This is a genomic window from Nonomuraea insulae, assembly GCF_042656245.1.
Map to the genome: position 1 here is coordinate 113,674 of NZ_JBHSPA010000136.1, position 54,639 is coordinate 168,312.

58 protein-coding genes and 2 pseudogenes (2 of these 60 cut by a window edge) are annotated in these 54,639 nt (G+C 69.7%); 38 read left to right on the top strand and 22 right to left on the bottom strand.

The window, feature by feature from the left end; all coding sequences use genetic code 11:
* On the bottom strand, positions 1-488 hold the 5' portion of the coding sequence (locus ACFPZ3_RS69555; RefSeq protein WP_379525252.1) for an anti-sigma factor family protein. Its footprint begins 184 nt before the window's first position; the window shows 488 of its 672 coding nt (coding positions 1-488); it begins with the start codon at positions 486-488; the stop codon falls past the left edge of the window.
* Complete coding sequence (locus ACFPZ3_RS69560) at positions 481-1,020, bottom strand: RNA polymerase sigma factor (protein WP_379525253.1); 540 nt, start codon at positions 1,018-1,020, stop codon at positions 481-483. Before ACFPZ3_RS69560 ends, ACFPZ3_RS69555 begins: the two co-directional genes overlap by 8 nt.
* Positions 1,021-1,104: 84 nt before the next feature.
* Here ACFPZ3_RS69560 and ACFPZ3_RS69565 point away from each other — a divergent pair, with 84 nt between their 5' ends.
* Entirely contained in the window at positions 1,105-1,527 is a 423-nt protein-coding gene (locus ACFPZ3_RS69565; protein WP_379525254.1) for a hypothetical protein, read from the top strand.
* Positions 1,511-2,320, top strand: coding sequence for a cytochrome b/b6 domain-containing protein (locus ACFPZ3_RS69570; RefSeq protein ID WP_379525255.1), 810 nt, complete (start codon positions 1,511-1,513; stop codon positions 2,318-2,320). The genes ACFPZ3_RS69565 and ACFPZ3_RS69570 overlap by 17 nt, the downstream gene beginning before the upstream one ends.
* 9 nt (positions 2,321-2,329) lie before the next feature.
* Here the strand turns inward: ACFPZ3_RS69570 and ACFPZ3_RS69575 are convergent, their stop codons facing one another.
* Both ACFPZ3_RS69575 and ACFPZ3_RS69580 read right to left on the bottom strand, forming a co-directional pair.
* Positions 2,330-3,604: an alkyl sulfatase dimerization domain-containing protein gene (locus ACFPZ3_RS69575; RefSeq protein WP_379525256.1), complete on the bottom strand. Its 1,275-nt coding sequence runs from the start codon at positions 3,602-3,604 to the stop codon at positions 2,330-2,332.
* Entirely contained in the window at positions 3,601-4,311 is a 711-nt protein-coding gene (locus ACFPZ3_RS69580; protein WP_379525257.1) for a DUF3159 domain-containing protein, read from the bottom strand. The genes ACFPZ3_RS69575 and ACFPZ3_RS69580 overlap by 4 nt, the downstream gene beginning before the upstream one ends.
* A gap of 121 nt (positions 4,312-4,432) precedes the next feature.
* Between ACFPZ3_RS69580 and ACFPZ3_RS69585 the strand changes: the two genes are divergently transcribed.
* From ACFPZ3_RS69585 to ACFPZ3_RS69610, 6 genes are read left to right on the top strand one after another with little or no spacing between them, the layout of a single operon-like run.
* Complete coding sequence (locus ACFPZ3_RS69585; RefSeq protein ID WP_379525258.1) at positions 4,433-5,308, top strand: MBL fold metallo-hydrolase; 876 nt, start codon at positions 4,433-4,435, stop codon at positions 5,306-5,308.
* A gap of 28 nt (positions 5,309-5,336) precedes the next feature.
* Positions 5,337-6,482, top strand: a complete 1,146-nt coding sequence (locus ACFPZ3_RS69590; RefSeq protein WP_379525259.1) for a VOC family protein — start codon at positions 5,337-5,339, stop codon at positions 6,480-6,482.
* Positions 6,479-7,429: a fumarylacetoacetate hydrolase family protein gene (locus tag ACFPZ3_RS69595; protein WP_379525260.1), complete on the top strand. Its 951-nt coding sequence runs from the start codon at positions 6,479-6,481 to the stop codon at positions 7,427-7,429. Before ACFPZ3_RS69590 ends, ACFPZ3_RS69595 begins: the two co-directional genes overlap by 4 nt.
* The gene (locus ACFPZ3_RS69600) at positions 7,426-9,315 is read left to right on the top strand and encodes an acyl-CoA synthetase (RefSeq protein WP_379525261.1); all 1,890 of its coding nucleotides are present in this window, start codon (positions 7,426-7,428) and stop codon (positions 9,313-9,315) included. Before ACFPZ3_RS69595 ends, ACFPZ3_RS69600 begins: the two co-directional genes overlap by 4 nt.
* Positions 9,312-10,814, top strand: coding sequence for a bifunctional 3-(3-hydroxy-phenyl)propionate/3-hydroxycinnamic acid hydroxylase MhpA (mhpA, locus tag ACFPZ3_RS69605; protein ID WP_379525262.1), 1,503 nt, complete (start codon positions 9,312-9,314; stop codon positions 10,812-10,814). The genes ACFPZ3_RS69600 and mhpA overlap by 4 nt, the downstream gene beginning before the upstream one ends.
* 35 nt (positions 10,815-10,849) lie before the next feature.
* Entirely contained in the window at positions 10,850-11,497 is a 648-nt protein-coding gene (locus tag ACFPZ3_RS69610) for a TetR/AcrR family transcriptional regulator (RefSeq protein ID WP_379525263.1), read from the top strand.
* 70 nt (positions 11,498-11,567) lie between these two features.
* Here ACFPZ3_RS69610 and ACFPZ3_RS69615 read toward each other — a convergent pair whose 3' ends face one another.
* On the bottom strand, positions 11,568-12,272 hold the full coding sequence (locus ACFPZ3_RS69615) for a TetR/AcrR family transcriptional regulator (RefSeq protein WP_379525264.1): 705 nt from the start codon (positions 12,270-12,272) through the stop codon (positions 11,568-11,570).
* A gap of 106 nt (positions 12,273-12,378) precedes the next feature.
* On the opposite strand from ACFPZ3_RS69615, the gene ACFPZ3_RS69620 reads away from it, so the two are divergent.
* Entirely contained in the window at positions 12,379-13,113 is a 735-nt protein-coding gene (locus tag ACFPZ3_RS69620; RefSeq protein ID WP_379525265.1) for an SDR family oxidoreductase, read from the top strand.
* An 80-nt stretch (positions 13,114-13,193) separates the two neighbouring features.
* Complete coding sequence (locus tag ACFPZ3_RS69625; protein WP_379525266.1) at positions 13,194-13,400, top strand: 4-oxalocrotonate tautomerase family protein; 207 nt, start codon at positions 13,194-13,196, stop codon at positions 13,398-13,400.
* Positions 13,401-13,469: 69 nt separating this feature from the next.
* Here the strand turns inward: ACFPZ3_RS69625 and ACFPZ3_RS69630 are convergent, their stop codons facing one another.
* Positions 13,470-14,081, bottom strand: a complete 612-nt coding sequence (locus ACFPZ3_RS69630) for a TetR/AcrR family transcriptional regulator (protein WP_379525267.1) — start codon at positions 14,079-14,081, stop codon at positions 13,470-13,472.
* Between the two features lie 103 nt (positions 14,082-14,184).
* Between ACFPZ3_RS69630 and ACFPZ3_RS69635 the strand changes: the two genes are divergently transcribed.
* Positions 14,185-15,219 (top strand): aldo/keto reductase, encoded by a 1,035-nt coding sequence (locus ACFPZ3_RS69635; RefSeq protein ID WP_379525268.1) that lies wholly within the window; start codon positions 14,185-14,187, stop codon positions 15,217-15,219.
* Positions 15,220-15,228: 9 nt separating this feature from the next.
* On the opposite strand, the gene ACFPZ3_RS69640 is transcribed toward ACFPZ3_RS69635, so the two are convergent.
* Entirely contained in the window at positions 15,229-16,137 is a 909-nt protein-coding gene (locus ACFPZ3_RS69640) for a helix-turn-helix transcriptional regulator (protein ID WP_379525269.1), read from the bottom strand.
* 287 nt (positions 16,138-16,424) lie between these two features.
* Between ACFPZ3_RS69640 and ACFPZ3_RS69645 the strand changes: the two genes are divergently transcribed.
* Both ACFPZ3_RS69645 and ACFPZ3_RS69650 read left to right on the top strand, forming a co-directional pair.
* Positions 16,425-17,486, top strand: a complete 1,062-nt coding sequence (locus tag ACFPZ3_RS69645) for a hypothetical protein (protein ID WP_379525270.1) — start codon at positions 16,425-16,427, stop codon at positions 17,484-17,486.
* A gap of 147 nt (positions 17,487-17,633) precedes the next feature.
* A complete protein-coding gene (locus ACFPZ3_RS69650; protein ID WP_379525271.1) occupies positions 17,634-18,086 on the top strand; it encodes an organic hydroperoxide resistance protein in 453 nt (150 codons plus the stop codon).
* A gap of 11 nt (positions 18,087-18,097) precedes the next feature.
* Here the strand turns inward: ACFPZ3_RS69650 and ACFPZ3_RS69655 are convergent, their stop codons facing one another.
* From ACFPZ3_RS69655 to ACFPZ3_RS69670, 5 genes and pseudogenes are all read right to left on the bottom strand, one after another.
* Positions 18,098-18,835: a VOC family protein gene (locus tag ACFPZ3_RS69655; RefSeq protein WP_379525353.1), complete on the bottom strand. Its 738-nt coding sequence runs from the start codon at positions 18,833-18,835 to the stop codon at positions 18,098-18,100.
* A gap of 270 nt (positions 18,836-19,105) precedes the next feature.
* Positions 19,106-19,381 (bottom strand): annotated as a pseudogene (crcB, locus tag ACFPZ3_RS69660) (fluoride efflux transporter CrcB); the annotation flags it as partial.
* The gene (locus tag ACFPZ3_RS69665; RefSeq protein WP_465263612.1) at positions 19,345-19,701 is read right to left on the bottom strand and encodes a fluoride efflux transporter FluC; all 357 of its coding nucleotides are present in this window, start codon (positions 19,699-19,701) and stop codon (positions 19,345-19,347) included. The pseudogene crcB and the gene ACFPZ3_RS69665, both read right to left, overlap by 37 nt.
* A pseudogene (locus tag ACFPZ3_RS70450) lies at positions 19,681-19,827 on the bottom strand (transposase); the annotation flags it as partial. The gene ACFPZ3_RS69665 and the pseudogene ACFPZ3_RS70450, both read right to left, overlap by 21 nt.
* Positions 19,828-19,906: 79 nt before the next feature.
* Positions 19,907-20,344, bottom strand: coding sequence for a hypothetical protein (locus ACFPZ3_RS69670; RefSeq protein ID WP_379525273.1), 438 nt, complete (start codon positions 20,342-20,344; stop codon positions 19,907-19,909).
* Between the two features lie 110 nt (positions 20,345-20,454).
* Here ACFPZ3_RS69670 and ACFPZ3_RS69675 point away from each other — a divergent pair, with 110 nt between their 5' ends.
* Positions 20,455-20,607, top strand: a complete 153-nt coding sequence (locus tag ACFPZ3_RS69675; RefSeq protein ID WP_379525274.1) for a hypothetical protein — start codon at positions 20,455-20,457, stop codon at positions 20,605-20,607.
* 33 nt (positions 20,608-20,640) lie between these two features.
* Here the strand turns inward: ACFPZ3_RS69675 and ACFPZ3_RS69680 are convergent, their stop codons facing one another.
* Positions 20,641-21,522 (bottom strand): SDR family oxidoreductase, encoded by an 882-nt coding sequence (locus tag ACFPZ3_RS69680; protein ID WP_379525275.1) that lies wholly within the window; start codon positions 21,520-21,522, stop codon positions 20,641-20,643.
* An 85-nt stretch (positions 21,523-21,607) separates the two neighbouring features.
* Between ACFPZ3_RS69680 and ACFPZ3_RS69685 the strand changes: the two genes are divergently transcribed.
* Positions 21,608-22,186, top strand: coding sequence for a TetR/AcrR family transcriptional regulator (locus tag ACFPZ3_RS69685; protein WP_379525276.1), 579 nt, complete (start codon positions 21,608-21,610; stop codon positions 22,184-22,186).
* Between the two features lie 10 nt (positions 22,187-22,196).
* Here ACFPZ3_RS69685 and lgt read toward each other — a convergent pair whose 3' ends face one another.
* The gene (gene lgt, locus ACFPZ3_RS69690) at positions 22,197-23,015 is read right to left on the bottom strand and encodes a prolipoprotein diacylglyceryl transferase (RefSeq protein WP_379525277.1); all 819 of its coding nucleotides are present in this window, start codon (positions 23,013-23,015) and stop codon (positions 22,197-22,199) included.
* A gap of 112 nt (positions 23,016-23,127) precedes the next feature.
* On the opposite strand from lgt, the gene ACFPZ3_RS69695 reads away from it, so the two are divergent.
* The 5 genes from ACFPZ3_RS69695 (at position 23,128) to ACFPZ3_RS69715 (ending at position 27,978) form a co-directional block, all read left to right on the top strand.
* Positions 23,128-24,255 carry a sensor histidine kinase gene (locus ACFPZ3_RS69695; protein WP_379525278.1) on the top strand — a complete coding sequence of 376 codons (1,128 nt, stop codon included), beginning with the start codon at positions 23,128-23,130 and terminating at the stop codon, positions 24,253-24,255.
* Positions 24,252-24,896 carry a response regulator gene (locus tag ACFPZ3_RS69700; RefSeq protein ID WP_379525279.1) on the top strand — a complete coding sequence of 215 codons (645 nt, stop codon included), beginning with the start codon at positions 24,252-24,254 and terminating at the stop codon, positions 24,894-24,896. The genes ACFPZ3_RS69695 and ACFPZ3_RS69700 overlap by 4 nt, the downstream gene beginning before the upstream one ends.
* A 320-nt stretch (positions 24,897-25,216) precedes the next feature.
* Positions 25,217-26,044 (top strand): peptidoglycan-binding domain-containing protein, encoded by an 828-nt coding sequence (locus tag ACFPZ3_RS69705; protein ID WP_379525280.1) that lies wholly within the window; start codon positions 25,217-25,219, stop codon positions 26,042-26,044.
* 68 nt (positions 26,045-26,112) lie between these two features.
* A complete protein-coding gene (locus ACFPZ3_RS69710) occupies positions 26,113-27,003 on the top strand; it encodes a peptidase inhibitor family I36 protein (protein ID WP_379525281.1) in 891 nt (296 codons plus the stop codon).
* Between the two features lie 36 nt (positions 27,004-27,039).
* Positions 27,040-27,978: a SpoIID/LytB domain-containing protein gene (locus tag ACFPZ3_RS69715; RefSeq protein WP_379525282.1), complete on the top strand. Its 939-nt coding sequence runs from the start codon at positions 27,040-27,042 to the stop codon at positions 27,976-27,978.
* Between the two features lie 39 nt (positions 27,979-28,017).
* On the opposite strand, the gene ACFPZ3_RS69720 is transcribed toward ACFPZ3_RS69715, so the two are convergent.
* Positions 28,018-28,521 (bottom strand): NBR1-Ig-like domain-containing protein, encoded by a 504-nt coding sequence (locus tag ACFPZ3_RS69720; RefSeq protein ID WP_379525283.1) that lies wholly within the window; start codon positions 28,519-28,521, stop codon positions 28,018-28,020.
* A gap of 779 nt (positions 28,522-29,300) precedes the next feature.
* The gene (locus ACFPZ3_RS69725) at positions 29,301-31,331 is read right to left on the bottom strand and encodes a sulfatase-like hydrolase/transferase (RefSeq protein WP_379525284.1); all 2,031 of its coding nucleotides are present in this window, start codon (positions 31,329-31,331) and stop codon (positions 29,301-29,303) included.
* A gap of 157 nt (positions 31,332-31,488) precedes the next feature.
* Between ACFPZ3_RS69725 and ACFPZ3_RS69730 the strand changes: the two genes are divergently transcribed.
* Entirely contained in the window at positions 31,489-32,112 is a 624-nt protein-coding gene (locus ACFPZ3_RS69730; protein ID WP_379525285.1) for a TetR/AcrR family transcriptional regulator, read from the top strand.
* A gap of 25 nt (positions 32,113-32,137) precedes the next feature.
* Here ACFPZ3_RS69730 and ACFPZ3_RS69735 read toward each other — a convergent pair whose 3' ends face one another.
* Positions 32,138-33,046 carry an alpha/beta fold hydrolase gene (locus ACFPZ3_RS69735; protein WP_379525286.1) on the bottom strand — a complete coding sequence of 303 codons (909 nt, stop codon included), beginning with the start codon at positions 33,044-33,046 and terminating at the stop codon, positions 32,138-32,140.
* A 180-nt stretch (positions 33,047-33,226) separates the two neighbouring features.
* Here ACFPZ3_RS69735 and ACFPZ3_RS69740 point away from each other — a divergent pair, with 180 nt between their 5' ends.
* The 3 genes from ACFPZ3_RS69740 to ACFPZ3_RS69750 all read left to right on the top strand — a co-directional run bounded on the left by ACFPZ3_RS69740 (position 33,227) and on the right by ACFPZ3_RS69750 (position 36,162).
* Positions 33,227-34,381, top strand: coding sequence for a sensor histidine kinase (locus ACFPZ3_RS69740; protein ID WP_379525287.1), 1,155 nt, complete (start codon positions 33,227-33,229; stop codon positions 34,379-34,381).
* A 304-nt stretch (positions 34,382-34,685) separates the two neighbouring features.
* Entirely contained in the window at positions 34,686-35,099 is a 414-nt protein-coding gene (locus ACFPZ3_RS69745) for an AfsR/SARP family transcriptional regulator (RefSeq protein WP_379525288.1), read from the top strand.
* Positions 35,077-36,162, top strand: coding sequence for a hypothetical protein (locus ACFPZ3_RS69750; RefSeq protein ID WP_379525289.1), 1,086 nt, complete (start codon positions 35,077-35,079; stop codon positions 36,160-36,162). Before ACFPZ3_RS69745 ends, ACFPZ3_RS69750 begins: the two co-directional genes overlap by 23 nt.
* Before the next feature lie 6 nt (positions 36,163-36,168).
* Here ACFPZ3_RS69750 and ACFPZ3_RS69755 read toward each other — a convergent pair whose 3' ends face one another.
* The 5 genes from ACFPZ3_RS69755 to ACFPZ3_RS69775 all read right to left on the bottom strand — a co-directional run bounded on the left by ACFPZ3_RS69755 (position 36,169) and on the right by ACFPZ3_RS69775 (position 40,313).
* Positions 36,169-36,492 carry an STAS domain-containing protein gene (locus tag ACFPZ3_RS69755; protein WP_379525290.1) on the bottom strand — a complete coding sequence of 108 codons (324 nt, stop codon included), beginning with the start codon at positions 36,490-36,492 and terminating at the stop codon, positions 36,169-36,171.
* A 113-nt stretch (positions 36,493-36,605) separates the two neighbouring features.
* Positions 36,606-37,007, bottom strand: coding sequence for a DUF5994 family protein (locus ACFPZ3_RS69760; RefSeq protein WP_379525291.1), 402 nt, complete (start codon positions 37,005-37,007; stop codon positions 36,606-36,608).
* Positions 37,008-37,225: 218 nt separating this feature from the next.
* A complete protein-coding gene (locus ACFPZ3_RS69765) occupies positions 37,226-37,726 on the bottom strand; it encodes an STAS domain-containing protein (RefSeq protein ID WP_379525292.1) in 501 nt (166 codons plus the stop codon).
* A 207-nt stretch (positions 37,727-37,933) separates the two neighbouring features.
* The gene (gene cydB / locus ACFPZ3_RS69770) at positions 37,934-38,917 is read right to left on the bottom strand and encodes a cytochrome d ubiquinol oxidase subunit II (protein ID WP_379525293.1); all 984 of its coding nucleotides are present in this window, start codon (positions 38,915-38,917) and stop codon (positions 37,934-37,936) included.
* A gap of 16 nt (positions 38,918-38,933) precedes the next feature.
* Positions 38,934-40,313: a cytochrome ubiquinol oxidase subunit I gene (locus tag ACFPZ3_RS69775; protein ID WP_379525294.1), complete on the bottom strand. Its 1,380-nt coding sequence runs from the start codon at positions 40,311-40,313 to the stop codon at positions 38,934-38,936.
* A gap of 251 nt (positions 40,314-40,564) precedes the next feature.
* Between ACFPZ3_RS69775 and ACFPZ3_RS69780 the strand changes: the two genes are divergently transcribed.
* The 14 genes from ACFPZ3_RS69780 to ACFPZ3_RS69845 form a co-directional block, all read left to right on the top strand.
* A complete protein-coding gene (locus ACFPZ3_RS69780; RefSeq protein ID WP_379525295.1) occupies positions 40,565-41,638 on the top strand; it encodes a hypothetical protein in 1,074 nt (357 codons plus the stop codon).
* A gap of 93 nt (positions 41,639-41,731) precedes the next feature.
* Entirely contained in the window at positions 41,732-42,652 is a 921-nt protein-coding gene (locus ACFPZ3_RS69785) for a LysR family transcriptional regulator (protein WP_379525296.1), read from the top strand.
* Positions 42,653-42,839: 187 nt separating this feature from the next.
* Positions 42,840-44,408: an acyl-CoA synthetase gene (locus tag ACFPZ3_RS69790; RefSeq protein ID WP_379525297.1), complete on the top strand. Its 1,569-nt coding sequence runs from the start codon at positions 42,840-42,842 to the stop codon at positions 44,406-44,408.
* Between the two features lie 12 nt (positions 44,409-44,420).
* A complete protein-coding gene (locus ACFPZ3_RS69795; protein WP_379525298.1) occupies positions 44,421-45,464 on the top strand; it encodes a hypothetical protein in 1,044 nt (347 codons plus the stop codon).
* A gap of 9 nt (positions 45,465-45,473) precedes the next feature.
* Positions 45,474-46,826 carry an MFS transporter gene (locus ACFPZ3_RS69800; RefSeq protein WP_379525299.1) on the top strand — a complete coding sequence of 451 codons (1,353 nt, stop codon included), beginning with the start codon at positions 45,474-45,476 and terminating at the stop codon, positions 46,824-46,826.
* Positions 46,823-47,587, top strand: a complete 765-nt coding sequence (locus tag ACFPZ3_RS69805; protein WP_379525300.1) for an enoyl-CoA hydratase/isomerase family protein — start codon at positions 46,823-46,825, stop codon at positions 47,585-47,587. Before ACFPZ3_RS69800 ends, ACFPZ3_RS69805 begins: the two co-directional genes overlap by 4 nt.
* Positions 47,584-49,116, top strand: a complete 1,533-nt coding sequence (locus ACFPZ3_RS69810) for a class I adenylate-forming enzyme family protein (RefSeq protein ID WP_379525301.1) — start codon at positions 47,584-47,586, stop codon at positions 49,114-49,116. The genes ACFPZ3_RS69805 and ACFPZ3_RS69810 overlap by 4 nt, the downstream gene beginning before the upstream one ends.
* On the top strand, positions 49,113-50,570 hold the full coding sequence (hglS, locus tag ACFPZ3_RS69815; RefSeq protein WP_379525302.1) for a 2-oxoadipate dioxygenase/decarboxylase: 1,458 nt from the start codon (positions 49,113-49,115) through the stop codon (positions 50,568-50,570). Before ACFPZ3_RS69810 ends, hglS begins: the two co-directional genes overlap by 4 nt.
* Entirely contained in the window at positions 50,567-52,075 is a 1,509-nt protein-coding gene (gene amaB, locus ACFPZ3_RS69820; protein ID WP_379525303.1) for an L-piperidine-6-carboxylate dehydrogenase, read from the top strand. The genes hglS and amaB overlap by 4 nt, the downstream gene beginning before the upstream one ends.
* Positions 52,076-52,166: 91 nt before the next feature.
* Complete coding sequence (locus ACFPZ3_RS69825; RefSeq protein WP_379525304.1) at positions 52,167-52,727, top strand: mycothiol transferase; 561 nt, start codon at positions 52,167-52,169, stop codon at positions 52,725-52,727.
* A 123-nt stretch (positions 52,728-52,850) separates the two neighbouring features.
* Positions 52,851-53,246, top strand: coding sequence for a hypothetical protein (locus tag ACFPZ3_RS69830; protein ID WP_379525305.1), 396 nt, complete (start codon positions 52,851-52,853; stop codon positions 53,244-53,246).
* Positions 53,227-53,595, top strand: coding sequence for a hypothetical protein (locus ACFPZ3_RS69835; RefSeq protein ID WP_379525306.1), 369 nt, complete (start codon positions 53,227-53,229; stop codon positions 53,593-53,595). The genes ACFPZ3_RS69830 and ACFPZ3_RS69835 overlap by 20 nt, the downstream gene beginning before the upstream one ends.
* 194 nt (positions 53,596-53,789) lie before the next feature.
* Positions 53,790-54,449 carry a hypothetical protein gene (locus tag ACFPZ3_RS69840; protein WP_379525307.1) on the top strand — a complete coding sequence of 220 codons (660 nt, stop codon included), beginning with the start codon at positions 53,790-53,792 and terminating at the stop codon, positions 54,447-54,449.
* Positions 54,450-54,523: 74 nt separating this feature from the next.
* Positions 54,524-54,639, top strand: the 5' end (the start) of a protein-coding gene (locus ACFPZ3_RS69845) for a DUF4331 domain-containing protein (protein WP_379525308.1). 1,234 nt of this gene lie beyond the right edge of the window; only the first 116 of its 1,350 coding nucleotides appear in the window; the start codon lies at positions 54,524-54,526; its stop codon lies beyond the right edge, outside the window.

A 54,639-nucleotide genomic window follows, 5' to 3' on the forward strand; every position in this document is an offset into this window, starting at 1 on the left:
CCCTGCTCGATCGTGAACACGAGCCAGCTCGGCGACCCCTGGTAGGCGAAGACGTGACCGACCGTCTCCCGCCCCGAGTAGAGGCCCGCCGCCGTGAGGTAGCGGCCGTCGGCCACCTGCAACGTGGCCCGGTAGCCGGCCGCCAGCCGGCGGTCCGGCTCCGTGGCCCGCCACACCGTTCCGCTCGCCACCGCGGCCACCACCACGGCCGTGACCAGGTACGGGACCAGCCTGCGCAGCAGCGAGGGCCTGCGGGCCCCGGCTATCCTGGCCAGCACGCGCGACTCGAACGCGGGCGGCGGTTCCGCGGCGGGCGCGATCGAGGTGAGGGCGTCGACCACGCGGGTCGCCTCCTCCAACTCCCTGCGGCAGGCCGGGCAGTCTGCGACGTGGTGCAGCGCAACCGCTCGCTCCTCGCCCGACAGGGCGCCGGCGGCCAGTTCGGGGATCTCCTCGCGGGCCCGCCCGCAGCCAGAGGTCTCAGCCATCGCCCACCTCCAGTTGGTCGCGGAGTTTCGCCATGCCTCTGCGCAGGCGCGTCTTTGCGGTGCCCAAAGGTATCCCCTCGATCTCGGCGATCTTCCTGCCCGACATCCCATAGAACACGGCCAGCGCGATCGCCCTGGCCTGCTCCTCCGGCAGCCCGCGCAGGACCTGGCGGACGAACTCCTCGCCCATGGCCGCCTCTTCGGCCGGCTCGACGGCGAGGAGCCTGGTGAGCAGCACCTGCGGATCCACCGGTTCCTCCCGCTTGAGGCGTAACGCGTCGATGGCCAGGTTGCGGGTGATGGTCAGCAGCCAGGTGGAGACCGCGCCGCGGCGCGAGTCGTACGCCGCGGCGTGCCGCCACACCCTGACGAACGCCTCCTGAGCCACCTCCTCGGCCAGCGCCGGCTCGTGCACGATCGTCCGCGCCAGCCCGAACACCCTGCCCTGGTAGCGGCGCACCAGAGTGGTGGCCGCTTGGGCGTCGCCCGAAGCCATGCCGACGAGGAGCGACTCATCGGAAAGAGCCCACATGACCGTTCTACGGATACGATCATCGTTTCGGCTTCATCGGCCTCAGATGAATCCGTTATCGTGCCGCCGCCCGTACAACCACGTATGAAGCGATTCTTCCTGACAGCGGCCGGCTGCCTGCTGGTAGTGAGCTGCGGCGCCGCGACCGGCTCCACGGGCTCACCCGCAGGGTCGCCCACACTCTCCATCGAGGCCCCCGCCGACGGCGCGAACGTCGGATCCTCGTTCGCCCTCGAATTCAGCTCGAACGAGGAGATCGGTGCCACCGACTCCGGCAAGAACCACGTGCACGTCTCCACCGACGGCCAGGCCGACGACTACACCGTGGTCACCGCGTCGCCGTTCCAGGTCACGGGGCTGCCCCCGGGCAAGCACACCGTGAGCGTCGCCCTGCAGCACGCCGATCACTCCTCGGCCGGCGCGTCGGACGAGATCACCGTGAACGTGACCGGATCGGGCGGCGGCGCCCCCTCTGAGCGGCAGTCGGATTATGGTGGCGGCTACTGACCGCTGGGTTCGCCGCCACAATCGGCGGACCAGGTGGTTCCACGCGGGCGTCTACCTCATGACGCTGACCCTGCTGGGCACCGGCTGGTGGTTGTTAGCCGGGCAGGAGGGCCACCCGAGCCCGCTCGCGCGGATCACCGGCACGCCCGACACCACCCTGCACACGATGGTCGGCTGGGCGTTCGTGGTGCTCGCCGGGGCGGGGCTCGCGCTGGGGTTCCGCGCCGTGCGCACGTTCGCGACGGAATCGGTCCGCTTCCGGCGTACGGACCTGCGGTGGTTCGCCCGCTGGCCCGCCGCCACGCTCACCGGCCGGTTCTCCTACCACGACGGGCACTTCGACCCCGGGCAACGGCTGATCAACCTGGCGCTGGTCGGCGGGCTGTTCGCGCTCATCGGCAGCGGGGCCGGGATGGCGTCGCTGCACGGTGGGCCGGTGTTCGCGGTGCTCGTGCAGGTGCACATCTGGGCGACCTACCTCGTGACCGTGCTGATCGCCGGTCACGTCGCGGTCGCGTGCGGGGTACTGCCGGGGTATCGCGGGGTCTGGCGCTCCATGCACCTGGGCGGGCGCCTGGACAGGTCGGTGGCGTTCCGGCTGTGGCCGGGATGGTCCGCCAGGCAGGAGCCGGTCTCCCTTGGAGCGTACGTGCTGGAGGCCCTCGACCCCGTCGAGACGGCCAGAGTCGAGGAACACCTGCGGAACTGCGTGTCGTGCCAGGCGGAAGTGGCAGACATGCGGACGACTGTCCGCCGCATCGGGAAAGCCTCCGGAGACTCGCGACGGTCATGATCTGAAAAGCTAGGTAGTCGCATCGGGGCCGGTCAGGATGTCCCGCGATTCGGCCTCGGCCCAGCTGAAGATGCCGATCGACATGGTGCTGCGCTCCTGCGCGGCGCGGAGTGCGTAGACCTCGGCGCGGGCGGTGTGGACGGCCATGTCCTGCGGGGCGGCGTCGCCGGCGAGCTGGGCGAGGTGGCAGGCCAGCCGGTGTTCGCCGGCGCGGGACAGCTCCAGTGCGCGGTCGGCGAGGACCTGGGCGCCACCGCTGAGCGCGGCGATCTCGGCGGCGAGGGCGGCGTCGGTGGCGGGCTTGAGGTGGGCCGGGTTGCCGTCGTACCAGCCGGCGAACTGGCGCCATACGTTGCGGACGATGAATTCCGGCTCGTCGTAGAGCGGCTGGAGGTAGTGCAGCGCGGCCAGATCGTCCGGCACCCGCACCTGGTGCAGGGTCTCGACCAGTGTCGCGCCGTCGTTGAGGCAGACGAGTGTCTGGTCGACGAGGGTCTCCAGATAGCGGGCGGTGTTCTCCAGGGCCTCGCGGACACGATCGGCGCCGGCGACGGGGACGCCGTGGCTGCCGAGCATCAGCTCGGCACCGAGCGAGGCCATCCAGCGCAGGGCGGCGGCCCAGTCAACGGGGTAGCGCTGCACCTTCTGCGGGTTGCCGGCGTTCGGGGCGACGCCGAGGAACAGGTCGCCGGGGAAGAGGATCCGCTGCTCGGGAAGCCAGCCGACCACGTGGTCGTCTGTCTCGCCCCGGTGGTGGGTGAGTTCGAGGCGGAGACCACCGGCCTCGACCACATGCGCGTCGGAGAAGGTGACGTCCGGTTCCCGGAATTCGGTCGGCCAGACGAGGCCCGGTATGCGGAACTGGCGGCGGTTGATGATCGTGTTGTAGCCCTGCGTGTCGGCGTAGCGCCGGAAGCGCGCGAGTACGTTGTCGTGCGCGATCACCTCCGGGCGAGGCACGCCGCGGGCATCGGCGGCGGCGTCGAAGGGGCCGAGTCCGCCGACGTGGTCGACGTGACCGTGGGAGTAGACGGCGTGGGTGACCGGCCCGGAGTCCCACGCGGTCACCTGCTCGTGCAGCTTGTCGGCGAGCAGCTTGACGCCGGTGTCGAAGAGTACGAGCCCGTGCTCGTGCCGGAGGGCGAAGGCGTGCCCGAAGCCGGGCACCATCAGCACCCCGTCGGCGACCTCCTCGGCGCCGGTCATGGTGGGTTCCATCAGGGAGGCCGGCTCGCGCCGACCGGCCCACATCTCATCGGCCAGCTTGAGAATCGAGGAGGTCATGACGGGTCCTTTCGACGGGGTGCCGGGCGGTCTTCTGGCGTGGCGGCCACCACTTGATGATCCGGTGCGACGCCAGTGGCGTACAGGCCCTGCCGCACGGCCCGGCGTACGACCACGACGGTGAAGGCGGCCGTCGCCAGCAGCGACGGCTTGCAGAACAGCGCGCTGACCAGCGTGAGTCCGACGAGTGAGTCTGCCGCGTAGAGGTAGCCGAGCGGCACGAGGTGGCTCACCCAGAGCACGGCCCAGCCCGCGGTCAGGCGGACGTGGCGGCGCCGGGCGGCCGGATCGCCGGCCGTTCCGGACGGCTCCACCCCGGCCTTGCGGCAGACCGCTTCGGTGAGAGGCCGCCCGATCAGCAGCGAGCCGGCGCACGCCAGCAGGCCGGCGGCGTTGACGACGAGTTCGGGGAAGTAGAACGCGCGCCCTTCGCCGAAGGCGATGGCGCTCACGCTGTGAAAGGCCACGACACAGGTCGACAGCATGACGACGGCCAGCGAGTCGCCGCGGTGCCTGCGGATCGCGCCGATCACCAGGGCGACCAGCAGCGCGACGACCGCGCCCCACTCAGGGCCGTTACCGGACTCGACCATCAGGAATGCCGCGGGTGCGGCGAGCGCGTCGACGATGTGCCGTACGACGTCGGCCGCGCGGCGCGGCGGGCCGGGGAACGGGTGGTGTGCCTTGTCTGGGCCGGGCTCGGTCATCGGCGCCTGCTCTCATACCGTCTGCCATCTGAAAGTGACATGTCGATCAATACCGCTTGACACATCACAACTGATAAATTCATCATTTGTCAAAGGGATCGCGACGACAGGAGCCAGCCAGATGACCACTACCGTGACGCTGACCGGCACCGGGGTGCCCTTCCCGAGCCCGGATCGCGCGGGACCCGGCGTGCTCGTGAGTCACAGCGATGTCCACCTCCAGATCGACGCCGGGCGCTCCACAGTGATGCGGCTGGCCCAGGCAGGGATCAGCCCGCACCAGCTGTCCGCTCTTCTGCTCACGCATCTGCACAGCGACCACGTCAGCGACGTCGCCGACCTGGTGCACACCCGGTGGGTGCAGGACCACATGCACGGCACCGGTCCCCTCCCCGTGGTGGCGGTCGCCGGGCACGCGCCCGGGTTCGTACGGCGTGTGCTGGCGGCCAACGAGTTCGACGTCAACGTGCGCGTACAACATGTGCAGGACGGCCCGCCTGAGGTGATCGGCCACTGGTTCGACCTCCCCGACGTCCCGGCCGAGGTCTGGCGCAGCCCCTGCGACCGGGTCGGCGTCGAGGCCGTACGGGTCCGGCACGAGCCGGTCGAGCAGGCCGTCGGCTACCGGGTGACGACGCCGGACGGGGTGGTCGTCGTCTCCGGCGATACGCGGGTCTGCGACGAGATCGCGGCGCTGTCGGCCGGCGCCGACGTCCTGGTTCATGAGGCGTGCCGGAGCTCGGCGCTGGCGGAGGCCGTGAAAGGGACGCGCTTCGAGACCATCTTCAGTTACCACGCCGACACCGTGGCGCTGGGCGCGATGGCCAGGCGCGTCGGCGTGCCGCACCTGGTGCTGACGCATCTGATCCCCGCTCCGACGTCGCCGGAGCAGGTGGCCGAATTCGAGGACGAGGTGCGCCAAGGCGGGTTCGAGGGGCGAGTGTCGGTCGGGCACGACCTGCTGTCGGTCACGGTCGGCGACGCCGCCGGGGCGTGACGGATCTATTGAGAAGGGAGTTTCGCCGATGATGGAGATCCAGATACCGGCCGGTGCGGCTGAGCCGGCAGACGTCCACCACGGGCTGCACAGCGAGCTCGGCGCTCTGCGCGGGGAGCATCCGGGAAGGGCCCGCAACCCGGTGATCAAGGTGGTGGGGCTCGGCTGGCTGGAGTTCGTCAAGCCCGACCTTGACCGGGCCGAGCGTTTCGCCCGCGACTTCGGGTTCGTGGTGCACTCGCGCACGCCGGACCGGCTCAGCCTGCGCGGCACCTGGTCGGCGCTGCCATGCCTGGTCATCCGCCGCGGCCGCCAGGCCCGCTTCGTCGGGCCGACGTTCGTCGCCGAGTCCGTCGCCGACGTGCGACGGCTGGCCCGCTGGGCGGGCGCCAACGTGCTCCCGCTCCAGGGTGGTCAGGGCGTCCAGCTGACCGACCCGAGCGGTTTCCCTGTACGGGTCGTCGCCGGCCTGGATCGGCCTCCGGCGCTGGCCGAGCGCGAGCCGCTCGACCTCAATGTCGGCACGAAGCCGGTCCGGTTCAACGCCGCGCAGCGGCCCCCGAAGGCCGCGGCACAGGTTCAGCGGCTCGGGCACGTCGTACTGGAGACGACGAGGTTCCGGCACGCGCTGGAGTGGTATCTCGAAGCGCTCGGGCTGATCGTGAGCGACTTCCTCTTCCTCGACGAACTCCGCGGCCGCGGGCCCACGATGGCCTTCCTGCGCTGCGACCTCGGGTCCGTGCCGGCCGACCACCACACGCTGGCCATGCACCTCGGGCCACGCGTCGGCTACGTGCACTCGGCCTACCAGGTCACCGACCTCGACGCGGTGGCCGTGGGCGGCGAGCACCTCGCCGCGCAGGGCTACCGCCGCGTGTGGGGCATCGGCCGGCACGTTCAGGGCAGCCAGATCTTCGACTACTGGCGCGACCCCGACCGGATGATGGTCGAGCACTATGCCGACGGCGATCTCTTCGACAGCTCCCTGGACCCGGGCTGGGCGCCGATGAGCGCCAGCGGGCTCGCCCAGTGGGGCCCGCCCGTATCGCGCGACTTCCTGGGCGGCAGGCCCAGCCCCGGCATGGTCTCCGCCCTGCTCAAGGCGCTACGCGACGAGGCCGGCGAAATCGACAAAGACGTGCTGAAGGCACTGGCGAAAGCGATGGCGGCATGAGTATCAACGTGGCCCGCACCGAAAACGGCTGGTGGGTCGAGCGCGGCGGCCGGCTGACCCGGATCCTGACCGACGCGACCACCACACGCGAACTCCTCGCCGACCGCCCGGCGGTCGGCGAGGCCGCGAGCGCACCCGACCCCGAGGGCCCCCTGCTCGCGGACGTCGACCTGCTCTCCCCGGTCACCGCGCCGGCCCGGGTGATCGCCCAGATGGTCAACTACCGCAGCCACGCCCGCGACTCCGGCGTCAACCCGGAGGCCGTGCCGCCGGCCTTCTTCCGCAAGTCGTCCGGCTCGCTCTGTGGGCCCACCAGCGACATCCGGTGCCCGGAGCACGTCCGGCTCCTCGACTACGAGGTCGAGCTGGGCCTGGTGATCGGGCGTCGGATCGACGTCGGCGAGGCGGTGGCCGAGGACGAGCTCGCCGACGTCGTCGCGGGCATCGTCGTCGCCGATGACGTCAGCGCCCGCGACGTCCAGCTGACCCGGACGCAGTTCTACGAGTCGAAGTCCTACCCGACCTTCACCCCGGTCGGGCCGTTCCTCACCCTCGTCGACGGTGAGGAACTGGCCGGACTGGAGCGTCTGCGGCTGACGCTGAGCGTCAACGGAGAGCTCCGCCAGAACAGCACCGTGGCCGACATGATCGTGAAGCCCGCCCGCGCGCTCACCCTGCTCGCCCGTTTTCAGGCCCTCGACCCCGGCGACCTGCTGCTCACCGGCACGCCGGGCGGCACCGCCCTCAAGTCCCCGGGACCTGTCGCCGAGAAGATCGGAGCGCTGCTGCCCCCGGCGGTGAAGTGGAAGGCGTTCTTCAGGCGGCAGGCCGGCAACCCGGACTACCTGAAGGACGGCGACGTGATCGCCGCGACCATCACCGACCCGGTACGCGGAATCGACCTCGGGCAGCAGTCCAACGTCGTACGCGGACGGGCACGCCTGTGACGCCGGCCGGCCTGCCCCCGCTCACGTCGGTGGCCGACCTCCACGAGATCGAGCGAGTCCCGCTCGCCGACCGCGACCTCGCGCACACGACGTACGACCTGCTCGTACGGGCCGCGCAGCGGTGGCCCGACGCGCCGCACTCGGTGTGGATTCCCGACGCGACCGTGATCGAGGACCACGTGCCGGTGACCTTCGGCGGGCTGCGCGACCGCGTGCACGCGATCGCCCACGCGCTGCACGGGCTGGGGATCGGGCGCGACGACGCGGTCACGCTGATGGCCCCCAACTGCGGCGACCTCCTCGCGGTCACCCTGGCGGCCGAGGCCGTCGGGATCGCGGCCCCCGTCAACGCCGCGCTCGACGTGCGCCACGTCGCGCACATCGTGCGCCTGACCGGCTCCCGGGTCCTGGTCGCCGCCGGTCCCGAGCTGGACGAGGCGCTGTGGAAGCGGCTCCTGAACGGCGTCCCCGACTTCGGCATCGAGGTCCTCGTCGCGCTGTCGCCCGACGGCGCCGGCCGAGCCGCGGCGCCCGCGCTGGAGGCCCGCCCGGGCCTGCGCACCGTACGCCTCGACGACCTGGTGGCCGACGGACCGGCCGCGCCCGCCGGACTCCCGGCCGCGCCGCCCGCGCCCGACGACCTGGCGGCGTTCTTCCACACCGGGGGCACCACGGGCACACCCAAGGTGGCCGCGCACACCCACCGCAACCAGGCGGTGATGGCGTGGAGCCTCGCGGTCGCGGGCGGCTCCGACGAGGGGCAGGGCATCGTCGCCGGCCTGCCGCTGTTCCACGTCAACGCGCTGCTGGTGACCGCCCTCGCGCCGCTGGTGTCCGGAGCGCGGTCGATCTGGCCGGGCCCGCTGGGCTATCGCGACCCGAAGCTGTACGCCGGGTTCTGGCGGCTGGTCGAGCACTACCGGCCCCGCGTCATGTCGGCGGTGCCGACCGTCTACGCCTACCTCTCCGCCATACCGGTCGACGCCGACATCAGCTCTCTCGAAATCCCGGTCGTCGGCGCCGCGCCGCTGCCGGACAGCGTGCGGCGGATGTTCGCCGAGACGACGGGGCTGCAGCTGCTTGAGGGCTACGGCCTCACCGAGGCCACCTGCGCGTCGTCGGCGACCCTGCCGGGCGACGTGCGCCCCGGCTCGGTCGGGCAACGGCTGCCCTACCAGACGGTGGTGGCCGCGCAGGTCGACGAGGCGAGCGGCACAATACGGCCGTTGCCCGCGGGCGAGACGGGCGAGCTGGTGATCGGCGGCCCGACCGTGTTCGCGGGGTATCTGCGGCGCGAGGGCGACCGAAGACGGGTGTCCGCCGACGGCGTCGTCGACGGCCTGCTGCGCACGGGAGACCTCGGCTTCGTACGCGACGAGCGGATCCATCTCCGCGGCCGGCGGAAGGATCTGATCATCCGCGGCGGCCACAACATCGACCCTGCCGTCATCGAGGACGCCCTGCTCGGCCACCCCGCCGTGGCCGCCGCCGGTGCCGTCGGCCGGCCCGACCGCGCCTCCGGGGAGGTCCCGGTGGCATTCGTCGCGCTCTCCGCCCCTGGGATCACGGTGGCGGAACTGACGGCCTGGGCCGCCGACCACATCAGCGAGCCGGCCGCGCGCCCGAAGTCGATCACTGTGCTCGACGCGCTCCCGGTCACCGAGATCGGCAAGCCGTTCAAGCCCGCGCTGCGCGAGGCGGCGGCCGCCCGGCACTTCCGCGCCGAGCTCGCCGAGCACGGCATCGACGGTGTCGAGATCGGCGCCCGCTACGAGGCCGGGCGGCTGGTCGTGCGGCTGACCGGCGGCGCCGGGGCCGCCGCGGCCGCGGTGCTGCGGGGCTACGACGTCGAAATACGCCTGGACGCCGAGGAGGCGGAGCAGTGACCGCGCCGGCGGGCCGATGGGACGTGATCGTGGTCGGCGGCGGTCCCACCGGACTGACGGCGGCGACCCTGCTCTGCCAGTACGGGTGCCGGGTCGCGATCGTCGAGCGTCACCATGACATCTATCCGCTCCCGAGGGCCGTCCACGTCGACGACGAGGTGTACCGGATACTCCACCAGGTCGGTATCGGCGAGGAGTTCGCCGCGCACACCCGTCCCGCGGCCGGGCTGCGGCTCGTCGACGGGCGCCACCGTGAGCTGGCCACCTTCTCCCGCGAGCGGCGGACGGCCGCGGGGCTTCCTCAGGCCAACATGTTCGACCAGCCGGTCCTGGAGCGCCTGCTGCGCGACAACCTCAAGCGGCTGCCGGAGGCGACCATCCTCGGCAGCCACGAGTTGCTCCGCTTCGACACCGGCGCCGACGGGATAACCGCCCACGTGGGCGGGCCGGACGGCGCGACGGCCGAGCTGCGGGCCCCGTACCTCATCGGCTGCGACGGCGCCAACAGCACCGTCCGCGGTCAACTCGCCATCGGCAGCGACGATCTGGGCTTCGAGCAGCGCTGGCTGGTCGTCGATGTCCGCTGCGAGCTGGGGCTCGATGCCTGGGACGGCGTGCACCAGGTGTGCGACCGGCGCCGGGCAGGCACGTACATGCGCATCGGGCCGGACCGCTACCGCTGGGAGTTCCAGCTGCTCAACGGAGAGAGCGCCGACGACTACGACGGCATCCCAACGTTGCGCCGGCTCATCGACCCGTGGGTCAGCGGCATCCCGGACGACCGCCTGGAACTGGTGAAGTGCCGGGAATACACCTTCCGCGCCCGCGTCGCCCGCCGCTGGCGCGCGGGCCCGGTCTTCATCGCCGGCGACGCCGCCCACGTCACGCCGCCGTTCATCGGCCAGGGCCTGTGCGCCGGGCTCCGCGACGCGCACAACCTCGCGTGGAAGCTGGCCGCGGAGCTGCGCGGGCGCGCGGCGCCGGGGCTCCTCGACTCCTACGAGGCCGAACGCCGGCCGCACGCCACGGCGATGATCAAACAGGCCAAGACCGTCGGCCGGCTGATGACCGGCGGCGGTCGCGCCGCCGAGCTGGTGCGCGGACGTCTCCTGCCCGCCCTCGCCCACTCCCGGACGGCCCGGCGGGTCGTGCTGGACACCGGCAGTCCGCCGCTCACACCCGGCCCCCGAATCCAGCGGCGCACCCCCCGCAGCGTACGAGGCGCGCTCCTCCCGCTCGTACGCCTGCCGGGCCCGGACGGAGAACCCGTCCTGGTCGACCGGGTGCTCGGCCACCGCACAGCGACCGTCGCGCTCCCCGGCACCGACCTCGCGGCCGTCCCCGACGCCCTGCCATCGGCCTGGCTGACCGTCGATCCGGAGGGCGGCGAAGGCGAACGGTTCCTCGCACGCTGGCTGCGGAACGCCGGCGTCGCCTGGGTCAGCGTCGACCCCGACCGCGTGATCAGGGCCGCGGGACCGTCCGGGGTGCTGCGGTGAGTAACGGGACGCTCGCCCCGGCTACGATTCCGACCATGCCGGAACAGCAGCCGTCGCGTGGAGAGAGGCGCAAACTGCGCACCAGAAGGGCGCTGATCGAGGCCGCGCAGGAGATCTACGCCGAGCGCGGTGACTTCGAGGTCAGCATCCAGCAGATCACAGATGCCGCCGACGTCGGCTTCGGTACGTTCTACAACCACTTCTCGTCCAAGGCAGAGCTGCTCGACGCGGCGATCGCCGAGGCGCTCGAGACCCACGCCGCCTGGCTGGAGCGGCTGCTCGCCGACGTCGACGACCCGGCCGTGGTCTTCGCGACGTCGATGCGGCTCACCGGCCGGCTCGTCCGCACCCGCCCGCGGCTGGCGCAGGTGATGCTGAACAGCAGGGGCGCGCTGCTGGAAGCGCCGTACGGCCATGCGGTGCACGCCCGATACGACATCGAGGCGGCCGTCTCCGCCGGCCGCTTCGTCATCGACGACGTCGGGGTGGCGCTCGCCTGCACCGCGGGGTGCCTGATCGCCACGATGCACCTCTGCTTCACCGACCCGAAGGCCTCGGTCGACGACGTCGCCGACCAGACCGTGCTCAACGTCCTGCGGATGTTCGGCATGGCCGAATCGGAGGCCCGCCGCATCGTGGCACTGCCGCTCCCGGCCGACGAGCCTCCGCCCGAGTCGATCTGAGCATCTGGACGTACCGGCGGTCAGAGCTTGGTGAACGTGCGGCGCCGCAGCGTGTCCGCGAGCGCGGCGGTCATCCTCGGGTGGGTTGCGTGATGCGTTCGAGCCATCGCCGCAGAAGGGCGGTCTCGGCCGGTTCGAGGGCCTCGGTCCCGACGAGATCGAGTTGCGCGTGAAGGCGTAGTGCGGCGGTGTGCACGGGATCGGCGTCGTTCTGCGCGGTCGTTTCTGTGAGTACGTGCGAAAATACGGCGTCTCGCATGCGGTGGGACAGTGTGGGGTCGTCGAACAGGGCCGGTCTGGAGATGTGGTCGAGGGCGGTCCCGACGTTCGCCGACAGGATGAGCTGAGCGGCCGTCTGCGGCGCGACCCTCAACGAGCCCGCCGCCGCGCACCGGGTGAGGGCCGCCACCAGCAGGTCCATCACGCGATCTCGCGCCGTTGAGTGGGACCACGGCCGGGGAGTGAACATGAGCTGGTAGAGGGCCGGGTTCTCCTTCGCGAACGCCATGTGGCCGTCCCAGCCGGCGTGCAGGTCGGCGACCGGGTCGTGCGTGTGCTCCTGAGCGGCCTTGATCGCGGCGTACCGCTCGTACCCGTGGTCGGCGACGGCGTCGAGAAGCCCGTGCTTGTCACCGAACAACCGGTAGAGCACCGGCTGGCTCACGCCGACCGCCTCGCAGACCGCGCGCGTGGCGATCTCGTGGTTCGCGGACGTCGCTAGTTGCCGCACCGCGGCTTCGGTCATCGCTGCGCGAAGCGAGTCTGTCGCTGCCATGAAATCAATGCTACCGCCAGTCGATATCGGTGATACGGATCTGTGTTAGGGTCACTCCGTAGCATCGATATTGAAAAAGCATATCGACGATAAGGAGGGAGCTTCCGTGAGTGATCAGCATGTTGCCGTCGTCAGTGGCGGCTCTCGCGGGATAGGCAGGGCGATCGCGATGGCGCTGGCGGCGCGAGGCTGCCCGGTCGCGGTGGGATTCCAGGAGTCGGCCTCCGCCGCGGCGCAGGTGGTCGAGAGGATCACGGCGTCCGGCGGCCGGGCCATCCCGGTTCAGGCCGACGTGGCGGACGAGGACGCCGTCGCGGCGATGTTCGACACGACGGAGAAGGCCTTCGGCGGGGTCGATGTGGTCGTCAACTCGGCGGGGCGGCTGTCGCTGTCCCCCATCGCCGAACTCGACCTCGACGATCTGGACGCCCTGCACCGCACCAACATTCGCGGCGCCTTCGTCATGGCGCGGGAGGCCGCGCGTCGCGTGCGCACCGGTGGCGCGATCATCACCCTTTCTACCTCCGTGGTCGGTCTGCAGTTCCCGAACTACGGGGCGTACGCCGCCGGCAAGGCAGCCGTCGAGGCGATGACGCTCGTGCTCGCCCGCGAAATGCGCGGGCGGGACATCACGGTCAACGCGGTCGCGCCCGGCCCGACCGCCACCGAACTGTTCCTCGACGGCAAGGACGAGGCCACCGTCGAACGGCTCGCCAAGCAGTCGCCGCTGGAGCGGCTCGGCACCCCCGAGGACATCGCCGAGGTCGTCGCCTTTCTGGCGAGCCCGGCGGGGCACTGGGTCAACGGGCAGGTCGTACGCGCCAACGGCGGAATCATCTGATTACCGGCGCGCGACAGGTCCTCGATCGTCGCCGACCTCCTGTCACCCTCTCCGAATTCCCACCACGAAAGGAATCCCGCATGCCATTCGCCAACCTCAAGGTGCCTGCCGGCACCCTGACCCCCGAGTCGAAGAAGAGGCTCATCGACGCCGTCACCGACGCCTATGCCGACGTCTATGGAGAACGAGCCAGAGCCACCGCCCTGGTTCTGCTGGAGGAGGTTCCGGACGGCGGCTGGGGCCTGGGCGGCAATATCCTTACCGCCGAAATGCTCGGCCGAAGCTGACCCGTCCGGGGCCGGGCCGAACCCCCCAGCCGGCCCCGCCCCGACCCAGTCCCGAGGCCCGGCACGGGTTCAGTCGCCTTCGCCGTTCGTGACGGAGCCGGTCTCGGCCGAGCGGTAGCGCAGGCCGTCGACGAGCAGGGCGATCATGCGCTGGGTGTAGCCGGGGTCGTCCGGCGCGACGAGGTCTTTCACGGCGTGCAGCAGGTCGTACGGAGGGATGTCCGAGCGGATGTCGCCGGAGGCGGCGGCAACGTCGAGGAGCCGGGTCACGACGGGGACGAAGCGCTCCTCGAAATAGCCGGGCAGGCTCTCGTAGGCGGCGTCGCCGGAGTGCAGGGCGGTCTTGAGACCGCGTTTGCCCGCGACGAACTGGGCGAGGTGCTGCAGCCACCGCGTGAGGGCCTCGACCGGTTCGTACTGCTCCGAGAGGGCGGGGGCGGCCTCGACGCAGGAGTCGAGGCCGTGGCGGAGAACGGCGGTGATGAGGTCCGAGCGCTGCGGGAAGTGGCGGTAGAGGGTGCCCGCCCCGACTCCGGCCTTGGCGGTGATCCGGCGCACGGGGGCGTCCACGCCGTCGGAGGCGAAGACCTCGGCGGCCGCGGTGAGCAGGGCGTCCAGGTTGCGCTGGACGTCGGGGCGTACGCGGCGGGCGGCCGGTTCCCCGGCGGGGCGGTCGGACATGCGGCGGGTTCCCCCTTGCGTTTGCGCTTCGGAACAGTGTTCCGTATTGTCAGCGCTGAACGGTGTTCCGCTTTTAGTCTAGCGGCCCCACATGAGGAGAAGCATGCAATATCGCACCCTCGGCAGGACCGGCATCAAGGTCAGCCCCTACGGACTCGGCGCACTGATGCTCGGCGCGCCCATCGGCAACCCCGACCACGACGACTCGATCCGCATCATCCACAAGGCGCTGGACGCGGGGGTCAACCTCATCGACACCGCCGACGCCTACTCCCAGGGCACGTCCGAGGAGGTCGTCGGCAAAGCGCTCAAAGGGCGTCGTGACAACGTCGTCCTCGCGACCAAGCTCAGCCGCCCGATGGGTGACGATCCCAATCAGCAGGGCAGCTCGCGGCGCTGGATCATGACCGCGGTCGAGAACTCGCTGCGCCGCCTGGGGACCGACCACATCGACCTGTACCAGATCCACCGGCCGGACCCCGACACCGACATCGAGGAGACGCTGTCCGCGCTGTCGGACCTGATCCACAGTGGTAAAGTCCGGGCGATCGGGTCGTCCACGACGCCCGCCTCCGACATCGTCGAAGCCCAGTGGGTGGCCGAGCGGCGCGGCCTGGAACGCTTCCGCGCCGAACAGCCGCCCTACTCGATCCTCAACCGCGGCATCGAGACCGAGGTGCTGCCGGTCACGCGACGCTACGGGATGGGCACGCTGGTGTGGGGCCCGCTCGCGCAAGGAATGCTCACCGGACGCGTCCGCAAGGGGCAGCAGACCGACCTCGTCCGCGCCACCATGCCCTTCTTCAAGGTCTTCGAGAACGAACTTCGGCTCGACGCCGTCGAACGGCTCATTTCGCTGGCCAAGGAGGCGGGCCTGCCGATGACGCACCTCGCGATGGCGTTCGCGATCGCTCATCCCGGCGTGACCAGCGCGCTCATCGGGCCGCGCACGATGGAGCACCTCGACGACCTGATCGCCGGCTTCGACGTCACGCTCACCGACGACCTGCTCGACCGGATCGACGAGATCGTTCCGCCCGGCACCGACGTCGGCACCCTCGACCAGGCCTACCTGCCCCCGGACCTCCTGAGCCCGGGCCTCCGCCGCCGCCCTATGAGCGAACGCACCGCCGCCTGACCTGTCCGATCAGGCGGTGGCTTCGGTTCGTGCCGCCTGGCGTACGGACCGAACACCGCTCGGAGTACCACCGGCCTGGGCGAGCAGGCTCAGTGCTGCCGCTGACCCGGTGCCGGCCTCGGCGGTCACCACGACTATGCGCTGGCCGTCCTCCTGCGGGACGTTCAGGGTCTGGAGGTTGAGCCGCATGCTGCCTACGAGCGGATGGTGCATGCGGTAGGTCGCGAGGTCCCACTTCCTGACCCGGTGCTCGGACCACATGCTGGCGAACTCCGGGCTCTTCATGGTCAGTTCGCCGATCAGCGCGGCCAGCCGAGGATCGTCCGGATGTTGCCCGGCGGCGAGCCGCAGTTTCCCCACCACGTCCCTGGCCTTCTTCGGCCAGTCCTCCCTGTACAGGTCCCGCGTGTGCGCGTCCAGGAAGACCAGCCGGGCCGTGTTCGGACGCTGGTCGGGCTGATTGGGGATGTCCGGGTCAAGGTGTCCGGCGAACAGTGCGTGTCCCGTACGGTTCCAGGCCAGTACGTCGCTGCGGCGCCCGAGCACGATCGCGGGCGCGTCGCCGAACGCGGCGAGCAGTTGCTGGGTCGTGTCTCCCGCTCGCTCCGGCGCGGACCTGCGCCGGGTATCGGTGCGGCGCGAGGCGCGGGCCAGGTCGTGCAGGTGGGCCCGCTCCACCTCGTCAAGATCGAGGGCACGGGCCAGCGCGTCCAGCACCTCCGGTGACGCGTTGAGCGAGAGCCCCTGCTCCAGGCGCGTGTAGTAGGACAAGCCCACCCCGGCGAGCTGCGCCAGTTCGTCACGGCGCAGCCCCGACACGCGACGGCGCTCTCCGAAATCCCGCAGTCCCACGTCCGCCGGCTGCAACTGCGACCGGCGCATCCGGAGAAACTCCCCCAACCCCGACTTCTTGTTCATACGCCAAGTATCGAGCACTGGGACGCCAGACAGCCTGCCCCTGGCAGGGGCAGGCAGTGAACGGCCGGCGGCAGCAAACTCGAAGCCACGAGCAGAACGCAGGGCGGCCCCGGAACAGGAAACTGGCGCGGGACGGCCGGCGTCATCGGGCCGGAGCCCGGTACGGCGACTTCGCCGTCCACGCGGCGCCTGCTGCTGCTCGACCCAGCTCACTTGGACACGGCATCACGCACACGTTGTCCGGCGCACCGGCCGGACCGCGTCTTTGGAAGGAAGTAGAACGCCCCATGAAGCTCCAGCGCTCCGCGGCCACCCTGGCCCTCGCCACCATGACGGTCCTCGGCACCACGCTGGTCGGCACCACCAGCGCCCTCGCCGCTCCCGACCGGCACGCCGCCATCACCTTCGACAGCGCCCGTCAGGCGGCGCCCGTCGTCGAGGCCAAGGGGCCGAGGGTCTTCCCCCACTCCGCGGACTACCACCCGGAGTCCGGGAAGTTCGTGACGGGTTCGCTGGCACACAGCACCATCTCCTCCGTCGACCAGAAGGGGAGGGTGCGCACCATCATCGAGGACAAGAAGCTGGTGTCCGTGCAGGCCGTGCGGGTGGACACCAGGGGGAACAGGATCCTGGCGAGTAACGTGGACTACGGAACGGCCGACCGCTCCACACCCGCCACCAAGTTCAAGGTCGCGGGCGTCGCCGCGTACCAGATCGGCAGCGGACGCCGGCTCTGGTACGCCGACCTGAACAAGGTCGCCAAGGACGACAAGCAGCATCTCATCGCCGACGTGACGGTCGCCCCGAACGGCACGGCGTACGCCGTCGACCAGCTCTCCTCAACGATCTTCCGCATCGACCGCTCCGGCCGGGCCTCCGTCCTCCTGCGCCACAAGCTGCTGGCCGGGAACGTCGACGTCCCGAACTTCCTGAACAACGTGGGCATGAGCGCCGTCGCATGGATGCCCGGCAACATCCTCATCGTCGCGAAGGCCGACGGCACCCTGGTGCGGGTGCCGGTCGACAGCCCCAAGAAGGCCGCCAAGGTCAAGCTCTCCAAGAACCTCAAGGCCCTCACCGCGGGCATCCGGGTCCTGCCGGACAGGTCGATCGCCGTGGTCAGCAGCGGACTGCTCAGCGGGAAGGCCGCCGTCGTGCAGCGGGTTCGCCCTGACCGTCAGTGGAAGTCCGCCACCGTCTCGACCACCGACACCGTCGCCGACCCGGTCACCAGCTCCGTCACGGCCGGCCCCCGTGGCGCGACCTACGCGCTCAGCGGCGGTCTGGCCGCCCTGCTGGCCGGCAAGCCGAACGACGGCTTCACGCTGCGCCCGGTCGACGTGCGCTGACCCGCACTCCTGGTCGGACACGGTCGACGTGCGCTGACCCGCGCTCCCGATCGGACACGCCTCTCTCCCCGGGCCGGTTCCGCAGAAACACCGGCCCGAACTCCCCCACCCCACCGTCTTCCCGGCACCCGCGAAAAGGAAAACAACATGTCCGAGCTGTACGCCACCGAAGCCCTGTCGACCGGTGACGGCCGCAACGGCCAAGTCCGCTCCCTCGACGGCGTCCTGAACGAGTCCCTCGCGATCCCGAAGGAGCTGGGCGGCCCCGGCGGCGACAAGACCAACCCGGAGCAGCTCTTCGCCGCCGGATACGCCGCCTGCTTCCACAACGGGCTCCGCCTGGTCGCGAAGGGGATGGGAGTCGAACTGCCCGAGTCGACCGTCCACTCGAAGGTGAGCCTGCTCCCGACGGAGACCGGCGGTTTCGCCCTCGCCGTGTCGCTGACAGCGCACCTGCCCGGCCTGGAGCAGCCCACCGCCGACGAGTTGGTAAAGGCCACACACCAGGTGTGCCCGTACTCCAACGCCACCCGGGGAAACGTCGAGGTGACCCTCAAGGCCATAGTCCAGCAGGGGACTCGGACGGCTGACGCCCCCTGAGAGACTCAGCGTCAGGACGGACCGAGGACGCAGAACTCGTTACCCTCCGGGTCGGCGAGGACGATCCATGGGACGTCGCCCTGGCCGAGGTTGACGTCGGTGGCGCCGAGCGCGCGCAGCCGGGCCACCTCCGCCGCTTGATCGTCACCGGGGTACGGCAGCAGGTCGAGATGGACGCGATTCCACACGGTCTTCACGCCGGACGTGCGGAGGAACTCCAGATACGGCCCGACACCCTTGGCGGAGCGCAGCCGGGCATGATCGTCGGTGACCTCGTGCAGAGTCCAGTCCATCGCCTCGTCCCAGAACCGGGCCATGGCCCGCGGGTCAGCGCAGTCGACGACCACCGCGGCGATCGGCCCGGTGTCCCGGTAGATCTCCCGAGGCTCCAGCACGCAGAACACGTTGCCCTCCGGATCGGCCAGGACCGTCCACGGCACGTCGCCCTGGCCCACATCGGCGGGCGTCGCACCCAGCTCCTTCAGGCGCGCGACCAGCTCCGCCTGATGGGCGGCAGAGGTGGTGGCAAGATCGAGATGTACGCGGTACTTCACAGTTTCTGGGTCCGGGACGGTGACGAGATCGACGTAGAAGGCGTCGGGGTCCGGCCAGGCGAAGCCCTCGGGTTCGAGGTTGGTCACGCCGGGCCCCTCGCTGGAGACACCCCAGCCGAGCGCCTCCGCCCAGAACGCGCCGAGCGCCGAGTCGTCCCGAGCCTTGATATTCACCTGAACAAGCCGCAGCGCCATGCCGCCAACCCTATGCCCAACAGATAAACCAGAAAGAGAAGCCTGAGGAGGGGGCGGTATGCCGCGGGTATATCGGCCCACGTCGATCGCCGGAATGTCACACTTCCTTGGCTGGCAGACCCTCACCCACGCGCAGAACCCGCAATATGCCGGTATGGGGGCATCGGCCACGCCCGACTTCAATGCCGACGGTGTGGGCGACCTCTTCTCGGCCGCCAGGCCCAGCACGAGGTTCATCGCGATGTTGATCAGTGCCTTACCGGTGTGGCCGGCGGCGAGCAGCTTGTAGGTGTCGGTGCTGAAGGTGCTGAACGTGGTCAGAGCGCCGCAGAAGCCGGTACCGACCAGGGCGAGCACGGTGCCCGGCAGGGCTTGGCGGGAGGCGATGCCCATCAGCAGGCCGAGGATGGCCGAGCCGATGATGTTGACGGCCAGCGTGCCCCACGGCAGGCCGGTCCCGGCCCGCCTCCCGACGAAGGCGTCCACGAGGTAGCGGGTGGGCGCGCCGATCATGCCGCCGACGAAGACGACCAGGACGAGAACCATCGCAGGCGCCTGCCCAGGGGGATGCCGGCCCAGACGGCGAGCAGACCCAGAACGACGCTGAGCACGAGGTAGACGGCGGCCCACCCGGGCGAGCCGCCCACGGTGAGCTCCCGGACGCCGTCCACGAGGTGGGAGAAGGTGGTGAAGCCGCCCAGGAACCCGGTGCCGAGCAACATCTTGACCGGTTGGCGGTGCAGCGGATGCTTGGTCAGCTCGCTGGTCAGCAGGCCCATGAGCAGGCAGCCCACGACGTTGGCATCACTTGACCTCTCTTCCGAAGAGAAGTGATCGGCCGAGGTGGAGCAGGAGACCGCGAGCACGTAGCCGATCTGCCGGCTTTCCAGGAAGCGGCGCAGTGGCCCATTGTCGCCGTATGCCTCATCGGCGGTCACCCGGCCGAACGGCACGCCCGCCGCGAGTGCCCGTTCGACCATGGCGTGCATCAGCGGCTGAACGGGTTCGCCATGGTCAGCCTCTCCACCGGCGTTCGTGCGGCCGCCGTCACGGGTCCGCGCTACACGACCCCTATCCGAAATCGACGAAACCGGTGGTTGCGCCGATCGTCTTGCTGTTCCGCGTCTGCAGTATGTACTGAAACTGCCTCCCCGGTGAGTGGCCGGTTGCCGCCTTGGTGGTCTTCCAGCCTCCGCGGCAGCCGTTGTTGTTCTTCGCTTCGAACCATGCACCGGACATGAAGTTGGGCCCATACTTATCGCACTTAGTGTCCTTTGTGCTGATGGCGAGGTAGTCGCGCGCGCCGATGCTTATGCCACTGGCGTACCGGACCGTGCAGTTCCGCCTCAAGAGGCCGCTCAGCTTCGCGCCCGTGATCGTCTTGCTGAAGAGATGGTCTTTCTGCATGCACGCCGAGACACTGATGATGGTGTCCGCCGAGGCCGCCGGCGCACCGACGACGAGTCCGGCCACCATCACCACAGCTCCGGTCATCACTCTGAGCTTCATGTGTGATCACTCCTTCTGTCAGTTGCAGGAGTAACCGTAGGGATGGCCGGTATAGGGCAGGTATGTCGCTAGTGCCGCGTCCTCACTCAAGGCCGCCGTCTTTCAGCAAGGTGCTGCGCACCGCGGGCCTGATCGACGGCGAACGCCGCGGCACCTGGGTCTACTACCGCATCCTCCCCGAGGCGGTGAATCGGCTGGGCGCCCTCTTCACCCCGCTGACCGCGCCCGGCAGGCCGGGGGACATCGAACTCCTGCCCGTATAACCCGACGCCCACGACAGGCCGGCAAGACGCCGGTCAGGGCTGGATGTTCTCCAGGTCCTCCAGCAGGCGCGGGTGCTTCGGCTCCCAGCTGAGCGCCTGCCGGGTGTGGGTGCTGGAGGAGGGCTGGTCGCTCGCGAAAATCGGGCCGAGAGGGCCGTAGGTCTCCGATGGCACGGACTGGACCGGCAGGCCCAGCCGTCGGCCGATGACCGCGGCGATGTCACGTACCTTGTCTCCCTCGTCGGCCACGGCGTGCCAGGAGCTACCGGCCGGCGCCGACTCCAGGGCGAGCCGGAAGAGGACTGCCGTGTCGAGCGCGTGCACGGCCGGCCAACGCTGTGCGCCGTCGCCCGGGTAGCCGGACACTCCGCTCCGGCGTGCGATGTCGGTCAGCAAACCGGCGAACCCGCCGGTGCCCTGGTTGTGAACCGTGCGCGGCAGGCGTACGGCCGTGCTCCTGACCCCGCGCGAGGCCAAGCCCAGGACCGCCATGACCGCGCGACCGCGACCACCGACCGGCCCGTCGGTCGGCAGCGGGTCGGCCTCGGTGGAGGCGCGGCCCGGCGCAGAGGGCGTGCCCGAGGCGGTGACGAAGGGGCGGTCGCTGCCGACGAGCTCCTCGCCGAGGGTCGCGAGGGCGGCGCTTTCCTCGGCGACCGCCTTCGCGAGGGCTTCCGGGCTGCTGAAGTCGTTGGCGAATGCCAGGTGGATCACGCCGTCGGCCTGGGCGGCACCGGCGCGGAGGATGTCCAGATCGGTGAGGCTCCCCCGGAGCGGCTCGGCGCCGGCCGTCTTGGCGGCCAGCGCGGAGGCGTCGGAGCGGGCGAGCGCGAGGACAGTGTGGCCGTGGCCGAGCAGTTCGGCGACGACGGCGGAACCGATCAGACCGGTGCCACCGGTGACAAAGACGCGCATGGAACTCTCCCCTATGCGATGGGACTCTTGTCCCATCACTCTAACAGGGTGACGGGACAAGAGTCCCATCACGTATGATGGACCCATGGGTCGGTGGGAACCAGGGGCGCGCGAACGCCTCGTCGTGGCCGCCGTCGACCTGTTCACCGAGCAGGGATACGACGCGACGACGGTCACGCAGATCGCCGAGCGCGCCGGGGTCACCAAAAGCACTTTCTTCCGGCATTTCCCCGACAAGCGCGAGCTGCTGGTGGCCGGGCAGGAGACGCTCAGCCGGCTGCTGGCCGAGGGGATCGCCGAGGCGGCCGGTGACGCCAGCCCACTTGAGGCGGTCGCCGCCGGTCTCGAGCGCGCATCGAGCGCGATGGGCCCCATGAATCGTGTGCTCGCCCCTCGCCTGAAGGCGGCCGTCGCCGCCAGCGCCGAGCTTCAGGAGCGTGACGCCCTCAAGAGCGTCAGCCTCGCGGCCGCGATGACCAGTGCTCTGGTCGCCCGCGGCGTACCCGATCCAACCGCGGCTCTTGCGGGCGAGCTGGGCGTCCTCGCCTTCAAACGGGGGTACGCCGAATGGTCCGAGGGCGACCGTGACCCCGAGGACGAGCTCGCCGGTTACATCCTGGCGGCCCTCGACGAGCTGCGTGCGGCGAGCGCATCGCTGGGCTGACCGGGCCACCTCACCCGCGCATCGACCCTCGGCCCGCCGAGAGCCCGTTCAGCCGGGTGACGATCAGGTAGGCGAGCGCCGCCCCGAAGACCACCAGCGCGGTCCAGACGTTGAAGCGCAGCCCCAGGAGGAGAGGGGCGGGATCCACGCGCAGCCACTCGATCCAGGCGCGGCCGGTGGTGTAGGCCGCGGCGTACAGAGCGAACGTCCGGCCACGGTCCAGCCGGAAGCGCCGCTCGGCCCAGAGGACGAGCCCGGCCACACCCAGGTTCCACAACGACTCGTAGAGGAAGGCCGGGTGGTAGGTGGCCGTGGATTCCATGCCCGGCGGTCGGTGGGCGGCGTCGATCTCCAGTGCCCAGGGCAGGGTGGTCGGTCCGCCGTACAACTCCTGGTTGAACCAATTGCCCCAGCGGGCGATCGCCTGCCCGAGTGCGATCCCGGGCGCGACGGCGTCGGCGAAGTCGCGCAGCGGAATGCCGCGCCGGCGGCAGGCCAGCCACGCGCCCAGCGCGCCGCCGGCGACGGCGCCCCAGATGCTGATCCCGCCCTCCCAGATCGCGAAGACGCGCAGGGCGTCCCTGCCGGGGCCGAAGTACTGCTGCCAGTCGGTGGCCACGTGGTAGATCCGCGCACCGATCAAACCGAACGGCACGGCCCAGGTGGCGATGTCCCCGATCGCGCCACGCTCGCCGCCGCGGGCGGTCCAGCGGCGCTGGGTGACCCAGATGCCGACGACGACGGCGAGCACCATGAGCAGGGAGTAGGCGCGGATGGGCAGCGGGCCGAGGTGCCAGACGGCTTGGGGCGGGCTGGGGATGGCTGTCACACCGTCGAGTCTGGATCCGGTGCGGTCGCGCGCACATCGAGCGGGACACCGATCTCCGGGTCAGTCGACTGGTTGATGCCGGACCGGCGGGTGGCTGATTATCGTCGGTGTTGTGGAGTCCTGGGAGCGGTCCCGACGCCGGTGGCAGCACGCCTTCTTCGCCTCGTGGCTGGTGCTGACCTCCGCCGGGCCGCTGATGGAGGTGGGTCAGGTCCTGCCGGTGGCGCTCGTGGCCGGGCTGGCCGCCTGGTACGCGGTGTGGTTCGTGCTGCGCACGCCTCCCGCGGGTGAGGTGCCCCTGCCGTACGTGGCCGGTGGCGGGCTGCTCTGGCTGGGGCTGTTCGCGATCGATTCGTCGTTCATGGTGGTCTGCCTGAGCGTGCTCGTGCCGTACTGCCTGGACGCCATTCGCGTCGGGCTGGTCGCGGTGTTGTCGTGCGCCGGGGGCTGGTTGTGGCACAGCTACCACGAAGGCGGGTCGATCACCTGGACCGAAATCGCCATCACCGCGCTGATCGCGATCAGCGCGGCCACCTCGGTCGGGTACTTCTCTTCGGTGGCCAGGCAGAGCGCCGAGCGCAAGGAGCTGATCGACCAGTTGCAGGCCGCCCAGGAGGCGCGGGCGGCGGCCGAGCGGCAGGCGGGCGTGGCCGCCGAGCGGCAGCGGCTGGCTCGCGACATCCATGACGGCCTGACCCAGGGGTTCGCCAGTGTGGTGATGCTGCTGGAGGCGGCGCAGGAGGGGTCGCCTGACGACCGGCACCTGACCCAGGCGTTACGGGCGGCCAGGGAGAACCTCACGGAAAGCCGCCGCGTGGTACACGCGTTGCGGCCCGGTGAGCTCGACGACGGCGGCCTGCCGGAGGCGCTGCGGCGGCTGTCGGGCCGGTTGTCCGACGAGACCGGGATCGACGCGCACACCGTGATCACCGGGACGCCGCTGCCGCTGGACGCGCACAGCCAGGTGGAGCTGCTGCGGGTGGCGCAGGAGGCGGTCGCCAACGCCCGCCGCCACGCCCATGCCGGACAGGTCACCCTGACTCTGTCGTACATGGAGGACCTGGTCGTGCTGGACGTCCACGACGACGGCGACGGCTTCGATCCCGAGCGGGCCGCCGCCGGCCACGGCCTGTTGATCATGCTTGAGCGGATGGAGCAGCTCGGCGGCACGCTCCTCGTGGAAAGCGCGTCCGGGGAGGGCACCACGGTCGTGGCGAGCCTCCCGGCGGTGGCGCGATGACCGCGCGGGTCACGATCCGGGTCCTGATCGCCGACGACCACCCGGTGGTCCGTGACGGCATCCGGGCGATGCTCGGCACCCAGGACGACCTGGAGGTGGTCGGCGAGGCGGTCTCGGGCTCGGACGCGGTACGGCTGGTGAGTGACCTGCGACCGGATGTCACGCTGATGGACCTGCAGATGCCCGAGCTCGACGGCGCCACCGCGATCAGCCGGATCCGCGAGCACGACCCCGGCGCCAGGGTGATCGTTCTGACCACCTATGACACCGACAGCGACATCTCCCGTGCCATCGACGCCGGAGCGATCGGCTACCTGCTCAAGGACACCCGCCGCGAGCAGCTGTTCGACGCCATCAGGGCGGCGGCCAGAGGGGAGAGCGCCCTGTCGCCGGCGATCGCGACCCGGGTGTTGTCATGGGCGCGCCCCGACGCGCCCGGCGCCCTCAGCGGGCGGGAGATCGAGGTCCTGGGCGCGGTCGCCAAGGGGATGAGCAACAAGGCCATCGCCGCCCACCTGTGCATCAGCGAGGCCACGGTCAAGACCCACCTGCTGCACATCTTCGCCAAGCTCGACGTCGACGACCGCACCGCCGCCGTGACCGTGGCGGCCACGCGGGGGATCATCCGCCTGGGCGGCTAGGACAGGTCTTTCGTGTACGCGGGGTCGTCCGTCGCCATGAGCTGACCGACCGGCGCTCACGCGAAGCCCGGTCCCCTCGTGTCAGAACCCGCCGACGCCGACGCTCACGAGAAGCCCCGTCCCCTCGCGTCAGAACCCGCCGCCGGACACCGGTCGCCGCAGCCGCATGCCTTCCACCGGATGCCCTGGCAAACGGCGCGTACGCCCGTACGGAAGCGCATGTCGGACAGGCTGACAACACCGATCTTCTTGCGGACACGTGAGGGACATCGACAACGTTGGACTCCGCCGCACAGGAATCACCTGAACCAGGAGTACCAATGAAGCTGCCCTCATGCGCCGCCACCCTCATGGCGGCCGCCCTGTTCACTTCGCTGACCGGAGTGGCCGGGGCGTCGGCTGAGGTCCTTCCGAGCATGAACATGGAAGCTACTGTCAAGGCGGCCCAGATCGACCCGCGGCGGCCCGACAGCACGTTGACCCCGGGCGCCAAGGCCGGTGTGCTCCTCGTCGAGCAGGCGCTGCGTGACCGACGTCTGCTCGACGCGAAGTGGGTGGACGGTTACTTCGGCACCACAACGGTCACCGCCTACGCGAACTACCAGAAGTCGCTCGGCCTCACGGGTATCGACGCCAACGGCCTGCCGGGCAAGACGTCGCTCACCAAGCTGGGCGCCGGCCGCTTCAAGGTCACCGGCGTCATCGATCCGGGCGCCCGGGTGTCCACCGGCGGCTTCGTCATCAACACCCGTACACGAAACATGCTGGCGGAGGCCAAGCGGCTGCTCGGCCGCGACCTCAAGCTGGATCAGGGTTCTTACAACCCCGGCGGCGACCCCACGTCCGCGGGCACCCACGACGGCGGCGGCGTCCTCGACATCTCGGTCAAGGGGATGAATTCCACCACCCGCACCGGGGTCGTCCGCGCGTTGCGCCTTGTCGGCTTCGCCGCCTGGCTGCGCAACCCCCAGCAGGACAACTGGCCGTGGCACATCCACGCCGCCGCCATCAGCGACACAAGCCTCTCCGGCCAGGCCCAGCACCAGATCGGTGACTACTACCTCGGCCTGAACGGGCTCGCCGGCCGGGGCCCGGACGACGGCCCGAAGGTGACCATCCGTACCTGGGAGGAGTATCAGCGCCGCTGACTCCGCCGAAACCCAGGCTCCGCAGACCATCCCGAATCTCAGATTCCGCAGACAGAAAGAGAACAGCTATGCGAACGCTCACCAGGATCCTCTCCGCGGCGACCGCTGCGATGGCGCTCGGCGGAACGGCCCTCGCCACCGCGGCACCCGCCTCGGCCGCGGACCGCGACGGCATCTGCCAGACCGGCGAGTTCTGCTACTACTTCAACAGCAACAACCAGGGATCGGTCTCCGACTTCACCGGGTCCGTCGCCGACTACTCCACCACACAGCCCACCTGCTACGACTTCAAGAGCACCGGCGCCGGCAAGGGCAAGTGCATCAAGAACTCCGCCGCCTCCGCCTGGAACAACAGCACCAAGACCGTCCGCGTCTACTTCAACAGCGGTTATACCGGCACTTACCAGGACTTCGCCCCAGGCGCCAAAGCCAACCTGAACTCCACGCTGAAGAACCAGAACGCCTCGCACCAGTTCAGCCCGTCGTCGTCGACGCGCAGCGCCATGTCGTTCTCGCTGTACAAGGCCACCGGCAGGATCACCTGCGGCTTCGACGGTTACACCTCCACCGCCGGCCGGCACGAGGGCATCGACATCGCCCGCGGCGTGGGCTCGAATGTCACTTCCCTGGTGACGGGCCAGATCATCAACGTCGTACGCGGATCCACCGGCAGGGCGGGGCTGTCCACGATCGCCATCTACCTGGCCGCGTCGAACAAGACGGTGATCTACCTGCACTCCGCTCCGCTGTCCTCCTTGCGCGTGGGCCAGCAGGTCAAGCGCGGCCAGGTCATCGCCACCGAGTCGTGGCATGGCGTGTCGAGCCGGGGATCCGCTCACACCCACGTCGAGATGCGCCCCGGACGGCAGACGCGCGCGTCCAAGAGCGTCGGCGACTCGCATCTGGACAACCCGAACCCGACCTCGTTCTGGACCTCCCAGGGCTACAGCATCCGATAACGCGTCGCGGCCTTCAGCAAGAAGAGGAAGACAACTGTGCCTTTACGAACTGTCAGGCTGATCTCGGGGCTCGCCGCGATGGCGCTCGGCGGGACGGTCCTCGCCACCGCGTTACCCGCCTCGGCCGCGGACCGCGACGGCATCTGCCAGACCGGCGAATTCTGCTACTACTTCAACAGCAACAACCAGGGATCGGTCTCCGACTTCACCGGATCGGTCGCCGACTACTCCACCACCCAGCCCACCTGCTACGACTTCAAGGGACCCGGCGCCGGCAAGGGCGAGTGCATCAAGAACTCCGCCGCCTCCGCCTGGAACAACAGCACCAAGACCGTCCGCGTCTACTACAACACCGGCCATACCGGCACCTACCAGGACTTCGCCCCAGGCGCCAAGGCCAACCTGAGCCCCACGCTCAAGAACCAGAACGCCTCGCACCAGTTCCTGAGCTCCTCCACACCCCCGGCCGGGTGCAAGACCGACGGCACGGACACCAAGCTGCCCACGACGATCCTCGTCTACCGCAAGTCCCTCGATCGTGTGGAGCGGATCGAGTTCAAGACCTACGTCAAGAACGTCCTGCCCAACGAGTGGGTGTCGAGCTGGCCGAGCGAGTCGCTCAAGGCCGGGGCGATGGCCGTGAAGAACTTCGGCTGGTACTGGGCGCTGCACTCCAACCGCAAGACGGCGAGCGGCCAGTGCTTCGACGTCTACGACCACACGTCGAGCCAGGTGTACAAGCCCGGCTCCGCCAAGGCGGTGACCAGCGCCGCGGTGGACGCGACCTGGGGCACCCGGCTGACCCGCAGCGGGAAGATCTTCCGAGCCCAGTACTGCTCCACGACGACGGCGTGCGGCAACTGGGTCACCGGCGACTGGATGTCGCAGAACGGCTCTCGCGACAAGGCCAGAGCGGGCTGGAGCTACTCCAGGATCCTCAAGTACTACTACACGGGGATCGTCCTGAGCTCCTGAACCCCTGAGATTCCCCGCCGTGTCACGCACGGCGGGGACTTAGAGTCCGTCGACGATGATCTGGAAGTTGATCGGCCGGCTGCCGGGGAACGCGACCTCTCCCGAGGCGTCCACCATCTTGAAGCGCACGTAGCACAGGCCCGGCTTCCTGGGCGTGGTGATGACGGTCCGGATGTCGACTGTCTCGCCAGGTTGCGTGTCCTTGATCGGCACGTCGGAGATGGTCTGGCATTGATCGGCCTGCTGCGTGGAGTCGAGGCGACGCAGCGAGTAGCCCTTCCACGGCACGGCCCCGGCGTTCTTGAGCCGCCATACCTTGGTCATGGTCTCGCCGGGACCGACGCGTGTGCAGTCGGCGAGCGTGACATCCTCGATGAACGCGGCCGCATCACCCTTGTGCAGCGGCGGGGCCGAAGGCGGGTTGGTCACCCGCACCGGGCAGTCGGCCGGGGGCGACGCGGCGATCGATGGGCTGCCGGTCGGGTGTCCGTCGGGCCCTGAGCCGCGATTGAGGACGACCACGACGAGGACCGCTGCCCCCACGATGACAGCCGCTGTTGCTAACGCGGCCGGGCGGGTGAACCATAATTGCCCTCTGCTCCCCGGCGCGGGGACCTCGGACGGTGTGGGCACGGATGCCGAGCTCTCGCCGACCGGCGCTGGTGACCCGATGTCCACGGTACGAAGTTCCACGGAGCCTGCGAGGCCATCGGACGAACGGCCGGCTGAAATGCCCGCGCGGATCGGGGATTCCCCGGCGCCCGACGATCTGACCGCCAGGTTCGCTCTCTCCCAGCGGGCGCGATAGGCGGCCGGGTCGGCGTTACACACCTTGACGAACTCGACGGTGGTCTCCCAACTCGGGAGCCGGTTACCCTTAGTGGCTTCGTGCAACGTCGTGTGAGAAATCGCCCCCGACCTGCCGGACATCTCCCGGAAAGGTGGATTACCGACCGCGTTGCGCAGTTCCCGCAGGGTCGCCGCGAAATCCTCGACTATCTCCGCCCGTGCACGCCTTTCGTCCACCGTGTGAAGGTAACAGCACCCACGGTCCTCACTCAACTCGAACCGGAATCGGCGCGATGCCCGGCGAGACGCGCGCGGGTGGACCTGGTGGGGCTTGTGCCGATCCTGGTGGGAGACTGTCAGTTCAACGCCGATACAAAATGGACTTCGCCGAACTGCACAAGTTCTGTCACGTCAATATGCGGGCCACACAGCGCCGGCCTTATCTTCGTGACGAATCACCGGGCATTCACTGCTTATAAGGACAGGGTGCATGTCCGCTATTCTGGTTATTCTGTGCGTTCCGTTTGTCCTGCTCACCCCCAGTTGATCAACGAGGTCCGGGCAATTGACGGCGGCGGACCGCGAAGCGTTCCACCGCGAGCGTGCCTCCGTCGAGGCGGGACGCCGAAGCCGTAGCGGTACTGTCCGCGGACCTCCGGATCGTCGAGTCGTGCGTAGCGGCCGACGTCGGCGGTGAACAGGTACTGCCAGGCGCCGCCGGCCGCCACCGCGTACGCGGTGAGCTCGTCGCGGTGCAGTACGCACGCCAGCCGGGCGTTGGGCCCGGGATAGTCGATCTTCCCGTCGAGCTGGACGACGCGCTGGGTGGTCAGCTCACCGTCGACCCTGACGTCCCAGCCGGTGCGCTTGCGCCGGTGGTTGTACCAGACCATCAGGTAGTTCCCGGCGTCCTTGACCAGGCCCGCGAACAGGGTGTCCTGGGTCGGCGCGGCGGTCTTGGCGTACGAGCGCTGGCTGACGACGATCGCGGCCGGCGACGCGTCCGCGACGACATCAGAGCGCAGCAGCGCGAAGGCGGCGGCCCCATCGGCGGCCACGGTGAGCGCGCCACCGGCGGCCCGCACCGTCCCAGGGCGTCCCTCAGGATCCGGCGCCAGGACGGTGAATCCGGAAAGCCCGCTCGGGAACTCCCGCTCCAGCACCAGGTGCGGGAAGTTGTCCGGCGTGGGCTGCGGTGGCAGCAGGTCGACGTCGCGCAGGTGCGCGTCCAGGGCCGCCTGCAGCTGTCGTGTCTCGTCGGGCCGCCGGTCGGCGAGGTTGTCGGCCTCGCCGGGATCGGCGAGGAGGTCGTACAACTCGCTCTGCCCGTCGTGCAGATACCGCAGCAGCTTGTAGCGGCCGCGGCGGACCGAGGCGGTGGGCGCGCCGGGGTTGTGCCAGTGCGGGTACACCCAGAACAGGTCGGTACGCTGCGGCGCCGTGCCGCCGGTCAGCAGGCCGGCGAAGCTGACGCCGTCGAGGTGTTGTCCCGGTGCTCTGGCGACGTCGGCGGTGTCGAGCAGGGTGGGCATGAAGTCGACGGTGCTGAAGGGGGTGTCGACGACCCGCCCGCCGGGCCCTGCCGGGTGGTAGGCGATCATCGGTACGCGGACGCCGCCCTCGTACAGGGTCGCCTTGGCGCCGCGCAGCGGGCTGCTGGTCGCCACGCCGCCGTCGCCGCCGTTGTCCGACAGCAGCAGGATGACCGTGTTCTCGGCGATGCCGAGCTGTCGCAGCGTGTCGCGGATCATTCCGACACCGTCGTCGATGACCTCCAGCATCGCGGCGAGAACCGGGTTCTTGCCCGGCTCTCCGGCGCCCGGCTTCGAGGCGTACTTGTCGACCAGCGGCTGCGGTGCGGCCAGTTTCGTGTGGGTGGCGTAGTGCGACAGGTAGAGGAAGAACGGCCGCGTCTCGCCCTCGGCGCGGGTGATGAAGTCCACGGCCTCCAGGTTGAGCCGGTCGGTGAGGTACTCGTCCTCCCCACACGCGGGCAGATCCGGCAGCATGAAGTAGGGGTGGAAATAGTCGCCGTCGGCGATGTACTTCTGCTCCGAGGCGATGACGTCGGTGAAACCGTGCGACCACGGGTTTCCCGGCCGGTCGCGCACCGCGCCGGTGTAGGTCTCGCTCAGGTGCCACTTGCCGATCAGCCCGGTGCGGTAACCGGAGTCGCGTAAGGTCTCCGGCAGGGTCTGGTGGCTCGTCGGCAGGAAGTCGTCACCGGCGGCGCCGAGGAACTCGGTGATGCCCACGCGCGCCGGATACTGCCCCGTCATGATGCTGGCCCTGGTCGGCGAGCAGACCGGTGCCGCGGAGTAGCCGGCCTCGAACCTGATCCCGTCCGCGGCGAGGCGGTCCATGTGCGGGGTCTCGTTGAACGTGTTGCCATAACAGCCCAGCTCCCGCCGGGCGAGGTCGTCGATGAGGACCACGATGATGTTGGGCTTCGTGGCGTCGTCCTCGAGGACGCGGGAGAACGCCGCCGGGCCGACCGCGCCGCTCAGGCCGGCGGCGGCCAGCCCCCGCAGTACCGTGCGCCGGTCCGGCATCGATGTTGTCATCGCGAGGTGACCTCCCGGTCTGGTCGCCGACATCTTTGACACGCCGATGTCAGGCCTCGGAGGCTATCAGCGTCAGTGTCGGAGGCGTCCGGCGCACTTTGGAGTTTCGCTGCGTGCAATGAATGCTTGCGGCGTTGGCCTGCGGTAACCTCAAGGAATGTCAGCCTCGCCCCGGTCATATCACTCTCCACGACGCGAGCGGGATGCGCTGAGGACCCAGCAGGAGATCCTGCAGACCGCTCGCGAGTTGTTCACCACACGCGGTTACGCCCGGGTCACGATGACCGACATCGCACGCGTGGCCGGAACTGCCGTGAAGACCGTGTACGCCAGCGTGGGCACGAAGGCCGATATCCTGCACGAGCTGATCGCCTTCGACATGGGCGACTCCGCGTCCACCGAGACCCTTGAGAAACTGCGCGACGCTACCGGTCTCGAATCGGCCATCGCATTGGTGGCACACGGCACCCGAGCCGACAACGAACGATCCCAGCACATGGTCGACCTGTTGTACTCATCGGTGGCCGGCGACGACGGCGCGCGAGAAACGTGGCAGCACGTGATCACGGAATATCGTCGCGCGCTGCGGGAGGCCGCGGAGCTCATTGTCGAGAAAGGCTTCCTCGCCCCGCGCTTCACGGTCGAAGGCGTGGCGGACCGCCTGTGGTTCTGCTTCGGGCTGAGCGCCTGGCGGACTCTCATCATCGACTGCCAGTGGACCTACGACAACGCGGAACACACACTCAGGCGCCAAGCCATCAGCATGCTCACAGAGCCGTGACCTGAGCCTGTCATCCGCCATTCGCTCAGCGTGCGGCCTGCGCGGCGACGCGCTGGATGGCCTTGACGGCGACATCGGCCTGTTCGAGGTAGATGTAGTGGCCGCTCTTCGTGACGGTGGTCAGCTTGCTGTGGCTGGACAGCGCGAGCCACTTGCGCTGGCCCGCGGACCACGCCTGCTCCAGGCGCTTGCCGTACGTGGGGATGGCCCCGAGGTACTGCTTGCCGTGCTTGAGCACCGCAACCGGGATCTTCCCGGCAGAGCGCACCTTCCCATCGGTGATGACGAGCTTCTCCGGGTTCTGTCCTGCGAAGATCGCGAGGTTCTGTGCGCGGACCTGTGCCGCGGGGCCCTTGGCGGACTTGGGGATCACCCTCGTGATGTCGGCGACCATGGTGGAGGGTGTGGCGTCCATCAGGACCAGCCCCTTGACCCTGTCCCGATGGGCGGGGGCGTACCTGGCGGCGATGATGCCGCCCAGCGAGTGCCCGGCCAGGACGACGGGGCCGTCACCGGCGACGCGGTCGATCACCCCGGTCAGGATCTTCCCGGTGCTGGAGAAGCTCTGCGGGCCCTTGGGCTTGTCGCTCGCGCCCGCGCCGAGCCGGTCGTAGGAGCAGACCCCGTTCTTCTTGCTCAGGGTCTTCTGGATGGGGGCCAACTTCTCCAGCGAGTCGCCCCCTCCGTGCATCAGGATGATGACCGGCTCGCCTTTCTCCGGGCGGCCCGAACAGGACACGTTCACCAAGTGGCCGGCAATCTTGATCTTCTTGGTTCCGGAGGTCGGGTCGGCTTTCGTCCTGGAGGCGAAGGGGTCCCAGTCCGCCGCGTTGGGCGCGAAGGGGTCCCACTCCTCAGCCGAGGCGGCCTGGGCGCCGGCGATTCCCGTACCGACGACGGTGCAGCACAGGGCGGCCACAACGGATGCCTTCATCTTGCGGAGCATGAGGTCCTCCAGGGAGAGAAATTCGGGAAGCGGCCGAAGCGCTGCCCCGTATGCCGATAACGCTATGGAGTCGGCACCTCATGAATCGTCACCGCACAGTGGACACTTGCCGGTAGCTCGCACGGGGGACAAGCGAGCCCGAACCGGCACGACCGCTACGCTCTCCCGATGAGCGATCTCCGGCGGATCCCGGACCTGTGGCGGCGACTCGACGTCACGGTGCGGGATCTCCCACTCGCGCTGCTGTTGATCGGAGCATCGTTCCTGCCGGTGCTCCGTGGCCATGAGACGCAGGTCGGCGACCTTCCCGCGCGTCCCTTCGACGCGCTGGCCGCCGTGGTGCTCGCCCTGATGTGTCTCCCGCTCGCCCTGCGCCGGCGGTGGCCGGCCGTGTCCCTCGCCCTGGTGTCGTCCGGCTTCCTCGTCGCAGAACTCTGCAGTTACCACCTGGTCGCGGGCACCGCACTGCCCATGGCGCTGCTCAGCGCGGGCGCCCATCTGGAACGCCACCGGCGCACCGCCGCGGCCGTCCTGTCCGCGGTGTACGTGGCCCTGGCGATCGTGCTCGACCGGCTCGGCTCGCCCGAGGGCCTGGACGGTTTCCTGACGTTCTACGTGCTTTTGGTCGTCGCGTGGGGCATCGGGGGCTGGCTGCGCTCCACCCGGGCCGCCGAGGCCGAACGCCGCCGCCACGTCGCCGAGGCCACCCGGGCCGCCGAACGCACCCGCATCGCCCGCGAACTCCACGACGTGGTGACCCACCACGTGACCGCGATGGTCGTCCAGGCCGAGGCGGCCCGCTACCTGACCGCCGCCCCCGATCGCCTCGACACCACCCTGAGCGCCGTCACCAGCACCGGCCGCCGCGCCATCACCGACCTACGGCACCTGCTCGACCTGCTCAACCCCGACCACGACACCGACGTCAGACCACCGGCCCCCGGCGAACTGCACACCCTCGTGGAGCAGACCCGCCAGGCCGGCCAGCCGGTGGAGTTCACCGAAGAGGGCAACCCGGCGGAGTCGGCCGGCAGCGCCGAGTTCGTGATCTACAGGGTCGTGCAGGAATCCCTCACCAACGCCCTCAAATACGCCCACGGCAGCCGCACCGTAGTCCGCGTGCGCTACGGCGAGAAGGAGACCATCGTGCAGGTCGGCACCGACGGCTCCGGCTCACGCACCGCCTCTCCCGGCGGCAGCGGCCGGGGCCTGGCCGGGCTCCGCGAGCGGGTCGACGCCCTGGGCGGCGAATTCAGCGCGGACCGCCGAGCGGGCGGCGGCTTCCTCGTACAGGCGAACATCCCCGCGGGGAGCACATCGTGAACGCGAGGCCTGAACCCACAGCAAATCACCAAGATCACGTTATTGTGCGGGGCGTCCGTAAAGCCGCCACAGGAGCCGCTCTCTTCATGTCGAACGCAGCAAAGGTCGTCTTCCAGCTCACGTCACCGGAGCGGCTGTCGGAGTCGTCCTCGTGGGTCATGTGCTGACGCGCTTGCACGTGACCCTTTAAGGTCTACCTCCCGTATCCGCGCTCCCTATATGCTCCCAGGGCCCGATTTCATTCCGTTTACAGCGAATTCGGATCAACTCTCCTTACCCTGGCCAGAGCGAGTAAGGAGCACGAATGGTTCGCCAGGACGAGAGCGACACTCCGGCCATCCGCGTTCTCGGGCCCTTGGAGGTCGGCATCGCGGGCCGCGAGGTGAACGTGCCCGGGCGCAACGGCCCCTGGCTGCTGACGGGGCTGGCCCTCGGCAGCGGTCGTCCCGTGCCGGACGACCAGCTGATCGAATGGGTGTGGGGGCCTGCGGGTGCGAGCGTCGGCGCGCTGCGCACGGGGGTCTCGCGCGTCCGCACCTGGCTGCGCGACCAGACGTCACTGCCCGACATCATCGAGCTGACCGCGCACGGCTACCGGCTCGACGTCGGGCAGGTCCGGCTGGACGCGGCGCGTTTCCAGGTGCACGCACTGCGGTGTGTGCTCATCCCCTCGGCGCGTTTGGGAAAGTGGGTACGTGGAGTACGCCGTACAGGTTGAGATCGCGCCCGCCGCACACGCGCCGGAGCTGGATGCGTTGCAGTGCCATGGTGTGGACGCGCTGCTGGCAGACGGACTGAACGGCGTCGAACGCCTCCCTTTTCCCGATGGGGGCGACGTCGAACTGATCGGTTTCCGGATCGCCACCCATCCCCGGGGCGCGCAGCTGGCCCTGGTGGTGGAGACCTCGACGTTGGCACTCGCCGAGGACGGCGTGCGTCGGCTGATCGAGTCCATCCTGGAACGCGACGAGCCGCTCGCGGACTGGCGGGTGCTGCGTTGTGCGGTCGAGCTGAGCAAGGAGGCCTTCCAGGCCGGGCTGGACGCCGCCCAGGCCGAGCCGGCCGACGAGCCGGCCAAGAGCGGCAAGCCTTCGGAGGAGGTCAAACGGCCGGCGTCCCGGTTCAACGAGGCCCGGCTGACCGAGATGCGGGCCTGGCTCGTCGCCGCGGCGGCCGGGATGAAGGCGTTCGGCCCCGAGGACTTCGGCTACCGGCCTGACGTGCCGGAGCGCGGCCTGACCTGCGAGGAGAGCGCGACGCTGGCCGCCGGGGCGTTGATGGCGGCCACGAACATCCTCATCGACCACGTGCTGGACGACGCCGAGACGCTCGCCGCCGAGGACGCCACCGCGGCCGACGACCCCGGCCTGATGGCCCTGCACAGCCTGCCGCCTCAATACGCGCTGCGCTACGACGCCGGCTTCGCCCGCAAGTTCGCCATCGCGGTCGTCAGCATCACCGCTCGCCTGACCGACGACACCTGGCGGCACCCGGCCTGCGTCGCCGAACAACTCGCCCTGCGGCTGCTCATCGAGGAGGCCAAAGCCGTTCTCGAACTGTACGAGCTGATGGACGAGGACGAGGCCGAGTCCGTCTACGAGCGCTTCACCTGCAGCGCCTTCGGCGACGTCGACCACGAGATGCTCTACGACCCCGAACTCGACGGCATCGACGAGCTGCCCGAGGCGGGTTTCCTGCGCATCGCGCCCTTGGGGTTCGCCTCCTGGTTCGCCCCCTTCGACCAGCGGGGGCGCGTGCATCCGTACCTGCAGGACGAGTGAGGCCTGTCAGTTCACCATGGGCAGCCCACGGTCCAGGCCCGTGATGTGCAGGAGCCGGAACACCTGGGGGCGAGGCGCGGTCAGGGCCAGGGTGACCCCCTGCGCACGGGCGCGGCGCTGGATGCCGACCAGCACGGCCAGGCCGATGGCATCGCAGAAGGTCACCTGCGACAGGTTGACGATGAGCAGTCCGGTGCTGCGGCGCAGTGCGTTCAGCAGTTGCCGGCGCATGGCCTTGCTGGTGAAGATGTCGATCTCGCCGGTCAGGTGGACGATGGTGGGAGCCGATGCCCCTGTCTCGCTGAACGGGGCGGTGTCGACGATGGTCATGCGGTCTCCGATCGGAGAAGGGAAAGAGTGAGGCGCCTGCCGGCCAGAGAGCAGCGGGCCGCCAGAAGGGGCGGTGTCAGCACCGCTCGATCCGGCCGGCAGGCGGTTCGAGATCACACCGGCGGGTCGGTGTGATGGACGATTCCGTGCTCGGTCGTGGGTCCGCCCCGGATCTCCCGGGCGAGTGCGGCCTCGGCAGGGCCTCGGGCCGTGTCCGGCTCGATGATCAGTAGCACGATCTGCTTGGAGCCGGTGAGCGTCAGGGTGACGACGCTGGGGTCGGCGTAGCGGAACCAGCCGACTTTGACCTGGCGGCCGGGTACCTGGATACGGCGCGGGATGTGGACCCACGCGTCCCTGAACACCCCGACGCGCATGGTGGGCCGGCCGAGCCGCTGGTCGATGGCGGCGATGAGGCCGGGCAGTTCGGCGGCGGCGTCGTTGGAGCGCGGCCACCACGCCCCGTCCACGGTGGCTCGCCGGTCGAGCGCCGGGTTGAGGCTCAGCCGGATCATGGAGTCTTGGACGGCAACCGTGGGAGTGATGGGGCTCAGGAGTTTGAGGTGAGAGAGGAGCGTCGGCCTCATGGTCGCCTGTCCGGGCCCTTCGCGGGGCCGAAACGTGGTTCGCCGTGGGCGACGCCGACCTGGATGCCAACGCTCGGAATGTCCTCGGTGTCCAAAGTCTACCTCATTTGTGGTCTTTACAGAGGTACGGCACCGAGCGCCCTGTGTTACACCATGGGCAGGCTGCGGTCCAGACCGGTAATATGCAGCAGTTTGGACATGAATGGGCGGGGTGCCGTCAGCGCCAGCGTGATGCCCATCATTCGGGCGCGGCGCTGGATGCCGACGATGACGGTCAAGCCGGAGGCATCGCAGAACGACACATTGGACAGGTTCAGAATCAGCAGCGGTGTGCTTGACTTCAGGACGCTCTCCAGACTCGTGCGCAGCGCCGGGCTGGTGGAGATGTCGATCTCACCGCTCAGGCCGACGGTGGTCGGCGTCGATCGGTCGGCTCTGCCGAGCGGGAAAGCGTCGGTGAGAAACGCGCGGGTCTCCGACGGGAAAAGGGACGCGGCCGACTGCTGGGAAAGGTCGTCTTGAGGGTCCATGAAGTAACCGCCCTCGTTCTCCCAGCCGTCGAAGGCGTCGCCCTCCAGCATGGCGGTGGTCGATTCGGCATCGTCGTACGCCTCACCGACCGGCGTGGGTTTCGTAAGTAGTGTCATGATCGGCTGGCCTGCCCGGCCCCTGTTCGAGGGCCGATCGTCTATCGCCGGGGCGACGTGACCCGAACGCCAACGCTCGAAGAATCCTCGGTAACTCAAGGATAAGCCGAATTCCGAAATGACATTCCTCAGGGACGTAAAATGCGGCTATGATTTTCGAATCGCCCGACCCTTAATCACTCATTTCCGTATTGATTCGTCACGCAATCAGTCGGCGCTGATCCTGCGGCGGAAGACCCAGTAGGTCCAGCCCTGGTAGAGCAGCACCAACGGCAGAAAGATCACCGCGACCCAGGTCATGATGCCGAGCGTCCTGGGCGTCGCCGCGGCGTTCTCGACGTTCAGGCTGTTGGCCGGGTCGATCGTGGATGGCAGGACGTCGGGATGGAGAACCGCGAACAAGGTGATCACGGTCATGCCGACGGCGACCGCCGACAGCAGGAACGCCCAGCCCTGCCGCCCTCTGGCCAGGACGCCGAGGGCCGAGGCGAAGGAGAGAAGGGCGACGGCGACCAGGACCGCCGTGCCGGGCCTGCCGCCCTGGACCTGCGTCCAGATCAGGAAGACCGCCAGCAGCACGACAGCGGCCACACCGGCGCGGCGCGCGACCGCGGCGGCGCGCAGGCTGATCTCACCGGTGGTCTTCAACGCCAGGAACACGGCCCCGTGCGTGGCGAACAGGGTCAGCGTCGTCAGCCCGCCGACCAGCGCGTACGGGTTGAGCAGGTCCACCGGGGTGCCGGTGTACTCGTGGCGGCCGTCGAGCGGCACGCCGCGCACGATGTTCGCGAACGCGACCCCCCACAGCAGCGCGGGCACGGCCGAGCCCGCCACGATGCCCGCGTCCCATCGCCGCCGCCACGCCGTGGAGTCCCGTTTGGCGCGGTACTCCAGGGCCACCCCGCGCACGATCAGCGCCAGGAGTATCAGCAGCAACGGCAGGTAGAAGCCGCTGAACAGCGAGGCGTACCACTCGGGGAAGGCGGCGAACGTGGCGCCTCCCGCGGTGATCAGCCATACCTCGTTGCCGTCCCACACGGGGCCGATCGTCTCGATCACCGCCCCGCGTTCCTTCGCGTTCCCGGCCACGACGGGCAGCAGCATGCCGACGCCGAAGTCGAAGCCTTCGAGGACGAAATAGCCGAGCCACAGGACGGCGATCGCCACGAACCAGACCTCGGTGAGTTCCACCCGCCCGTCCCTCCTCTCAGTAGGCGAACGACATCTCGTCGCCGTCGTGGGGTTCCGCGCCGTCGGCGACGGGAGGGGCCTTCGTGCCGTACCTGATCATGAGGCCGACCTCCACCACGGCGAGGGCGCCGTACAGGAGGGTCAGGACGATCAGTGAGGTGAGCACAGTGCCCGCTCCCACGCTGGGCGAGACGCCGGCCGCGGTCTTCATCTGGCTGAAGACGATCCAGGGTTGCCTGGCCATCTCGGTGAAGATCCACCCGAAGCTGTGCGCGAGGAAGGGAAGGACGACGGACCAGACGGCGGCTCTCCAGATCCAGTCCCTGCCGCGGACGCGCTTGCCTCGGGTCAGCCAGAGCAGGACGAACGCCACCAGCGCGGCGAGCATGCCGAACCCGATCATGAGCCGGAAGCCCCAGTAGGCGATGGGGATGTAGGGACGGTAGTCCCCGGGGCCGAACCTCCGCTCGTACGCCGCCTGGATGTCGTTGATGCCCTGGACCTTGCCGTCGAAGGAGCCGGTGGCCAGTTGCGACAGCAGGCCGGGGATCTCCAGCGAGAAGATCGGCTCCGTGCCGTCGAGCGTTCCGACGGTGAACAGGGAGAACGGCGCGGGCTGCCGGGTCTCGTAGAGCGCCTCGGCGGCGGCCATCTTCATCGGCTGCGTCTCGGTCATGATCTTGCCGAGGATGTCGCCGGAGACGAGGGTGCCGACGGCGCCCACCAGGACCGCGACCGCGCCGAGCCGCAGGGACGGGCGGAACACGTCCAGATCCCTCTTCCTGGCCAGATGCCAGGAAGAGACGGCCATGAGGATCACCCCGCCGGCCAGCCAGCAGCCCAGGACCGTGTGCGGAAAGGTGGCCAGCATGACCTTGTTGGTCAGCACCTGCCCGAAGTCGACCAGCTCAGCCCGGTGGTTGATCGTGAACCCCACCGGCCACTGCATGAACGAGTTCGCGGCCAGGATGAAGTAGGCCGACACCACCGTGCCGATCGCGACCACCCAGATGCAGGCCAGATGCACTCCCTTGGGCAGCCGGCCCCACCCGAAGATCCACAGCCCCAGGAACGTCGACTCCAGGAAGAACGCCACCAGCGCCTCCAGCGCGAGCGGGGCGCCGAAGATGTCGCCGACGAACCGGGAATAGGAGCTCCAGTTCATCCCGAACTGGAATTCCTGCACGATTCCCGTCACCACGCCCATGGCGAAGTTGATCAGGAAGAGCGTGCCCCAGAACTTCGTGGCGCGGAGGTAGGCGGGCTTGCCGGTGCGCACCCAGGCGGTGTTCAGGATCGCCACCAGCAGCGACATCCCTATCGTGACGGGCACGAACAGGAAGTGGTAGACCGTGGTGATCCCGAACTGCCAGCGCGCAAGGTCCAAGGCCCCCATATCGCTCACCCTAGGTGGCCGACCTTGAGCGTTCGGACGCAACACGCTGGCCTGGTGGATGGGTGAGATGTTGGCGCTGGCCAATACATCATTATTCACAACAAAGCGCTGGTCAGCGGGCTAGAAGTTGGATCAAAACCGCTCCGCGCGGGCTGTGGATCAAGCATTCTGAGCATGGCCGCTCTCCGAGCCTGGCCACGTCCTGAGCATGACCCTCACCTTGCTCAGCTCCCCCCGTCGAAGGAGTCTGCGTGACTCGCTATGCCATCGACCGCGCCCGCAACACCCTCATCGCCCAATGGAGCACCGGCCTCGGCGACACCGCCACCACCGTGGCCGAGCTTCCCCGCCCCCGTCCCAGCCACGACATGCTCAGGCTGGCCACCTGCCTCACCGAGTTGTCCCACGCCTGCTGGCGCTGCTACACCCACCCCGCCAGCACCGCCCAGCAGCACGGGCCCGGCAGCCTCGGCCGGCAGCGAGAGCAGGAGCGCGAGGCCTTCAGCACCGTCCTGCCCACCCTGGCGATCATCCGGTCGTCGACCCCCAGCCCGATCCCCACCCAGGTCGAACAGGCCGCGCACGCCACCGGCCGGGTCCTGCGCGATCTCGACCTCCCCGGCCTCGCCACGCACGTCGTCACCGAGGTCGGCACCGAACTGGCCGCCATCGAACAGGCCGAACGCGGTGACCTCACCGAACGCGCCCAGCAGGCCGTCGCCCTCACCCGCGAGGACGCCTCACCCCTGCACATCTCCCAGGCCGACACCCTTCTCCGCCAGCACCCCTTCGGCTGCCCGGCCCTCCACACCCACATCGAGCCCACCGCGGCCGCCATCGCCGCCGCCCACTGGCTGCACGCCGCCGTCACCGTCGTCGCCCAGCACACCGGCCTGCACCCCACGCTCGTCGCCACCGCCGCCGACCAGCACACCAGGGCCACCACCTACCTGCCCGACCTCATCGCCGTCATCAACGCGGGCAACCGGCCACGGCACATCGTGATGTCCCTGATCCGGCACACCCTGCACATCGCAGAAGGACACATCCACGGCATCAGCGCCCTGCGTAACCTCATCACCGCCGCAGAACAACTCATCAACAAGGCCACCATCTCCCTCCCCCTCACCCCCATCGACCCCGCCCGCCCCGCCCCCGACCTCCTCGAACGCCTCCTCAACGGCATCGGCGGCTGCTGGCTGCTCTACGAGCAACACGCCACCACCCACCGCCACAGAGCCGACACCGAGCAGGAGCAACTCCGCCAGGTGTTCCTGGACGCCGTCCGGCGGCAGGCGGGCGTCGGCTTCGACCACCTGCTGTGACCGCCCCCGCCCGTGGTCGTTCCGCTTCCCCGGCACGGCTATCACAGCGTCGGGGCTGGTGGGAGGGGGTAGGGGTGACGGTAGCGTAGCGAAATGCTCAACCCTAGCCATTTGCGCACCCTGGCCGAGGTCATCGAGACCGGTTCGTTCGCCGAGGCTGCGCGGCGGCTCGGATACACCTCCTCGGCCGTGTCGCAGCAGATGGCGGCGCTGGAGCGGGCCGTGAAGGCGCAGTTGTTCGAGCGGGAGGCGCACGGGATCCAGCCGTCGGCGACGGCGCAGTTCATCGCGGCGCGGGGCGCGGACCTGCTGGTGGCGATCGAGGACCTGCAGGAGGAGATCGCCTCGCTCGTCGCGGGACGAGTGGGGGCGCTGCGGCTGGGGAGTTTCCCGACGGCCAACGCGCGGGTGGTGCCGCCGGTGATCGCGAGCCTGGTGCACGCACATCACGGGGTCGAGGTGCAGTTGGACGAGGGGGAGCCGGCGCGGATCCTGGAGCTGCTGGCCGACGGCGGTGTGGACGTGGGCGTGGTGTACGCCTACGACCTGGTCCCGATGACCTGGCCCGACGGGCTGACCCCGGTGAACCTGCTGGTCGAGGACCTGGTGCTGCTGCTGCCCCGCCACTACCGGATCCCCGGGCCGATCGAGGACCTGGGCGTGCTGCGCTCGGAGAAGTGGATCTCCAGCCAGGCGGACTCCGCGGGCTCGACGTGTCTGGCCAGGTTGTGCGCCGCGAGGGGGTTCGAGCCCAGGATCGCGTTCAGGAGCAACGACTACGACGTGGTGCGCGGGCTGGTGGCGGCGGGGGTCGGGGTGGCGGTGGTGCCCGCGCTGGCGCACACGCCGGATCCGGCGATCCGCGCCCAGCGGCTGCCGGCCTCGCCGCACACGCACCGCCACGTCCTGGCCCTGCATCGCGCGGCCAATTCGAACCCGCTGCTGGGTGAGGCGCTGAAGGCGTTGCGGGAGTCGTGCGGGCAGGTCCAGGAGGAGATCCGGGAGGAGATCTAGCGGGCCAGCGTAAGCAGCGCTTATCGGTCCGGAAAGTTTCTCTCGTACTGGCCCACCTTGTGTGGCCGCTTACCCGCTGTTTAGCATCAATTCACCGCTTTCACCCATAAATCATCATTTAGGGCGAGAAATTCTCCTCGCCTCGATGGGCCATGCCCTGCCGCCCCCAGGTCATCGAGGAAGTGACGTGATCGACCTGTCCCGATACCAGGAACTGATCCAAGCCCACGAATGGACCGTCCCCGAACGCTACAACGTAGCCGCGGACATCGCCGATAAACATCCCCGCGACAAACTCGCCATGATATGGACCGACAATACCGGCGCCGACCGCCGCGTATTCTGGGGTGAATTGCAGGATCTCGCCGGACGATTCGCCAATTGTTACGCGGCATTGGGCGTGGGCAAGGGCGACCGCGTGGCGATCCTGCTGCCGTCCAGCCCCGAGACCGCGGCCGCCATCATCGCGGTGCTCAAGCTCGGCGCGATCGGCGTCCCGATGGCGGCGCTGTGGAGCGACGACTCGCTGCGGTACCGCCTCTCCGACGCGGGGGTGAGCCTGCTCGTCACCGACGAGAAGAACGCCGCCCGCGGCCTGTCGGAGCACGCCGGATCCACGTTCGTGGTCACCGGCCCCGAGTCCGTCGAGGGTTACCCCGCCGAGCACGAGACGGCCGACACCAGCGCCGACGACCCGGCGCTCATCTACTACACCTCGGGCTCGACCGGGAACCCCAAGGGCGTGGTGTCCGCGCATCGCGGACTGATCGGCCACAACGAGTTCGCCTACTGCCAGGACCTGCGTGACGGCGAGACCTCGTACTGGATGGGCGACTGGGCCTGGGGGGTCTACAAGATCCTCGGCCCCTGGCGGTACGGCGCCGTCAACTTCGTGCACGCCACCGAGCGGCGCTACGACCCCGAGGGCCTGCTGGAGGCCCTGTCGCGGCACCAGGTGAGCAACCTGTTCGTCAACCCGACCGGGCTGCGGCTGATGATGCGCGAGGTCCCCGACGCGGGCAGCCGCTTCCCGCAGGCGTTCCGCGTGTGCTGCAGCGCCAACGAGCCGCTCGGCGAGGCCGAGAGCGCCTGGTTCACCGAGCAGTTCGGGATCCCCGTGTTGCAGAACTACGGCATGACCGAGGCGTACCCGATGGCGGGGAACTTCACCGGCGTCCCGGTGAAGCCGGGCTCGATGGGCCTGCCCGTGCCCGGCTGGGACGTCAGGGTGCTCGACGAGCACGAGCGGGAGTCGCCCACGGACGAGCCGGGAGAGATCTGCCTGCGGGCCAGGTCCAACCCGCAGTACCCGCTCGGCTACTGGAACAGGCCCGAGGAGTCGGCCAGGGCGTTCGGCGGCGAATGGTTCCACACCGGCGACCTCGCCCGCGCCGACGCCGACGGCTACCTGTTCTACCTCGGCCGCAAGGACGACGTGATCAAGTCCTCCGGATATCGGATCAGCCCCGCCGAGGTCGAGGAGGCCTGCGCGCGGCACCCGGGCGTTCTGGAGGCCGGGGTGATCGGCGTTCCCGACCCCGAGCGCGGCCGGCGCGTCAAGGCGTTCGTGATCCCCGCCCCGGGGCACGCGCCCGGCGCCGAACTGGCCGCGGACATCAAGGAATTCGTACGAGCCGGCCACTCCTCCTTCGGCTACCCGAAGGTGATCGAGTTCGTGGACGACCTGCCGCGATCGCAGTCGGGCAAGGTCAGCCGCGCCCCGCTGCGTACCCGCCGGCCAGGCCTGGAGTATTGAGAAAGGACATTCGTGACCACCGATCTCGCCCAGTTGAGGGCGGATTCCGCCCTGTCCACCACCTACTACAGCAAGATGTTCTCCGCGCTGACCGCGATCACCTATCGGGAGAAGGGTGAGGCCGCGGTCAACGACCTCTGGTTCAAGGTGCTGACCAGCCACCAGGGCGACCGCTACATGGAGGGCCTGGAGAAGCTGGGTATCCACAAGGACCCGCCCGCCGTGGCCGCCGCCAAGTACCACTACTTCACCAACATCATCGGCGGCCTGAAGATGGAGTACGTCGAGGAGTCGCCGCGCAAGGCGTGGGTCCGTTACCTGGCCCCGATGTGGATGTACTCCGGCGTCGCGCTGATCGCCATGCCCGCCTCGGTGCGCCGCACGGTGTTCAGCTCCTGGCACCCGCGCAACGGCCGCTACATGGGCTGCCCCCGGCTCGGCTACGTCGGCACGAAGTTCTCCATGGAGGGCGACCCGTACGACGAGGGCTACTTCATCGAGCACGACCACGACCTGACCGAGCAGGAGACGCTCAAGTTCGAGGTGGTGACCCGCACGCCGGAGTTCGACCCGGCCGTCGCCCCGGTGCTCGATCCCGAGCAGTGGCCCGAGGCCCGCGTGCTCAAGGCCCGCCCGAAGTTCTCCTCCGGCTACGTCCGCTGCACCGTGGACTGCCTGTACGAGCGCTACGGCGAGCTGACCACGCACCAGCTCGTCCGCTCGGCCATGCGCATGCTGGCCATCCAGCTCACCCCCGAGCTCGCGGCCGGGACGGGCGGCGAGTCGGTGGCCGGCATCGCCGCCTTCCACCACAGGCTGGTGCGCGCCACCCGCCGCGACTGCGCGCTGGAAAGCGTGGACGACCGGACCTTCCGCCTCGTCGTACGCGACACCAGACCGTTCGACGCCGACGGCCCCGTGGAGCTGCGCTCGGCGTTCTTCGAGTTCCACAGCATGGCCACGCGGATGCTCAACGGGCACGTGGCCAGCTCGTTCACCTCCCGCGATGGCGTGGACGTCTGGGAGTTCACCGACACCGGCCACTGGCTCTGGTGAGGAGAGATCATGGCTCAGCCGACGACATCGTCGTCCTCCCCCGGCCCCGAGGCGCCACGTGATCGCAGGATGGCCGTCCGCGCGCTGTCCGGGGTGGCCGTCGGAAACTTCGTCGAGTGGTACGACTTCGCGGTCTACGCCTACTCGACGAAGGCCATCGCCACCCTGTTCTTCCCCGACGCCGACCCGGTCACCGCGCTGCTCGGAACCCTGGCCATCTTCGGCGTCACGTTCCTGTCGCGACCGGCGGGAGGCGTCTTCTTCGGCCGGCTCGGCGACCGCATCGGCCGCCGCAACACGCTGTCGATCATCCTGCTGCTGATGGGCGCGGCCACCACCCTGATCGGCCTGCTGCCCACGTACGGCGGCGTCGGGGTCGCCGCGCCGATCCTGCTGGCGCTCCTGCGGCTGGTGCAGGGCTTCTCCGCGGGCGGTGAGTCCTCCGGCGGTGCGACGTTCCTCAGCGAGTACGCCCCGCCGAACAGGCGCGGCATGTGGTCGGGCCTGTCGAACAGCACCCAGACCGTCCCGTTCGCGGTGACCGCGCTCCTCGTGCTGGCGATCAGCAGCGGCATGCCGGAGGAGGCCTATCTGACCTGGGGCTGGCGGATCCCGTTCCTGCTGGCCGCGCCGTTCGCGCTGGTCGGCCTGTACGTCCGCCTGAAGCTGGAGGACACCCCGGTCTTCCAGTCGTTGCAGGGCTCGGGCGAGGTGGAGCACGCGCCGCTGCGCCTCGTGGTCCGTAACTACAAGCCGGAGCTGTTCACGCTGATCGGCGTCGCGTCCCTCAACGCCGTCGCCTTCTACACCATGTCCAGCTATATGAGTACGTACCTCACCGAGGTCGCCCACCTGGACGAAACCACCGCGTTGTTCTCCAACGCCATCGCCCTGTGCGCCTACAGCGTGCTCATCCCCGTGATGGGCCTGCTCGGCGACAAGTACGGCCGCCGCCGCGTCATCCTCGCGGGCGCCATCGCGCTGGCGGTGACGGCCGTGCCGGGCTACCTCATCGCCGGCACCGGCGGCATGGGGAGCGCGGTGCTCGGGCAGGTGCTGCTCACCGTGCCGCTCGTGGCGGTGGCGTCGGTCGTGGCGGTGGCGCAGGCCGAACTGTTCCCGGCGGCGATCCGCTACACCGGCGCGGCGCTGGGCTACAACATCGCCTACGCCGTCTTCGGCGGGACCGCGCCGTTCATCGGCCAGTTCCTGGTCGAGGCCACGGACTCGGCCATCACCCCCGCCTACTACCTGATCGCGCTGGCGCTGCTCGCGCTCGTCCCGATCCTCCGCCTTCCCGAGACGTCGCGGGTGCAGATGTTGCGCGGCGACAACACCGAAATGAGAAGGAGACCAGCATGACCGAGGACGACGTCCTCGTACGGCACGACGGCGGCGTCGCCGTGCTCACCCTGAACCGTCCCGCCTCGCTGAACGCCTGGGACATGGCCATGCAGGACACGGTGCGCCGCCGGTTCCTCGAGTTCGCCGAGGACGACCGCACCAAGGCCGTCGTGATCACCGGAGCCGGTGACAGGGCGTTCTGCGCCGGTCAGGACCTCGCCGAGACCCAGCGGTTCGGGCCCGAGCACGTGGACGCCTGGCTGGACAACTTCCGCTCGCTCTACCGCGCGGTGCTGGAGATCGACAAGCCGGTGGTGGCCGCGATCAACGGCGTCGCCGCGGGCTCCGGCTACCAGCTCACGCTGCTGTGCGACGTACGCGTCGCGCATCCGGGCGTGCGGATGGGCCAGACCGAGGTGACCTCCGGCATCCCCAGCATCACCGGCATGTACCTGACGATGGGGGCGCTCGGCCGCTCGCGCACGCTGGAGCTGATGATGTCCGGCAGGCTCATGGAGGCCGACGAGCTGAAGGAGATCGGCCTGGTCCACCACCTGGTCCCCCAGGGCGACGTCCTGGACACGGCGGTCAAGGTCGCCGGGCAGCTCGCGGAGCAGCCGTCGGTGGCCATCGCGCTGACCAAGCAGCGCTACCGCGACCTGATCACGCCCGGCCTGTGGGAGGCGTTCGAGGCGGCCCGCTCCATCGACAGGAAGGCGTGGGCGTCCGGTCAGCCGCAGCAGGTCATGCGCGACTTCTTCGCCACGAGGAAGAGGTGACTGCTCCGGCGGACTGGCAGGAGATCATCGCCGACGCGGCCATCCCCGGCCTGCTCGCCAGGTCGGCCGGGGAGCGTCCCGACTCGCCGTACTGCGTGTTCGGCGGGTCGGTGACGACCGTCGGCGACCTCGCCGCCCGCGTGCGGGAGGCGGCCGAGCGGCTGGCCGCCCGCGGCGTGCGGCGGGGCGACCGGGTGGCCGTGCTGCTGCCCAACCATCCGGACCACATCGCGGTGATCCTCGCGCTCATCGTGCTGCGCGCCACCTGGTTGCCGGTCAACCCCCGCCTGCGCGGGGCGGCGCTCGCCCACCTGCTGAGCGACGGCGAGCCCGCGCTCATCCTCGTCGACGCCGCGTACGCGGGCCTCGTCGGCGAGCCGGGGCCGCCGCTGCTCGTCAGGGACCGGTCCGGTCTGAGCTGGCTCGGCGAGCGCGGGGGGCCTCTTCCCGAGCGGCCGGCCGGGCCGGAGGACGTGGTGGCGCTGATCTACACCTCGGGCACCACGGGACCGGCCAAGGGCGTGCGGGTGACCGACCGGATGTTGCGCACCTCGGCGCTCGGCGTGCTGTTCACCACGGCCCCGCGCGAGAGCGACGTGTACTTCCTGTGGGAGCCGCTGTGCCACATCGGCGGGGCGCAGATGTTGCTCGTGCCGCTGCTGCGGCCGGTCTCGCTCGCGATGGTCGAAAGGTTCTCCGTCTCCCGGTTCTGGGACGACGTGCGCTCGTCGGGGGCGACCCACGTGCACCAGCTCGGCGGGATCCTGCAGTTGCTGCTGGGCAGGCCGCCGTCGGAGGCGGAGTTCTCGCACCGGCTCAGGATGGCGTGGGGCGGCGGCGTGACCACGGCCACCTGGCTGGAGGCCGAGCGGCGCTTCGGCCTGCGCGTCGCCGAGTGCTACGGCCAGACCGAGGCGTCGAGCTTCCTGTCTGTGAACACCGAGGGTCCGCACGCGGGGGTGGGGCGGGTGCTGCCGTACCTGCGCGCCGCCGTACAGGACGAGGACGGGGCCGAGGCGCCGGCGGGGGAGATCGGCGAGATCGTGGTGCGGACCGCGGGGTTGCCGGTCGTGACGCCCGGCTACTTCCGCGACGACGAGCGCACCGCCGCCGCGCGCCGCGACGGCTGGTGGCGCACCGGCGACCTCGGCCGCTTCGACGAGCACGGCAACCTGCACTTCATCGGCCGCGCGGTCGACTCGGTACGGCGACGCGGCGAGAACGTGTCCGCCTGGGAGGTCGAGACCGTGTTCAACACCCACCCCGCGGTGGCCGAGAGCGCCATGATCGGCGTCCCGGCCGAGATCGGCGAGCAGGACATCAAGGTGTTCATCCGGCCCGTGCGGGAGGCCAGGCTCGACGCCGCCGAGCTGCTGCACTGGTGCGCGGAGCGGCTGGCAGACTTCCAGGTGCCCCGCTACATAGCCTTCGTGGAGGAGTTCCCGCGCACTCCGAGCGAACGAGTGATCAAGAGCAGGCTGCCGCGGTCCGTGGTGGACTGCTTCGACGCTGAGAGGACCAGTTCGTGACCGTCGTTCCCACCTGGCGGCTGCGCGCGGCGTTCGCCCGCGCGCTCTCCGAGATGTACGGGCAGGAGGTGCCCGCCTACACCACCCTCGTCGAGGTCTCCTCCGAGGTGAACGCCGGCGTGCTGCGGCGCGACGGCAGCGCGGCGGAGCGCCTCGGCACGATCGGGCGGGTGACGGCCGAGCGGCACGGCGCGATCCGGGTCGGCACGCCGCAGGAGCTGCGGCAGGTGGCGCAGGTGTTCGCCGCGCTCGGCATGTATCCGGTCGGCTTCTACGACCTGCGGGACACGGCGTCCAGCTCGATCCCCGTCGTCTCGACGGCCTTCCGGCCCATCGAGCCGGCCGAGCTGGCGCTCAACCCGTTCCGCGTGTTCACCTCGATCCTCACGCCGGACGACCGGCGGTTCTTCGACGCCGGGTTGCAGGAGGAGCTGGAGGCGTTCCTGGCCCGCAGGCGGTTGTTCCCGCCCGAACTGCTCGCGCTGGCCGCCAGGGCCGAGCGGGAGCGGGAGCTGCCCGCCGAGGAGGCCAAGCGCTTCCTCAAGCTGGCGGTGGCCGCGTTCAAGCTGTCCGCCGAGCCGGTGGACCGCTCCTGGTACCGGCGGCTGGAAGCCGTCTCCAGCGTGGCCGCCGACATCGGCGGCGTCACCTCCACCCACGTCAACCATCTGACGCCGCGCGTGCTCGACATCGACGAGCTGTACCGGCGGATGTCGGAGCGGGGCATCGAGATGATCGACGAGATCCAGGGCCCGCCGCGCTGGGACGGCCCCGACGTGTTGCTGCGGCAGACCTCCTTCCGCGCGCTGTCGGAGTCGCGCCGTTTCCGGCTGCCGGACGGGCGGGTCGAGCACGGCTCGCTGAGCGTGCGCTTCGGCGAGGTGGAGGCCAGGGGCATCGCGCTCACCCCGGCAGGTCGCGATCTGTACGACGTGATGTTGTCCGAGGTCGACGCACGGCTGACCACCGACCGCGGACCGGCTGGGGTGGACGCACGCTCGGCCACCGACCACAGGCCGGCTGGGGCACACGCGCGGGCGGCCACCGGCGCCTCCAGGCAGGACGTCGCGCGGGAGGTCTGGGCGGAGCGGCTGCCCGGCAGCGAGAGCGAGCTGGCCAAGCAGGGGCTCGGCTACTTCCGCTACCGCCTGCTGGATCGGCCCGCCGACGGCCGCAAGCCTCCCGTGGACGTCGCCGGGCTGATCGACGGCGGCTGGGCCGGCGTGGAGCCGATCGTCTACGAGGACTTCCTGCCCCGCTCCGCCGCCGGGATCTTCCAGTCCAACCTGGCGGGGAACGGCTCCAGGGACACCGCCGCCACCGGCTCGGGGCGGAACGCGCACTGGATGCAGGACATGCTGGAACGCACCGTCCACGAGCCCGCCGACCTGTACGCCGCACAGAGCCAGGAATCGCTGCGCCACGTGCTGACCCGACTCCAGGAGACGACATGATCGACACAGACACCCTCCGGGCCAAGGCGCGCGGCGCGCTCGACCGCTGCGGGGTGAAGGACTACGACGGCGACGCGCTGAGCGCCCGCAGCCCCGTCACCGGCGAGGACCTGTTCGGGATCGGCGGTTCAGGCGATGTCGAACGCGCCGTCGCCCAGGCCCGCGCCGCCTTCCTCCAATGGCGGGCCACCCCGGCGCCGGTCCGCGGCCACCTGGTCAAGCGGCTCGGCGAGCTGATCCACGAGCACCGCGAGGACCTCGCCGACCTCGTCTCCATCGAGGCGGGCAAGATCCGCTCGGAGGCGCTCGGCGAGGTGCAGGAGATGATCGACGTCTGCGAGTTCGCCCTGGGGCTGTCCCGGCAGCTCTACGGCCGCACGATGCCGTCGGAACGCCCCGGGCACCGGCTCATGGAGACCTGGCACCCGCTCGGCGTGGTCGGCGTCATCAGCGCGTTCAACTTCCCCGTCGCGGTCTGGTCGTGGAACACCGCCATCGCCCTGACCTGCGGCGACACGGTCGTCTGGAAGCCTTCCGAGCAGACCCCGCTGACCGCGCTGGCCTGCTCGGCGCTGCTCGACCGGGCCGTGGCGGAGACCGGCGCGCCGGCCGGCCTGCACCAGCTCCTGCTCGGCGGACCCGAGGTGGGCGAACGGCTCGTCGACTCCCCCGACGTGGCGCTGATCAGCGCCACCGGCTCGACCCGCATGGGCCGCGCGGTGGGACCGCGCGTCGCCGCCCGCTTCGGCCGCTCCATCCTCGAACTCGGCGGCAACAACGCCGCCGTGGTGACCGCCTCCGCCGACCTCGACCTGACCGTCAACGCCGTCGTCTTCGCCGCCGCGGGCACCGCGGGGCAGCGCTGCACCACGATGCGCCGCCTCATCGTGCACGAGGACGTCGCGGACGAGCTGATCGACCGGATCGCGGCCGCCTACCGTCGCCTGCCCGTCGGCGACCCCTTCGACGGCAAGACGCTCGTCGGCCCGCTGATCAACGAGGCCGCCCACGGCCGGATGCGCGCCTCCCTCTCCCAGGCGGCCGCGGAGGGCGGCGAACTGCTGGCGGGCGGCGAACGCGAGCTCGTCCCCGACGCCCCCGGCGCCTTCTACGTACGACCCGCCCTGGTACGGATGCCCGCCCAGAGCACGATCGTCAAGGAGGAGACCTTCGCCCCGATCCTGTACGCCCTGACCTACTCCGACCTGGACGAGGCCATCGCGCTGCACAACGACGTGCCCCAGGGCCTCTCCTCGGCGATCTTCACCCGTGACCAGCGAGAGGCCGAGCGCTTCCTGTCGTCCGACGGCTCTGACTGCGGCATCGTCAACGTCAACGCGGGGACCTCGGGCGCGGAGATCGGCGGCGCGTTCGGCGGCGAGAAGGAGACGGGCGGCGGCCGGGAGTCGGGCTCGGACGCCTGGCGGTCGTACATGCGGCGCTCCACCAGCACCGTCAGCTACTCCGAGCACCTGGTCCTCGCCCAGGACGTCAGTTTCCTCTAGATGACACCGCTGCCGCCCCACCCACGCTTCCGGTGGGGCGGCAGCGCGATTCCGGAAGTAGAACGTCCGTAATGGAATCTACGGTGGCACCATGACCGACAACGATCACTGGTGGGAGCCACCGCTCGCCGGCACGGAAGCCGAGCACCTCGTCGGCGCGCTCGACCGCCTGCGCGCGACCTTCCGCTGGAAGACCGACCACCTCGACGCGGCAGGGCTGCGAACCCGCGTCGGCGCCTCCTCTCTGACGCTGGGCAGCCTGCTCAAGCACCTCGCGTGCGCCGAGGAGCAGATCTTCAGCACCAAACTCAGCGGCACTCCGCTCGGCGCGCCGTGGGACAGCGCGGACTGGACCGCCGACCCCGACTGGGACTTCAACTCGGCCGCCCAGGACAGCCCGGAAGAGCTCTACGCGCTCTGGGACTCCACCGTCGAGCGGTCCCGGGCGAAGCTCGACGCGGCCCTGAGCGCCGGCGGGCTCGACCAGCTCGTCCACCTCGCCTTTTCCGACGGACGCCAGGTCAGCCTGCGCCGGCTGCTCTGCGACCTGATCGAGGAGTACGGACGGCACACCGGGCACGCCGACCTGCTCCGCGAGGCCGTCGACGGACTGACCGGTGAGGACCCGCCGGCCGGGTGGCACCCGTTCTAGCAGGGAGAACACCAGCCACCATCGCTTCGGGTAGTGCTATAACTACTTTACGTAATCATGGTGTGCCAGTGGGAAATCCCTTGGGCACACCATCCCCCTGCTCTCCCGCGAAGGAGAACAAGCATGCGCTTGACCCGAGCGACGCTCGTCGCCGGCGGCACCGCCCTCGCCGCCCTCCTGCTGTCCACGCAGCCGACCCTGGCCGCCGCCCCGGCGCGCGGCTGCCTGGCCCAAGGGCAGATCGGCAGCTATCTGTCCAAGGAGGGCAGCGCGAAGGCCACCTTCTCCAGCGAGTTCCTCGACGAGCTGAAGAGGGCCGGAATCAGGTTCGAGGCACTGGCCCCCGCCGAGCTGGTCGACGGCGGCCGGGCGGCCTGGATGCCGATCGGGGAACGCTACGACAACATCGAGACGCCCAGCGGAAGGGTCTGCTACCCGGGCGTTCCGCTTCGTCAACAACAAGACGGGCGCGAGGTACGACATCGACACCTTCTGGGTGTTGTTCGCGGCCACGGGTGACAGCAAATTCTTCGCCACCCCGAGCGTCAACGGGCAGCCCCGGCCCGGCGGCGAGCTGACCATGGTCAACTTCAGCGTGCCGCAGGCCCTGATGCCGGGCAACTTCGTCCCGCACAACGGCGGCATCGGCCCGCGCAAGGTCATCCTGTCCATGGACCGGGTCTGGGTCAACGACCTCAACAGGGAACTCGGCACCCGGTTCTACAGCGGCATGCACTGGGCCGACCTGGCCATCGCCTGGGTGGGCCCGCCGAGCCGGCCCATCCCGTCCGGCGCCTCGCTCGGCATGCTCGGGCTGAAGGTCATGAGCAACGCCATTCAGGGCTCGGCTCCTGGCGGCTGGTTCTAGCGACACTTTCTCCGCAGGGCACCTCGCACGGCGGGGTGCCCTGTTCGGCCGTCGCATGCCGGAGTCAAGCCCCGCGAATTACTCAGATCAAGCTTTTAAGTTCCCTTTACACAGAGTGATCGAATCACTACGTTGGGCGGGTCCTTGCAGGTCAGAGGCTTGCGATGCCTCAAGTCGACGAAAGGTCGATAGCCATGCGTGCTCTTGTCCGCATTGCTCAAACGCTCGCGATCGGCGCCGCGGTGCTCGCGGCGGCACCGGCCGCCCCCGCGGCCGCGGGCCCCTTCCCCTCGTTCCCCGGCGGCCCGTCCATCCAGCCGCCGAGCGCCACGTGTTTCCAGTTCCCGTACTTCGGTCCGAAGGGCCACGCGAACTTCGACTTCGGCCAGGACGTCGTCAGGCTCCTCGACGACCGCGGCGTGCAGGTGGAGGGCCTCGCGCCCATCGAGGCCAAGCCCGGTAACAAGGGCATCTATATGCCCATCGGGTGGAAGCAGGACCACATCGACCCGTGCAACGGCGTCTACTACCCGGGCGGCTTCGCCCTCAATGACGTCCAGAGCGGGCACTCGATCGCCATCCACGACATCTACCTGCGTCCCGACGGGACACACGCGCAGGTGGACATCGACGGGGAGCCTCAGGGCGAGCAGCTCGTGGCCACGTACCGGCTGTCGGAGTTCGTGCTGAACGTGCCCACGCCGCGCCCGTTCGAGGGCGGCATCGGGCCCAAGGTCTGGCCGTTCTACACCAGCGCCTACCTCAGCCAGACGGTCAGGGAGCTCACCGGCATCCCGCTGAACGAGGGCGACTACCTCGCCAACCTCGACGCGGTCGTCCAGTACGTGCCGTAGAGCGACCCCCGACCTGAGACCGGGCCGCGCCGCGACGGCGCGGCCCGGCACTCGCTGAGCGAAACGAGAGACAGATGCGACTGACCAGCGCTCGGAGCCGGTGGGCGTGGATCGCCGCCGCCGGTGCCTCCGTGACCGTGCTGACGACCACGATGTTGCTCGGCCCCACGATGCGGCCGGGCACGGCGAC

What these genes read in the sequence shown, in the direction of transcription:
- ACFPZ3_RS69560 (WP_379525253.1), bottom strand. Translation starts at nt 1,020, where the DNA reads ATGTGGGCTCTTTCCGATGAGTCGCTCCTCGTCGGCATGGCTTCGGGC.
- ACFPZ3_RS69565 (WP_379525254.1), top strand. Translation starts at nt 1,105, where the DNA reads ATGAAGCGATTCTTCCTGACAGCGGCCGGCTGCCTGCTGGTAGTGAGC.
- ACFPZ3_RS69570 (WP_379525255.1), top strand. Translation starts at nt 1,511, where the DNA reads ATGGTGGCGGCTACTGACCGCTGGGTTCGCCGCCACAATCGGCGGACC.
- ACFPZ3_RS69575 (WP_379525256.1), bottom strand. Translation starts at nt 3,604, where the DNA reads ATGACCTCCTCGATTCTCAAGCTGGCCGATGAGATGTGGGCCGGTCGG.
- ACFPZ3_RS69580 (WP_379525257.1), bottom strand. Translation starts at nt 4,311, where the DNA reads ATGACCGAGCCCGGCCCAGACAAGGCACACCACCCGTTCCCCGGCCCG.
- ACFPZ3_RS69585 (WP_379525258.1), top strand. Translation starts at nt 4,433, where the DNA reads ATGACCACTACCGTGACGCTGACCGGCACCGGGGTGCCCTTCCCGAGC.
- ACFPZ3_RS69590 (WP_379525259.1), top strand. Translation starts at nt 5,337, where the DNA reads ATGATGGAGATCCAGATACCGGCCGGTGCGGCTGAGCCGGCAGACGTC.
- ACFPZ3_RS69595 (WP_379525260.1), top strand. Translation starts at nt 6,479, where the DNA reads ATGAGTATCAACGTGGCCCGCACCGAAAACGGCTGGTGGGTCGAGCGC.
- ACFPZ3_RS69610 (WP_379525263.1), top strand. Translation starts at nt 10,850, where the DNA reads ATGCCGGAACAGCAGCCGTCGCGTGGAGAGAGGCGCAAACTGCGCACC.
- ACFPZ3_RS69615 (WP_379525264.1), bottom strand. Translation starts at nt 12,272, where the DNA reads ATGGCAGCGACAGACTCGCTTCGCGCAGCGATGACCGAAGCCGCGGTG.
- ACFPZ3_RS69625 (WP_379525266.1), top strand. Translation starts at nt 13,194, where the DNA reads ATGCCATTCGCCAACCTCAAGGTGCCTGCCGGCACCCTGACCCCCGAG.
- ACFPZ3_RS69630 (WP_379525267.1), bottom strand. Translation starts at nt 14,081, where the DNA reads ATGTCCGACCGCCCCGCCGGGGAACCGGCCGCCCGCCGCGTACGCCCC.
- ACFPZ3_RS69635 (WP_379525268.1), top strand. Translation starts at nt 14,185, where the DNA reads ATGCAATATCGCACCCTCGGCAGGACCGGCATCAAGGTCAGCCCCTAC.
- ACFPZ3_RS69640 (WP_379525269.1), bottom strand. Translation starts at nt 16,137, where the DNA reads ATGAACAAGAAGTCGGGGTTGGGGGAGTTTCTCCGGATGCGCCGGTCG.
- ACFPZ3_RS69645 (WP_379525270.1), top strand. Translation starts at nt 16,425, where the DNA reads ATGAAGCTCCAGCGCTCCGCGGCCACCCTGGCCCTCGCCACCATGACG.
- ACFPZ3_RS69650 (WP_379525271.1), top strand. Translation starts at nt 17,634, where the DNA reads ATGTCCGAGCTGTACGCCACCGAAGCCCTGTCGACCGGTGACGGCCGC.
- ACFPZ3_RS69655 (WP_379525353.1), bottom strand. Translation starts at nt 18,835, where the DNA reads ATGGCGCTGCGGCTTGTTCAGGTGAATATCAAGGCTCGGGACGACTCG.
- ACFPZ3_RS69670 (WP_379525273.1), bottom strand. Translation starts at nt 20,344, where the DNA reads ATGAAGCTCAGAGTGATGACCGGAGCTGTGGTGATGGTGGCCGGACTC.
- ACFPZ3_RS69680 (WP_379525275.1), bottom strand. Translation starts at nt 21,522, where the DNA reads ATGCGCGTCTTTGTCACCGGTGGCACCGGTCTGATCGGTTCCGCCGTC.
- ACFPZ3_RS69685 (WP_379525276.1), top strand. Translation starts at nt 21,608, where the DNA reads ATGGGTCGGTGGGAACCAGGGGCGCGCGAACGCCTCGTCGTGGCCGCC.
- ACFPZ3_RS69700 (WP_379525279.1), top strand. Translation starts at nt 24,252, where the DNA reads ATGACCGCGCGGGTCACGATCCGGGTCCTGATCGCCGACGACCACCCG.
- ACFPZ3_RS69705 (WP_379525280.1), top strand. Translation starts at nt 25,217, where the DNA reads ATGAAGCTGCCCTCATGCGCCGCCACCCTCATGGCGGCCGCCCTGTTC.
- ACFPZ3_RS69710 (WP_379525281.1), top strand. Translation starts at nt 26,113, where the DNA reads ATGCGAACGCTCACCAGGATCCTCTCCGCGGCGACCGCTGCGATGGCG.
- ACFPZ3_RS69725 (WP_379525284.1), bottom strand. Translation starts at nt 31,331, where the DNA reads ATGACAACATCGATGCCGGACCGGCGCACGGTACTGCGGGGGCTGGCC.
- ACFPZ3_RS69730 (WP_379525285.1), top strand. Translation starts at nt 31,489, where the DNA reads ATGTCAGCCTCGCCCCGGTCATATCACTCTCCACGACGCGAGCGGGAT.
- ACFPZ3_RS69735 (WP_379525286.1), bottom strand. Translation starts at nt 33,046, where the DNA reads ATGAAGGCATCCGTTGTGGCCGCCCTGTGCTGCACCGTCGTCGGTACG.
- ACFPZ3_RS69740 (WP_379525287.1), top strand. Translation starts at nt 33,227, where the DNA reads ATGAGCGATCTCCGGCGGATCCCGGACCTGTGGCGGCGACTCGACGTC.
- ACFPZ3_RS69745 (WP_379525288.1), top strand. Translation starts at nt 34,686, where the DNA reads ATGGTTCGCCAGGACGAGAGCGACACTCCGGCCATCCGCGTTCTCGGG.
- ACFPZ3_RS69755 (WP_379525290.1), bottom strand. Translation starts at nt 36,492, where the DNA reads ATGACCATCGTCGACACCGCCCCGTTCAGCGAGACAGGGGCATCGGCT.
- ACFPZ3_RS69760 (WP_379525291.1), bottom strand. Translation starts at nt 37,007, where the DNA reads ATGATCCGGCTGAGCCTCAACCCGGCGCTCGACCGGCGAGCCACCGTG.
- ACFPZ3_RS69765 (WP_379525292.1), bottom strand. Translation starts at nt 37,726, where the DNA reads ATGACACTACTTACGAAACCCACGCCGGTCGGTGAGGCGTACGACGAT.
- ACFPZ3_RS69775 (WP_379525294.1), bottom strand. Translation starts at nt 40,313, where the DNA reads ATGGGGGCCTTGGACCTTGCGCGCTGGCAGTTCGGGATCACCACGGTC.
- ACFPZ3_RS69785 (WP_379525296.1), top strand. Translation starts at nt 41,732, where the DNA reads ATGCTCAACCCTAGCCATTTGCGCACCCTGGCCGAGGTCATCGAGACC.
- ACFPZ3_RS69800 (WP_379525299.1), top strand. Translation starts at nt 45,474, where the DNA reads ATGGCTCAGCCGACGACATCGTCGTCCTCCCCCGGCCCCGAGGCGCCA.
- ACFPZ3_RS69805 (WP_379525300.1), top strand. Translation starts at nt 46,823, where the DNA reads ATGACCGAGGACGACGTCCTCGTACGGCACGACGGCGGCGTCGCCGTG.
- amaB (WP_379525303.1), top strand. Translation starts at nt 50,567, where the DNA reads ATGATCGACACAGACACCCTCCGGGCCAAGGCGCGCGGCGCGCTCGAC.
- ACFPZ3_RS69825 (WP_379525304.1), top strand. Translation starts at nt 52,167, where the DNA reads ATGACCGACAACGATCACTGGTGGGAGCCACCGCTCGCCGGCACGGAA.
- ACFPZ3_RS69830 (WP_379525305.1), top strand. Translation starts at nt 52,851, where the DNA reads ATGCGCTTGACCCGAGCGACGCTCGTCGCCGGCGGCACCGCCCTCGCC.
- ACFPZ3_RS69840 (WP_379525307.1), top strand. Translation starts at nt 53,790, where the DNA reads ATGCGTGCTCTTGTCCGCATTGCTCAAACGCTCGCGATCGGCGCCGCG.